This is a genomic window from Streptomyces himastatinicus ATCC 53653, assembly GCF_000158915.1.
In the GTDB taxonomy this organism is placed as follows: Bacteria; Actinomycetota; Actinomycetes; order Streptomycetales; family Streptomycetaceae; genus Streptomyces; species Streptomyces himastatinicus.
Window position 1 is genome coordinate 7549000 of sequence record NZ_GG657754.1, and the last position, 56475, is coordinate 7605474.

General features: G+C 71.8%; 50 protein-coding genes and 3 pseudogenes (1 of these 53 only partly in view). 29 read left to right on the forward strand and 24 right to left on the reverse strand.

Annotated features, from left to right (window positions below):
• Positions 1-650: hypothetical protein (locus SSOG_RS54135; protein ID WP_039939181.1), on the reverse strand; the 650-nt coding region annotated here is incomplete at its 3' end.
• A 129-nt stretch (positions 651-779) separates the two neighbouring features.
• On the opposite strand from SSOG_RS54135, the gene SSOG_RS32010 reads away from it, so the two are divergent.
• The 4 genes from SSOG_RS32010 (at position 780) to SSOG_RS32025 (ending at position 6546) form a co-directional block, all read left to right on the forward strand.
• Complete coding sequence (locus SSOG_RS32010) at positions 780-2024, forward strand: MFS transporter (protein WP_039939183.1); 1245 nt, start codon at positions 780-782, stop codon at positions 2022-2024.
• A gap of 166 nt (positions 2025-2190) precedes the next feature.
• Positions 2191-4236, forward strand: coding sequence for an NADH:flavin oxidoreductase (locus SSOG_RS32015; RefSeq protein ID WP_009718413.1), 2046 nt, complete (start codon positions 2191-2193; stop codon positions 4234-4236).
• 37 nt (positions 4237-4273) lie between these two features.
• Positions 4274-5545: an aromatic ring-hydroxylating oxygenase subunit alpha gene (locus tag SSOG_RS32020; protein WP_009718414.1), complete on the forward strand. Its 1272-nt coding sequence runs from the start codon at positions 4274-4276 to the stop codon at positions 5543-5545.
• Positions 5542-6546 carry an FAD-binding oxidoreductase gene (locus SSOG_RS32025; RefSeq protein WP_009718415.1) on the forward strand — a complete coding sequence of 335 codons (1005 nt, stop codon included), beginning with the start codon at positions 5542-5544 and terminating at the stop codon, positions 6544-6546. The genes SSOG_RS32020 and SSOG_RS32025 overlap by 4 nt, the downstream gene beginning before the upstream one ends.
• On the opposite strand, the gene SSOG_RS32030 is transcribed toward SSOG_RS32025, so the two are convergent.
• The gene (locus tag SSOG_RS32030; RefSeq protein WP_009718416.1) at positions 6511-7776 is read right to left on the reverse strand and encodes an MFS transporter; all 1266 of its coding nucleotides are present in this window, start codon (positions 7774-7776) and stop codon (positions 6511-6513) included. The two genes, SSOG_RS32025 and SSOG_RS32030, sit on opposite strands and share 36 nt — an antisense overlap.
• A 73-nt stretch (positions 7777-7849) precedes the next feature.
• Between SSOG_RS32030 and SSOG_RS32035 the strand changes: the two genes are divergently transcribed.
• The 7 genes from SSOG_RS32035 (at position 7850) to SSOG_RS32065 (ending at position 16017) form a co-directional block, all read left to right on the forward strand.
• Positions 7850-8755 (forward strand): LysR family transcriptional regulator, encoded by a 906-nt coding sequence (locus SSOG_RS32035; protein ID WP_039939184.1) that lies wholly within the window; start codon positions 7850-7852, stop codon positions 8753-8755.
• Positions 8756-8888: 133 nt separating this feature from the next.
• Entirely contained in the window at positions 8889-10181 is a 1293-nt protein-coding gene (locus SSOG_RS32040; RefSeq protein ID WP_009718418.1) for an ABC transporter substrate-binding protein, read from the forward strand.
• A 45-nt stretch (positions 10182-10226) separates the two neighbouring features.
• The gene (locus SSOG_RS32045; RefSeq protein ID WP_009718419.1) at positions 10227-11159 is read left to right on the forward strand and encodes a carbohydrate ABC transporter permease; all 933 of its coding nucleotides are present in this window, start codon (positions 10227-10229) and stop codon (positions 11157-11159) included.
• Positions 11160-11174: 15 nt separating this feature from the next.
• Positions 11175-12002 (forward strand): carbohydrate ABC transporter permease, encoded by an 828-nt coding sequence (locus SSOG_RS32050; RefSeq protein WP_009718420.1) that lies wholly within the window; start codon positions 11175-11177, stop codon positions 12000-12002.
• Between the two features lie 20 nt (positions 12003-12022).
• Entirely contained in the window at positions 12023-13054 is a 1032-nt protein-coding gene (locus SSOG_RS32055; protein WP_039939187.1) for a LacI family DNA-binding transcriptional regulator, read from the forward strand.
• A 71-nt stretch (positions 13055-13125) separates the two neighbouring features.
• A complete protein-coding gene (locus SSOG_RS32060) occupies positions 13126-15084 on the forward strand; it encodes a cellulase family glycosylhydrolase (RefSeq protein ID WP_009718422.1) in 1959 nt (652 codons plus the stop codon).
• A 60-nt stretch (positions 15085-15144) separates the two neighbouring features.
• Positions 15145-16017 (forward strand): peptidoglycan-binding protein, encoded by an 873-nt coding sequence (locus SSOG_RS32065; RefSeq protein ID WP_039939189.1) that lies wholly within the window; start codon positions 15145-15147, stop codon positions 16015-16017.
• 57 nt (positions 16018-16074) lie between these two features.
• Here SSOG_RS32065 and SSOG_RS32070 read toward each other — a convergent pair whose 3' ends face one another.
• Positions 16075-16512 (reverse strand): VOC family protein, encoded by a 438-nt coding sequence (locus SSOG_RS32070; protein ID WP_009718424.1) that lies wholly within the window; start codon positions 16510-16512, stop codon positions 16075-16077.
• A gap of 2 nt (positions 16513-16514) precedes the next feature.
• Positions 16515-17096 carry a DinB family protein gene (locus SSOG_RS32075; RefSeq protein ID WP_039939190.1) on the reverse strand — a complete coding sequence of 194 codons (582 nt, stop codon included), beginning with the start codon at positions 17094-17096 and terminating at the stop codon, positions 16515-16517.
• 61 nt (positions 17097-17157) lie between these two features.
• Between SSOG_RS32075 and SSOG_RS32080 the strand changes: the two genes are divergently transcribed.
• Entirely contained in the window at positions 17158-18117 is a 960-nt protein-coding gene (locus SSOG_RS32080; RefSeq protein ID WP_039939192.1) for a helix-turn-helix transcriptional regulator, read from the forward strand.
• A 611-nt stretch (positions 18118-18728) separates the two neighbouring features.
• Complete coding sequence (locus SSOG_RS32085; protein WP_009718427.1) at positions 18729-20396, forward strand: ATP-binding cassette domain-containing protein; 1668 nt, start codon at positions 18729-18731, stop codon at positions 20394-20396.
• A gap of 3 nt (positions 20397-20399) precedes the next feature.
• On the opposite strand, the gene SSOG_RS32090 is transcribed toward SSOG_RS32085, so the two are convergent.
• Both SSOG_RS32090 and SSOG_RS49230 read right to left on the reverse strand, forming a co-directional pair.
• Complete coding sequence (locus SSOG_RS32090; RefSeq protein WP_050800036.1) at positions 20400-21317, reverse strand: serine hydrolase; 918 nt, start codon at positions 21315-21317, stop codon at positions 20400-20402.
• The gene (locus tag SSOG_RS49230) at positions 21314-22240 is read right to left on the reverse strand and encodes a LysR family transcriptional regulator (protein ID WP_245606423.1); all 927 of its coding nucleotides are present in this window, start codon (positions 22238-22240) and stop codon (positions 21314-21316) included. The genes SSOG_RS32090 and SSOG_RS49230 overlap by 4 nt, the downstream gene beginning before the upstream one ends.
• 178 nt (positions 22241-22418) lie before the next feature.
• Here SSOG_RS49230 and bla point away from each other — a divergent pair, with 178 nt between their 5' ends.
• The gene (bla, locus tag SSOG_RS32100; RefSeq protein ID WP_009718429.1) at positions 22419-23360 is read left to right on the forward strand and encodes a class A beta-lactamase; all 942 of its coding nucleotides are present in this window, start codon (positions 22419-22421) and stop codon (positions 23358-23360) included.
• Between the two features lie 9 nt (positions 23361-23369).
• On the opposite strand, the gene SSOG_RS32105 is transcribed toward bla, so the two are convergent.
• From SSOG_RS32105 to SSOG_RS32115, 3 genes are all read right to left on the reverse strand, one after another.
• Positions 23370-24245 (reverse strand): glycosyltransferase family 2 protein, encoded by an 876-nt coding sequence (locus SSOG_RS32105; protein ID WP_009718430.1) that lies wholly within the window; start codon positions 24243-24245, stop codon positions 23370-23372.
• Between the two features lie 101 nt (positions 24246-24346).
• Entirely contained in the window at positions 24347-25003 is a 657-nt protein-coding gene (locus tag SSOG_RS32110) for a hypothetical protein (RefSeq protein ID WP_009718431.1), read from the reverse strand.
• A 162-nt stretch (positions 25004-25165) separates the two neighbouring features.
• Positions 25166-25942 (reverse strand): SDR family oxidoreductase, encoded by a 777-nt coding sequence (locus SSOG_RS32115; RefSeq protein ID WP_009718432.1) that lies wholly within the window; start codon positions 25940-25942, stop codon positions 25166-25168.
• A gap of 173 nt (positions 25943-26115) precedes the next feature.
• On the opposite strand from SSOG_RS32115, the pseudogene SSOG_RS32120 reads away from it, so the two are divergent.
• Positions 26116-27739 (forward strand): annotated as a pseudogene (locus SSOG_RS32120) (alkaline phosphatase D family protein).
• A 59-nt stretch (positions 27740-27798) separates the two neighbouring features.
• Here SSOG_RS32120 and SSOG_RS32125 read toward each other — a convergent pair.
• Positions 27799-28797 (reverse strand): Gfo/Idh/MocA family protein, encoded by a 999-nt coding sequence (locus SSOG_RS32125; RefSeq protein ID WP_039939194.1) that lies wholly within the window; start codon positions 28795-28797, stop codon positions 27799-27801.
• 84 nt (positions 28798-28881) lie between these two features.
• Here SSOG_RS32125 and SSOG_RS32130 point away from each other — a divergent pair, with 84 nt between their 5' ends.
• Together SSOG_RS32130 and SSOG_RS32135 are read left to right on the forward strand one after the other, a co-directional pair.
• Positions 28882-30213: a multidrug effflux MFS transporter gene (locus tag SSOG_RS32130; protein WP_009718435.1), complete on the forward strand. Its 1332-nt coding sequence runs from the start codon at positions 28882-28884 to the stop codon at positions 30211-30213.
• 17 nt (positions 30214-30230) lie between these two features.
• A pseudogene (locus SSOG_RS32135) lies at positions 30231-31237 on the forward strand (serine hydrolase domain-containing protein); the annotation flags it as partial.
• 26 nt (positions 31238-31263) lie between these two features.
• On the opposite strand, the gene SSOG_RS32140 reads toward SSOG_RS32135, so the two are convergent.
• Positions 31264-32280 carry a small ribosomal subunit Rsm22 family protein gene (locus SSOG_RS32140; RefSeq protein ID WP_009718437.1) on the reverse strand — a complete coding sequence of 339 codons (1017 nt, stop codon included), beginning with the start codon at positions 32278-32280 and terminating at the stop codon, positions 31264-31266.
• An 86-nt stretch (positions 32281-32366) separates the two neighbouring features.
• Here SSOG_RS32140 and SSOG_RS32145 point away from each other — a divergent pair, with 86 nt between their 5' ends.
• A complete protein-coding gene (locus SSOG_RS32145) occupies positions 32367-32993 on the forward strand; it encodes a TetR/AcrR family transcriptional regulator (RefSeq protein WP_039939196.1) in 627 nt (208 codons plus the stop codon).
• Here SSOG_RS32145 and SSOG_RS32150 read toward each other — a convergent pair.
• Positions 32980-33873: a glycerophosphodiester phosphodiesterase gene (locus SSOG_RS32150; RefSeq protein WP_009718439.1), complete on the reverse strand. Its 894-nt coding sequence runs from the start codon at positions 33871-33873 to the stop codon at positions 32980-32982. The two genes, SSOG_RS32145 and SSOG_RS32150, sit on opposite strands and share 14 nt — an antisense overlap.
• A 169-nt stretch (positions 33874-34042) precedes the next feature.
• Here SSOG_RS32150 and SSOG_RS32155 point away from each other — a divergent pair, with 169 nt between their 5' ends.
• Entirely contained in the window at positions 34043-34783 is a 741-nt protein-coding gene (locus SSOG_RS32155; RefSeq protein WP_009718440.1) for a bifunctional DNA primase/polymerase, read from the forward strand.
• Between the two features lie 115 nt (positions 34784-34898).
• Here SSOG_RS32155 and SSOG_RS32160 read toward each other — a convergent pair whose 3' ends face one another.
• Genes SSOG_RS32160 through efeO form a run of 4 tightly spaced genes read right to left on the reverse strand, consistent with a single transcriptional unit; the run spans position 34899 to position 39164 of the window.
• On the reverse strand, positions 34899-35825 hold the full coding sequence (locus SSOG_RS32160) for an SCO2278 family lipoprotein (RefSeq protein WP_039942074.1): 927 nt from the start codon (positions 35823-35825) through the stop codon (positions 34899-34901).
• Positions 35758-36729 (reverse strand): iron uptake transporter permease EfeU, encoded by a 972-nt coding sequence (gene efeU, locus SSOG_RS32165; RefSeq protein ID WP_009718442.1) that lies wholly within the window; start codon positions 36727-36729, stop codon positions 35758-35760. Before efeU ends, SSOG_RS32160 begins: the two co-directional genes overlap by 68 nt.
• Positions 36730-36760: 31 nt before the next feature.
• Positions 36761-38020: an iron uptake transporter deferrochelatase/peroxidase subunit gene (gene efeB / locus SSOG_RS32170; RefSeq protein ID WP_009718443.1), complete on the reverse strand. Its 1260-nt coding sequence runs from the start codon at positions 38018-38020 to the stop codon at positions 36761-36763.
• Between the two features lie 10 nt (positions 38021-38030).
• On the reverse strand, positions 38031-39164 hold the full coding sequence (gene efeO, locus SSOG_RS32175; RefSeq protein WP_009718444.1) for an iron uptake system protein EfeO: 1134 nt from the start codon (positions 39162-39164) through the stop codon (positions 38031-38033).
• Between the two features lie 134 nt (positions 39165-39298).
• On the opposite strand from efeO, the gene SSOG_RS32180 reads away from it, so the two are divergent.
• Entirely contained in the window at positions 39299-39538 is a 240-nt protein-coding gene (locus tag SSOG_RS32180) for an HtaA domain-containing protein (protein WP_110092156.1), read from the forward strand.
• Positions 39539-39568: 30 nt separating this feature from the next.
• Here SSOG_RS32180 and SSOG_RS32185 read toward each other — a convergent pair whose 3' ends face one another.
• The gene (locus tag SSOG_RS32185; RefSeq protein WP_009718446.1) at positions 39569-40228 is read right to left on the reverse strand and encodes a biliverdin-producing heme oxygenase; all 660 of its coding nucleotides are present in this window, start codon (positions 40226-40228) and stop codon (positions 39569-39571) included.
• 84 nt (positions 40229-40312) lie between these two features.
• The gene (gene map / locus SSOG_RS32190; protein ID WP_009718447.1) at positions 40313-41170 is read right to left on the reverse strand and encodes a type I methionyl aminopeptidase; all 858 of its coding nucleotides are present in this window, start codon (positions 41168-41170) and stop codon (positions 40313-40315) included.
• 81 nt (positions 41171-41251) lie between these two features.
• Here map and SSOG_RS32195 point away from each other — a divergent pair, with 81 nt between their 5' ends.
• Both SSOG_RS32195 and SSOG_RS32200 read left to right on the forward strand, forming a co-directional pair.
• Positions 41252-41479 carry a hypothetical protein gene (locus tag SSOG_RS32195; RefSeq protein WP_009718448.1) on the forward strand — a complete coding sequence of 76 codons (228 nt, stop codon included), beginning with the start codon at positions 41252-41254 and terminating at the stop codon, positions 41477-41479.
• A 2-nt stretch (positions 41480-41481) separates the two neighbouring features.
• A complete protein-coding gene (locus tag SSOG_RS32200; protein WP_009718449.1) occupies positions 41482-42150 on the forward strand; it encodes an AAA family ATPase in 669 nt (222 codons plus the stop codon).
• A 37-nt stretch (positions 42151-42187) separates the two neighbouring features.
• Here SSOG_RS32200 and rph read toward each other — a convergent pair whose 3' ends face one another.
• The 4 genes from rph to SSOG_RS32220 all read right to left on the reverse strand — a co-directional run bounded on the left by rph (position 42188) and on the right by SSOG_RS32220 (position 48041).
• Complete coding sequence (gene rph / locus SSOG_RS32205; RefSeq protein ID WP_009718450.1) at positions 42188-44779, reverse strand: rifamycin-inactivating phosphotransferase; 2592 nt, start codon at positions 44777-44779, stop codon at positions 42188-42190.
• Positions 44780-44914: 135 nt separating this feature from the next.
• On the reverse strand, positions 44915-46003 hold the full coding sequence (locus SSOG_RS32210; protein ID WP_009718451.1) for a DUF4037 domain-containing protein: 1089 nt from the start codon (positions 46001-46003) through the stop codon (positions 44915-44917).
• A gap of 261 nt (positions 46004-46264) precedes the next feature.
• Entirely contained in the window at positions 46265-46723 is a 459-nt protein-coding gene (locus SSOG_RS32215) for a GNAT family N-acetyltransferase (RefSeq protein ID WP_009718452.1), read from the reverse strand.
• A gap of 10 nt (positions 46724-46733) precedes the next feature.
• Positions 46734-48041: an MFS transporter gene (locus SSOG_RS32220; protein WP_009718453.1), complete on the reverse strand. Its 1308-nt coding sequence runs from the start codon at positions 48039-48041 to the stop codon at positions 46734-46736.
• A 139-nt stretch (positions 48042-48180) separates the two neighbouring features.
• On the opposite strand from SSOG_RS32220, the gene SSOG_RS32225 reads away from it, so the two are divergent.
• The gene (locus tag SSOG_RS32225; protein WP_078510455.1) at positions 48181-49185 is read left to right on the forward strand and encodes an aldo/keto reductase; all 1005 of its coding nucleotides are present in this window, start codon (positions 48181-48183) and stop codon (positions 49183-49185) included.
• Between the two features lie 572 nt (positions 49186-49757).
• Here SSOG_RS32225 and SSOG_RS32230 read toward each other — a convergent pair.
• On the reverse strand, positions 49758-50366 hold the full coding sequence (locus SSOG_RS32230) for a hypothetical protein (protein ID WP_009718455.1): 609 nt from the start codon (positions 50364-50366) through the stop codon (positions 49758-49760).
• Between the two features lie 224 nt (positions 50367-50590).
• Here SSOG_RS32230 and SSOG_RS32235 point away from each other — a divergent pair.
• From SSOG_RS32235 to SSOG_RS32260, 6 genes and pseudogenes are all read left to right on the forward strand, one after another.
• Positions 50591-51689 (forward strand): annotated as a pseudogene (locus SSOG_RS32235) (sialidase family protein).
• Positions 51686-53023, forward strand: coding sequence for an ABC transporter substrate-binding protein (locus SSOG_RS32240; RefSeq protein ID WP_009718457.1), 1338 nt, complete (start codon positions 51686-51688; stop codon positions 53021-53023). Before SSOG_RS32235 ends, SSOG_RS32240 begins: the two are co-directional and overlap by 4 nt.
• Positions 53020-53964: a carbohydrate ABC transporter permease gene (locus tag SSOG_RS32245; RefSeq protein ID WP_009718458.1), complete on the forward strand. Its 945-nt coding sequence runs from the start codon at positions 53020-53022 to the stop codon at positions 53962-53964. Before SSOG_RS32240 ends, SSOG_RS32245 begins: the two co-directional genes overlap by 4 nt.
• 434 nt (positions 53965-54398) lie before the next feature.
• Entirely contained in the window at positions 54399-55355 is a 957-nt protein-coding gene (locus SSOG_RS32250; protein WP_245606424.1) for a carbohydrate ABC transporter permease, read from the forward strand.
• Between the two features lie 24 nt (positions 55356-55379).
• Positions 55380-56117 (forward strand): NADPH-dependent F420 reductase, encoded by a 738-nt coding sequence (npdG, locus tag SSOG_RS32255; RefSeq protein WP_009718460.1) that lies wholly within the window; start codon positions 55380-55382, stop codon positions 56115-56117.
• Between the two features lie 95 nt (positions 56118-56212).
• Positions 56213-56413 (forward strand): hypothetical protein, encoded by a 201-nt coding sequence (locus SSOG_RS32260; RefSeq protein ID WP_039939201.1) that lies wholly within the window; start codon positions 56213-56215, stop codon positions 56411-56413.
• A 7-nt stretch (positions 56414-56420) separates the two neighbouring features.
• Here the strand turns inward: SSOG_RS32260 and SSOG_RS32265 are convergent, their stop codons facing one another.
• On the reverse strand, positions 56421-56475 hold the end of the coding sequence (locus SSOG_RS32265; protein WP_009718462.1) for a site-2 protease family protein. The gene runs 752 nt beyond the window's last position; only the last 55 of its 807 coding nucleotides appear in the window; its start codon lies beyond the right edge, outside the window — the gene reads right to left on this strand; it ends in the stop codon at positions 56421-56423.

The following is a 56475-nucleotide window of genomic DNA, read 5'->3' on the forward strand; positions in this document are numbered from 1 at the left end:
TACGCAGCGCGGCCAGATCGCCGGGAGGCGGCGGCCCGCAACAGGGCGCGGGCGGCCGGGTCCGGCGTGCCGCGGGGCGGGAGTTCGAGGATCGCGTACGCCACCTCCTGGTGCGGCGGGGCGGCGCTGGCCAGCATCACGAACCGCGCTCCGGGGAGCCGTGCCGCCACATGGCCCAGGTAGGGGTCCTGCTCGAACTCCTCGGTCAGGAAGTCCATCGGGCCGAGGACACCGCAGAGCAACTGGGCGACGGCGCGACGCCGCGGGTGCCGTATGTCCTGGAGACGATCAGCCCATTCGTCCTTGCCGAACTCGGCCGCCTCCTCCGCCCACTCCTCCTGATCGAGTTCCGTCAGCTCCTCCTCATCGGGGAGTTCTTCGCCGAGGAGGTCGAGCGCCTCGTAGACGGAGGTCGCGACGCCGATGACGGCGAAGGAAGCGCCGTCCTCGTCCTCGTCCCAGTCGTCCTCGTCCGTCTCCTCGGCATCGGCGGGGGCCGGGGCGCCGAAGAGTTCCGCGAGGTCGGCTTCGGTGAAGGTCAGCTCGTCCGGGTCGTACTGCACCACCGCGTAGCGCCCGCCGGTCAGCTCCTCCCGCAGCGCCCCCGACTCGGCCTCCACCAGGCACCGCAACAGCTCATCAACATCCATGGCCGGGATTCTCACAGGTGGGTGTGACACATATTCCGTTGACCGAGGGAGGTTTCGAGGAGGAATGTATCGCCTCGGTCGGGGGGACAACGGCATACGCGGGGGCGGTAAGTGGTGGCTGGTTCGGACATGGCCCGTGACCTGCACGTCAAGGAGACCTCGTCTGATCTGCCGCTGTGGACAGCGGACTTCCGTCTGTTCTTCGCCGCCCGCACCACCTCACTGCTGGGCGACGCGATGCTCCCCGTTGCGATCACGGCCGCCGTGATCCGGGCGGGTTACGGGGCGAGCGGGGTGGGCTACGCGCTCGCCGCGCTCGTAGCCCCGTTCGCAGCGCTGATCATCTTTGGTGGGGTGCTGTCCGACCGCCTCGGCGCCCGGCGACTGATGGTCGTCTCGGACATGGCCCGGCTGTGCTTTCAGGCGGTGCTCGCGCTGTTGTTCCTGCTGGGTACGCCGCAGCTGTGGCAGATCCTGGTGCTGCTGGCCCTGGTCGGGGCAGGTAGCGCGATCTTCCAGCCGGGAGTCGCCAGCATCACCCCGCGTATAGCCCAGGACGTGCAGAAGGCGAACGCCACCCTCCGCATCTCGGAGTCCGTCACCGGCGTGATCGGCCCGTCGCTGGCCGGCCTGCTGCTTGTGGTCTCCTCACCGGCGACGGTGGTCGCCCTCGACGCCTTGACCTATGGGATCAGCGGCGCCTGCCTGTTGCTGCTCCGCTCGGTCCCGATGGGGCCGGACGCACGGGAGGGCGCCTCGTCGTTCCGGTCCGATCTTGTCGAGGGGTGGCGGGAGTTCCGGGCCAGAACCTGGCTGTGGAGTGTCATCGTCGTCTTCATGCTCTGGCAGCTGGCGGGTGCCGGGCCCATCATGACCCTCGGCAACAGCACGCTGGTCACCGACTACGGGGCATCGACGTTCGGCCTGGTCATGTCGTCCCTCGGGGTGGGAAGCGTGGTGGGCGGAATCATCGCGATCAGGCTCCGCCCGCGCTATCCACTCCGGGCCGGCGCCCTCTCCATGACCCTATGGGCGCTCATGCCGTTGGGAGTCGCCCTCGGCCTTCCCGCGCCGCTCGTCGCCGGGTGCTACGCGGTGAGCGGCGTGGGCAGTGCGTTCTGGATCGTCATGTTCCACACGAGCGTGCAGACCCACATCCCGCAGGACGTCCTCGGCAGGGTGCACGCGTACGACGCGGCCGGCTCGCTGGTGATGAAGCCGGTGGGGCAGGCGGTGGCGGGGCCGCTCGCGGTCGTCGCGGGGACGGTGCCGCTGCTGTGGGTGTCCGCGTCCATGGCGCTCGTCGCCTGCGCCCTGCTGCTGATGATCCCGGCCGTGCGCGGCCTGAAGCGCGTGGAGCGCATGGAGCGTTGAGCTGCCCGTGGCAACTGGCCCTAGCAGCTCCCGGGCGCCGCGCCAAGTGGCGCGGCAGCTCTCGATCTTGCAGGCGATTCGCACGGTTTCCTGAGGGATCGCTTGATTGTCCGTGACGGGCGTCACCTCCATGCTGGGCGGTGAATTCCTCAGGGAGGAGCGCCACATGTCCGCGCGAGCGATGGATCCCTTGCTCCAGCCCTTCACGATCAAGAGCCTCACCCTGCGCAACCGGGTGGTCAGCACCTCGCATGAACCGGCCTTCGGGGAAGAGGGGCTGCCCCGGGACCGGTATCGGATGTATCACCTGGAGAAGGCGCGGGGCGGCGTCGGGCTGACGATGATCGGCGGGTCGGCGGTCGTGTCGCCGGACAGCCCGCCGTCGTTCGGCAATCTGCTGCTCTACCGCGACGAGGTGGTGCCGTGGTTCCGCCGGCTGGCCGACGATGTGCACACCGCCGGGGCGGCAGTCATGTGCCAGATCACCCACCTGGGGCGGCGCACCAGCAACTACACCGGCGACTGGCTGCCGGTGCTCTCCGCGTCGCCGCTCAGGGAACCCGCCCACCGCGCGTTTCCCAAGGAGGCCGAGCGATGGGATCTGGACCGCGTCGTACGGGACTACGCGGACGCCGCCGCCCGCTGTGAGGCCGGGGGACTGGACGGGATCGAGATCCAGTCGTACGGACACTTCCTGGACAGTTTCCTGTCCCCGGCGACCAACCACCGGGACGACGAATTCGGCGGCAGCCTCGCGCACCGCATGGCCTTCCCGCGCCGGGTGATCCGCGCGATCCGGTCCGCCGTCGGGCCCGGATTCGTCGTCGGCATCCGCATGATGATGGACGAGGACCGGCCCGGCGGACTGACCCTGGACGACGCGCTGACCGCGCTCCGCGCGTACATCGAGGACGGCATCGACTTCGTCAGCACCATCCGGGGCTCGATCGAGAGCGACGCCTCGCTGGCGAGGGCGATCCCGTCCATGGGCACGCCCTCCGCGCCGTTCCTCGACTTCACCGCCGGGATCAAACGACGGCTCGATGTGCCGGTGATGCACGCGGGCCGCATCGCCGACGTCGCCACCGCGCGGTACGCGGTGCGGGAGGGGCTGCTCGACCTGGTCGGCATGACCCGGGCCCAGATCGCCGATCCCCATCTCGTCGCCAAGGTGGCGGCCGGGGACGAGGACCGCATCCGGCCGTGCGTGGGGGCGAGTTACTGCCTCGACGCGATCTACGACTCCGGGGACACCAAATGCGTCCACAACCCCGCCACGGGGCGGGAGCTGCGGCTGCCGCACACCGTTCCGCCCGCGGCCGAGCGGAAGAAGGCCGTGGTCGTGGGCGCCGGGCCCGCGGGCCTGGAAGCGGCCCGGGTGCTGGGCGAACGCGGCCATGAGGTGGTCGTGTTCGAGGCCGGTGACCGGCCAGGCGGGCAGATACGCATCGCCGCGTCCAACAGCCGCAGGCGGGACCTCCTCGGCATCGTGGACTGGCGCGTCGACGAGTGCAAGGTGCTCGGCGTCGACCTGCGGCTCGGGGCGTTGGCCGAGGCGGCGGACGTCCTCGCGGAACGCCCCGACCTCGTGCTCATCGCCACCGGCGGACTGCCCGACGCCTCCTTCCTCACCGAGGGCGCCGACCTCGTCTCCGACACCTGGGACGTCCTCGGCGGATGCCTGCGCCCCCGCGGACACGTGCTGGTCTACGACGACAACGGCGCCTATCCGGGCCTGGACGCCACCGAGCTGATGGCCCGCAAGGGCCTCGCCATCGAGTACGTGACACCGGAACGCACCCTCGCCCCCGACGTCGGCAGCATGAACTCGCCCGCCTATCTGCGGGCGTTCGCCGAACACGGGGTACGCACCACCCTGGCCCACCGGCTGGTATCCGTACGCCGTACGACGGACGGGCGACTCACGGCGACGCTGCGCAGCGACTACGCGGACACGCAGTCGGAGCGGACCGTGGACCACGTGGTGGTCGAGCACGGGACGCTGCCGCTCGCGGACCTCTACTGGGACCTGCTCCCCGCATCGAGCAACCACGGCCGCGTGGACCACCCCGCCCTGCTGGCCGGAGAGCCGCAGCGGGAGACCGCCAACCCCGAGGGCCGCTACCAGCTGTTCCGCATCGGGGACGCCGTCACCAGCCGCAACATCCACGCCGCGGTGCTCGACGCGCTGCGCCTGTGCCTGCCGATGTGAACCGGCCACCGCACCACCCTATGGAGAGGAGAGCAGCGTGAGCATCGTGACGACTTCGGACAGCACCCAGGACGCGGTGGCGCGACGGGCCGTCGGCCACAGCCTGGAGGGACCCTTCTACACCGACCGGGAGTTCTACGCCCTCGACCTCGCGGCGATCTTCACCCGCCAGTGGCTGTTCGTGGCCGTGGACGCCGAGATCCCCTGGCCGGGCGACTACACCACCGTGGACATCGGGCCGTACCCGGTCATCGTCCTGCGCGACGACGAGGGCAATCCGCGCGCGTTCCACAACGTCTGCCGCCACCGCGGCGCCCGCCTCCTGGAGGATCGGTCCGGGTCGGTCGGCAACCTGGTCTGCGGCTACCACAAATGGACGTACGGAACGGACGGCGCACTCCGGTACGCCCCCTCCCAGCCGGGGGACTTCGACCGCGGGTGCTTCGGCCTCAAGGCGGTGCACGTGCGCAGCGTCGGCGGGCTCCTCTTCGTCTGCCTCGCCGACGACCCCCCGGCCGACTTCGGCGAGGTCGCCGCCCGCATCGAGCCGTATCTCCTGCCGCACCGCCTGCGCGGGGCCAAGGTCGCGGCCCGGACCGACCTCGTCGAGGACGGCAACTGGAAGCTCGTGATGGAGAACAACCGGGAGTGCTACCACTGCGACGGCCACCCCGAGCTGCTGCGCACGTTCTTCCCCACCTACGGCTACGCCGAGGAGGACATCCCCGCCCCGCTGCGCCCGGCGCACGAACGCTATCTGCGGACCGACGCCGAGCTGCGCGCGACGTACGAGAGGCTCGGCCTGCCGTACGCGCTCATCGAGGAACTCGACGGCCGCACCACCGGTTTCCGCATCCAGCGCGACGCGCTCGACCTGGCCGGTGAATCCTTCACCCCGGACGGCACCGCCGCCTGCCGCCGTCTGCTGGGCGATCTGCCCACGCCACGCCTCGGCCACCTCGCCCTGCACCTGCACCCCAACTCCTGGTTCCATGTGCTCGGCGACCACGCGATCACCTTCAGCGCCCTGCCGCTCGCCCCGGACAGGACACTGCTGCGCACCACCTGGCTCGTCCACCCGGACGCCGAGGAGGGCGTCGACTACGACCGGGACACCCTCCTCAAGGTGTGGACGGCGACGAACGAGCAGGACGCGCGCCTCGTCGCCCGCGCCCAGCGGGGCGTCTCCAGCCCGGCCTATGTGCCCGGCCCGTACGCCCCGACGGAGTACCAGGTCGAGGCGTTCTGTAGCTGGTACATCGCCCGGCTGCGCGAGGAGCTGCGGCTGCGCGAGGGGCTGCGGCCATGACAGGCGTGCTGGTGTGCAAGCAGGTCCGCGACGTCACCCGCGACACCAAGACCTTCGCCTTCGAACCGGCCGAGCCCACCCTCTTCCGGCACGACCCGGGCCAGTACCTCACGTTCACCTTCGAGATCGACGGCCAGGAGCTGCACCGCTGCTACACGCTCTCCTCCCCGCCGTCGCGTCCGCACCTCGCCGCGATCACCGTCAAACGCGTGCCCGGCGGCCGGGTGTCGAACTGGCTGCACGACCACCTGACCCCGGGCGACGCGGTGCGCGCCCGGGGCCCGCTCGGCGGGTTCTCGATGGTGCGGCACCCGGCGCCCGCGTACCTCTTCCTGTCCGGCGGCAGCGGGATCACACCGCTGATGTCCATGACCAGGACCCTGTACGACCTGGCGTCCCCGGCGGACGTGGTGTTCGTGCACAGCGCCCGCACCCCCGACGACATCCCCTTCCGGCAGGAACTGGAGCTGATGGCGGCGACCGCGCCACACCTCCGGGTCAGCCATGTCTGCGAGGACGACGGCGAAACGGAACGGTGGGAGGGCCACCGGGGCCGTCTCACCCTCGCCATGCTGCGGCAGACCGTCCCCGACCTCCTCCGCCGCGAGGTGTTCACCTGCGGCCCGCCGGGGTACATGCGGGCGGTCCGCCGGATGCTGGCCGCGGCGGGGCTCCCGGCGGACCGCTGCCACGAGGAGAGCTTCGAGGCACCGGCCCCCACGACAGCCGATGTGGCCACGACCTTCGCGGTCGAACTCGCCCGCAGCGGGCGGACCATCGCGTGCGACGCCGGTACCTCCGTCCTGGAGGCCGCGGCCCGAGCGGGGATCACCCTCCCCTCCTCCTGCGGACAGGGCCTGTGCGGTACGTGTGCGACGACCCTGGAGAAGGGCTCCGTCGACATGCGGCAGAACGGCGGCCTCCGCCCCGGGGACGTGGCACGGAACCAGATCCTCCTGTGCTGCTCAACGCCGTTGGAGGATCTGGTGATCGATGTCTGAGGCGGCCGTGGGATGCGCCGCCGCGTGAGGCAGCGCGCCGACCAGGAAAGTGGCCGTCAGGGCGAGCGCGGTCAGGGCCACTCCGGCCCAGCTGAGCCAGGTCACCGCCGCGGTGAGCGGCATCCAGGCGGTCGCCAGCCCGACGGCGACCGCGGGCGCCCCGGAGCCCCAGTAGAACAGCAGATACAGGGCGGCCCCGATCCCCGCGCGCTGCCCGGGCGGGGTCCGCGCGTCGACCGCTCGCGCGGCGCCGCTGTAGGCGAGCCCGTGCCCGAGACCGGCGAGGACCGTGGAGCCGAGCGTGGCGGGCAGCGAGGCGGCCCCGGTGGACGCGAGCAGCACCAGGCTCCCGGCGAGCGCGGCGAGTCCGTACCGCTGGGCGGCGTACGCGGTGCGGCGCGCACCCGCGAGCTGCGCCAGCAGCGACCACACCAGGACGCTTCCCAGCACCCCGCCGGTCAGGGCCGGATGGTCGCCGTGCGGGGTCTGTTCGAGCAGCGCGGGCAGGAGGGCGAGATAGATGCCGACGACGGCCCAGGCGAGGAACCCGGTCAGCCCGGCGACGAGGAAGAGCGCCCGGAGGGCCGGTGGGATGTGCGGCCGGGTGGGGCGCCACCGCTGCCGTACCCGTTCCGCACCGGTGGTCGCGGGCACGGTCCGGCGCAGCCGGTGCCACACCCAGCCCAGCAGGGCCAGATGCAGTACGTACGGAGTGGTCAGCATGCCGGGGACGTACTCGGCGAGCACGCCCGAGGCCACCGGCCCCAGGGCGGTGCCCGCCGCGAAGGCGAGGCCCGCGAGCAGTGGTCCGGCGACGCGGGCCGTGGGGCCGCGGTGCCGGGCGATGAGCGCTTGGGCCGCTCCGGTCGCCGCGCCCAGGGCCAGCGCGTGGCCGACCCGGCCGGTGAAGAGCCAGAAGGGGCTGTCGGCGAACAGGAAGCAGCACGAGCCCGCGGCGGCGAGCAGCACGCTCAACCGCAGCACCGGCCGGTCGCCGACGAGGTCCGCCGCGGGGCCGCACAGCAGCAGCGCCGGTCCGCTGACCAGCGCGAACGTCGCGAAGAGCAGGGTCATCACCAGGTCGTCGTAGCCGAAGAGACGCTGGTAGTCGGGATAGAGCGGGCTGGGGAGATAGGCGCCCGCCGTCAGCACCACCACCAGCAGTACGGTGGTCCGTACCGCCCGTTCGGCCCGTACCGCCCGTTCAGAAACAACCTGTTGATCAGCCACGTCCGCCAGTGTGGGACCGAGCGGGCGCGAAGAAAATCAAACGGTTCTGGTCCTCACCGTGCAAACTATTTGCATGATTGACTCTCGGCTCCGGATCCTCCAGATGGTCGCCGAGCACGGCACGGTGACCGCCGCGGCGCAGGCGCTGCACTACACGCCGTCCGCCGTCTCCTACCAACTGCGCCAGCTCGCCGCCGAGGTCGGAACGGACCTGGTGGTGCAGCAAGGCCGCGGCATCCGTCTGACGAACGCGGCGCGCATCCTGCTGCGCCACGCGGAGCGCCTCCAGGAACAGTGGGAACGCGCCCGTGCCGAGCTGGCCGCCGCCGGGACCGAGCCCACCGGGCAGGTCACGCTGTGCGGGTTCTCCACCGCGGCCAGCCGTCTGCTGCCGCCCGCCGCGGCCGAGCTGCGCGACGCCCACCCCCACCTCACGGTGCGGATCATCGAGGCCGAACCCGACCGCTGCTACGACCTGTTGCTGTCGGAAGCGGCCGACCTCGCGCTGCTCGTCGTCACCGCCGACTCCCCGCCCATGACCGACCAGCGCTTCGACCAGCGGCCGCTGCTGGACGACCCGCTGGACCTGGTCGTCCCCCGGGACCACCCGCTGACCCGGCGGCAGCGGGTCACGCTGGCCGACGCCGCGCGCGAACCGTGGATCGTGGGCAACCCGGGCACGACGTACCACCAGTTGGTGCTCGCCGCCTGCATGAGCGCGGGCTTCACGCCCCATATCGCCCACCACGCGGACGAGTGGGGCACCGGAACCGCCCTGGTCGCCCATGGCTTCGGCGTCATCCTCGTACCGCGCCTGGCGCAGCTGAGCGAGGAGTCGCTGGTGGCGCGCATCCCGCTGCACGGTGAACCGGCCCCGGCCCGCCGCATCATGGCCGTCACCCGCCTCGGGGCCAGGGAGATACCCGTCCTCACCCGCGCCGTCGAGACGATCACCGACGCCGCCACGCGAGCCCTGTAAGCCGCCACGAAGAGCCCCGTAAAAGCGGCGCACGAAGGGTTGACCGGTGCCAGACCGCCCCTTACTGTCCTCCCACCCTCCTCGGTATATCGATTAACCAATCCGTTAACCGTCCTGGTTGGAGACATCCGTTGTGCGCCCACCCTTGAGTCGGCGCGGCCTTCTCGCCGCCGGGTCCGGACTTGCCGCCGCGACCGCCCTGCCCGCCCTGTCCGGCTGCTCCGCGCTGGCCGCCGAGGATTCCGATCCCCATACGCTCGTGATCCACAGCCAGCTGGGCACCACCGCGCCCGGCTCCCCGACCTATCTCGCCGCCCTGCGGCGCTTCCGGGCGGAGAACCCCGGCCTGAAGGTCAAGAACCTCATCAACGGCGACGATCTCGCCCAGGTCTACGAGACCTCCCGGCTGGCCCGTAAAGAGCCGGACGTCGTCATGGTCAACCTGTACGACAAGACCCTGGCCTGGACGGATGTGGGTGCCACGGTCGACGTCAAGGGCTATCTGGACGACTGGGGGCTGCGGGAGCGCGTCCTGCCGGTGGCGCTGAAGTCCTGGACCGATGGGAAGGGGCGGCTGCGGGCCTTCCCGTACTTCGCCACCAACTGGCCGATCGCCTACAACACGGCGCTCCTGGAGCGGGCCGGTGTCGACGGGATACCCCGCACCGGCGACGCGCTCATCGGCGCCGCGCGGAAGCTGCGCGCCAAGGGCATCGGCCCGGTGACCACGGGCGGCAACGACTGGACCGGGCAGAAGCTGCTGGCGCAGATCATCCAGACCTTCCTCACCGAGGACGAGGCCGAGCACGTCTTCGCCACCGGGGACTTCAGCGGGAGCCGTGGCGCGCGGCAGGGGATCGACTACTTCGTGGAGCTGCGGGACGCCGGTGTCTTCGTCGACAAGGCACAGGGCCTCACCTCGGACTCCATGACCACCCAGTTCAACACCGGGTCCGCGGCCATCGAGTCCGCGATGTCCTCGGCGCTGGCCGAGGTGCCGGAGAAGGTGGCGCGCCGCACCGAGGTGGGCGGCTGGCCGCTCGCGCCCGGAGCGGTCCACGACAAGCCCACGATCCTGCGCACGTACACCCTGATCGGCCTCTGGATCAGCCCGAACGGCGCCAAGAAGATCGAGGCCGTCGAGAAGTTCGTGCGCTTCATGTACCGGCCCGACACCGTGTCGCGGTTCATCAAGGAGAGCGGCCGGGACATGGCCCTGCGGACCGACACCGTCAGCACCGGCTTCCCGCTGGTGGCCGCGGCGCAGCGGCTCGGCGGCCGGGTGAGCCAGGCGCTGCTGCCGGACGTGTACGTCCCGCCCGCCGCGACCCAGCCGCTCATCACCGCGACGAGCACGTCCTTCACCCGCGGGACCGGTGCAGCGAAGGTGCGCGCAGCCCTCGAAGCCGCGTACCGCGGTGCGTGAGGTGCCCCGTATGAGAACTTCATCCGAACCCCCGGGAGTCACCCCATGACGACGCTGACGCCCACCCGGGGCGGGACCGCCCTCCCGCCCCCGGTCCCGTCCCCGTCCGCGGCGCGCCGCAGGCGCGAAGGCGGCACGATCCTCGCCGTACCGGCCCTGGTCTGGTACCTGGTCTTCATGGTCGGCCCGATGGCCGCCATCTTCGTCGTGGCCGCCCTGCACTGGCCGGGGATGCTCCAGCCGGTCACGTTCGCCGGGCTCGGCAACGTCCGTACCGTCCTGGACGATCCGGTGTTCTGGGAGGCGGTGCGCAACACCGCCGTGCAGCTGGCCGTGGCGCTGCCGGTGATGATCACCTGCGCGTACATGCTGGGCTACTACGTGGCGCAGCGGCCACCGGGGCACCGGGTCGTGCGGTATCTGCTGTTCGTTCCGGGGCTGATCTCCACCCCCGCCAAGGCGATGGTGTTCTACGCCGCCCTCTCCCCGGACGGCCTGGCCAACGGGGCGCTCAAGGCGGTGGGCCTGGGGTCGCTGACCGATGCGTGGCTGGCCTCGCCGTCGACGGCGCTGGGCTGTCTGATCGCCCTCGACCTGTGGAGCGGCATCGGGTTCACCGCCGTCCTGTTCGCCGCCCGGCTCTCCAGTGTGCCGGACGAGGTCGGCGAGGCCGCGCAGCTGGACGGTGCCGGGCACTGGCGGACCATGTGGCGCATCCACTTCCCGGTGATCCGCGACTACGTGGGCGTGGTGACCATGCTCCAGTTCCTGTGGACCCTCTTCGGCTCCGCCCAGCACGTCCTGCTGCTCACCCAGGGCGGGCCCGGCGCCTCGTCCACGACGCTCTCCTTCCTCGTCTACCAGAAGGCGTTCATCGCGGCCGACCTCGGCTACAGCCAGACCGTGGGGGTGTTCCTCTTCCTGATCGGGCTCGTGGGGCTCCTGCTCATCCGCCGTTCGTTCCGCCAGACCCACTGATCGGAGCCGCTCACCATGAAGCTCGGCAAGTCCTGGCTGCCCGCTCATGTCCTGGTGTGGACCTATGTCGTGCTGCTGGTCGTCCCGCTGTACTACTTCCTCGCCTCCGCCTTCAAGACCAACGAAGAGATCTTCGGCAGCCCCTTCGCGCCGCCGTCGTCCCTGGACCCGGGCAACTTCTCCACCGCGTTCCAGCGCGCCGACCTGGGGCTCGCGGTCGTCAACTCGGGCCTGGTGACGGCGTGTTCGCTGATCCTCACCCTCGCGCTGGCCATCCCCGCGGCGTTCGCGCTGGCCCGGTCCACCGGGCGGGCGGCCGCGGCGCTGGAGAAGGTGTTCTCGCTCGGTTTCCTCATCCCCACCTTCGCCGCGCTCTTCCCGACCTTCCTGCTGGCCGCGGCGACCGGCCTGTTCCACACGCGCACCTTCATGGTGCTGTTCCTCCCGGCCACCGCGATGCCCCTGTCGGTGGTGATCCTGGTGCAGTTCATGCGGACCGTGCCCGCCGAGATGGAGGAGGCCGCCCGCATCGACGGCGCCTCCACCTTCGCCGTGCTGCGCCACATCTACACGCCGATGTGCCTGCCGGGGATCGCGACCGTACTGCTGCTGAACTTCCTGACCTTCTGGAACGAGTACCTGTACTCGCTCGTCATCATCGGCCCGGACCCCGCACAGCGCACGGTCCAGGTGGCGCTGCCCACCCTCAAGGCGATCACGGGAACCGATTACGGTGTGCTGACCGCGGGGACGATCCTCACCCTCGTACCGGTGTGGATCGTCTACACGGTGCTTCAGAAGCGCATGCAACGGGCGCTCATCAGCGGGGCGGTGAAGATGTGAGCACGGTGCCGACGCAACCCATGGAGAGCGGGCGTGCCCGGCCGACGATCAAGGCCGTCGCCGCCGTCGCGGGCGTGTCGACGGCCGCGGTGTCCCAGGCGTTCAACAACAAGGGGCGGCTCTCCGAAGCCACCCGGCGCCGCATCCTCGACGCCGCCATGGACCTCGGCTGGTCGCCGAGCGCCCCGGCCGCCGCGCTGCGCAGCGCCCGCACCCGTACGCTCGCCCTCGTCGTACGCCGCCCCACCGACGTCCTGGGCGCCGACCCGCACTTCAGCGAGCTGATCACCGGCATCGAGGGCGAGCTGGCGCCGCGCGGATACGGGCTGCTCCTCCACCTCGTCACCGATGTCGACGAGGAGAGCACGCTGTACGAACGCCTCGCCGCGGAGGGCCGCGTCGACGGCGCCGTCCTCACCGACGCGCGCACCGACGACCCCCGCCCCGCGCTGCTGACCCGGCTCGGCCTGCCCGCCGTCATGCTCGGCGCGCCCGACCCCGACGCGGCCGTGCCGGGCGTCGGCCTGGGACACCAGGGCGCGGGCGTGGGGGAGGTGGTCGACCATCTGCTGGGTCTCGGCCACCGGCGCATCGCCTATGTGGCGGGCCCGGCCGAACTCCAGCACACCCGGCTGCGCCGCCGCCGCTTCGAGGACGGCCTGCGCGCCGCGGGCCACCGGCCCTTCGCCGTGCTGCACACGGACTTCTCCGAAGGGGCGGCCATCGCCGCCACCGAGGCCCTGCTGGCCGCCGCGGACCCGCCCACGGCCATCGTGTACGCCAACGACTCCATGGCGGTGTGCGGCATCGGCACCGCCCAGCGCTCCGGGCTGCGGGTCCCGGCCGACGTGTCCGTCGTCGGCTACGACAACCTGCCGATCGGCCGCTGGCTGCATCCGCGCCTGACCACCGTCGACCAGCAGGTGCAGCAGGTCGGCGCGGCCGCCGCGCGGCTGCTCCTGGCCCGCTGCGGCGAGGACGCGGGGGACGCCCGGCTCGACGGGCGGCCCCGTCTCGTAGCCCGCGACTCCACGGGCCCCGCACCCCACTGATCCGCCATGTCCACGCGCGCACTTGCGCCCGTACTCGCGCCCGTACAGCCACACGCGACAGAAGAGAGCCCATGCGACGCCACAGCGCCCAGCTCACCCACCACCCCGCCGTCCTGCCCTGGCTCGGCGCCAACTTCTGGTCCCGCACCGGCGGGCCCCTGATGTGGCGGGACTACGACCCCAAGACGGTCCGCGAGGAACTGGGGGTCCTGCGCGAGCACGGTCTGACCATGACCCGCTCCTTCTTCTACTGGCCCGACTTCCACCCCGCACCCCACCGGGTCGACGAGGAGCTGTGCGTGCGCTTCCGCGACTTCCTGGACGCGCACACCGAGGCGGGGATGGGGACCATCCCGACCTTCATCGTGGGCCATATGTCCGGTGAGAACTGGGATCCGGCCTGGCGCGGCGGCCGCGATCTGTACGAGGACGTGTGGCTGGTCGGCCGCCAGGCGTGGTTCGTGTCGCAGATGACCCGCCGCTTCAAGGACCACCCGGCGGTCACGGGCTGGCTGATCACCAACGAGATGCCCGGCTACGGCCGTGTCTACCAGGTGGACCCGCCCTCCAGCGATGTCGTGACCGCCTGGGCCCAGGCCATGTGCAACGCGGTGCGGGCGGCCGGCGGCACCCAGCCGGTCTCGCTCGGGGACGGCGCGTGGGGCATCGAGGTGACCGGCCGGGACAACGGCTTCTCGCTGCGCGAGACCGCCGAGTACGTCGACTTCGTCGGCCCCCACATCTATCGCTCCGACACCGACCGGGTGCGGCAGCACCACCGCGCCGCCTTCGAATGCGAGCTGGCGGCGGTGACCGGCGCGCCCGTCGTGCTGGAGGAGTTCGGGGTGTCGACCGACACGGTCTCCGCCGAGAACGCCGCCGTGTACTACCGCCAGACGCTGCACAACTCCCTCCTCGGCGGCGCCACCGGCTGGATCGCCTGGAACAACACCGACTACGACGACCTGTGGGACCAGTCCCCGTACGATCACCACCCCTTCGAGATGCACTTCGGCATCACCGACTCCACCGGCGCCCCCAAGACCCCGCTGCTCGAACTCGACTCCTTCGCCGATGTGCTGCGGCGGGTCGACTTCCCGCGGTGCCGCCGCGCGGACACCGGCGCGGCGCTGGTGGTGCCCGCGTTCCTTGAACGCGACTACCCCTACAGCCGCCCCGCCGACCGGCCGCTCATCTTCACCTCGCTCCACCAGGCGTACGCCGCCGCGCGCGCCGCCGACCTGCCGGTGGGCTTCCTCCGCGAGGCGGACGGCCTCGACGGTGACGTCTCGCTCTACCTGCTGCCCTCGACGCGCCAGCTGACCACCCGCACCCGGCGCGCCCTGGAGCGGCGGGCCCGCGACGGCGCCACCGTGTACCTCTCCTTCTGCTCCGGGGAGCACCCGGGCACCCGCGGCCCGTGGTTCGACGGGCTGGACGCGCTGTTCGGGGTGGAACTCCAGCTCTCGTACGGGGTGGCGGAGCCCATTGAGGACGACACCCTGGTCATGACCTTCACCGAGGACATCGGCCCGCTGACCGCCGGGGACACGCTGCGGTTCCCCGTCGCGGGCAACGAGGACTCCCGCGCCTACCTCCCCGTCGTCCCCCGGGGGGCCAGGGTGGTCGCCACCGACGCCCACGGCCGTCCCGCGCTCCTGGTCCACGAGACCGGCCGCGGCCGCACCGTGCTGGCCACGTACCCGCTGGAGCACATGGCGGCGCGCACCGCCCGCGTCAACCCTGAGCAGACCCACCGGCTGTACGCGGCGCTCGCCGAACTCGCCGGTGCGGACCGCGCGGTGACGGTCGACACCCCGTACGTCGGCGCCGATGTGCTGGTGCACGAGGACGGGCGGCGGTTCGTGTGGCTGATCAGCCAGTCGGCGGAGCCGCTGACGGTGCGCCCGGCGGCGGACGGGGAGCTGCGCGACCTCATGACGGGCGAACCGGTCACGGACGTCGGACTGGACGCGTACGGCGTACGGATCCTGGAGCTCGGGGAGGCGGAAGCCGGGGACCGCAACTGACGGACACCCTCACGGCGTCTGTAGAGGACGAGGACCAGAGGCACCGAAGGAGCACACCCCATGGCAACACCCCTGAGCGCCGACAGGCTTCTGAAGGCCCTCCGTGACGAGGGGCTGACCGTCCACGAAGTGCGCGACTGGCGCTCGCACAACCGCAACTCCCAGGGCCCGTGGGGCCCGGTGAACGGCGTCATGATCCACCACACCGCCAGCTCGGGCACCGACAGTTCCGTCGCGCTCTGCTACGACGGCCGCGCGGACCTCCCCGGGCCGCTGTGTCACGGCGTCATCGACAAGAAGGGCGAGATCCACCTCGTCGGCAACGGCCGCGCCAACCACGCGGGGATGGGCGACAACGACGTCCTGAACGCGGTGATCAACGAGACCGAGCTGCCGTCCGACAACGAGGCCGACACGGACGGCAACGCCCGCTTCTACGGCTTCGAATGCGTCAACCTCGGCGACGGCGACGACCCGTGGCCGGAGGAGCAGAAGCTCGCCATCGAGAAGGTGTCCGCCGCCCTCTGCCGCGCCCACGACTGGAGCGAGAAGTCCGTGATCGGCCACCTGGAGTGGCAGCCGGGGAAGAGCGATCCCCGCGGCTTCACGATGGACGGCATGCGCACGCGCATCGGCGAGCGGCTCGGCGCCAAGCCGGAGGGCACCGACGAGACGAAATTGGCGGAGTACGTGCCCTTCCCGGGCGCCGACTTCTTCCGCGACGGCCGGGACAGCGAGATCGTCACGGCCATGGGGAAGCGTCTCGTCGCCGAGGACTGCGACCACTATCAGGAGGGTCCGGGCCCGGAGTGGACGGACGCCGACCAGGAGTCGTACGCGGCGTGGCAGCGGAAGCTGGGCTTCTCCGGTGATGACGCCGACGGCATCCCGGGCGAGGTGAGCTGGGACAAGCTGCGCGTACCGCAGGACTAGCCATCCGGTGATCCGGACCCAAGGGCCTCGCGTTCACGGCGCGAGGCCCTTTCCGGGCTAGTCGAGGCAGAACTCGTTGCCCTCGGGGTCGGCCATCACCAGATGCCCGGTGCCGAGCGGGGGAGCGGGCTCATGGCGCTCCAGCCGGGTGGCGCCGAGGGAGACCAGCCGTTCGGCCTCCGCCTCCAGGGCCGCCATCCGCGCGTCCCCTTCGAGGCCGGGGGCGGCCCGTACGTCGAGGTGCACGCGGTTCTTGGCCCGCTTGCCCTCCGGTACCCGCTGGAAGAACAGCCGCGGCCCGGAACCGTTGGGGCCGAGCAGCGCCGAGGCGTCATTGCGTCTCTCGGGCGGCACGCCCATCGCCTCCAGGGCCTGGTCCCATGAGTCGAAGCCCGCGGGCGGATCCTGCAACCGGTAGCCCATGACCTCGGCCCAGAACGCGGACAGCGCGGCCGGGTCGGCACAGTCGAAGGTGATCTGAACGTCGCGGGCCATGGTCAGCTCGCCTCCTGTCGGGTCCGGTGGGTGTGCAGATACAGATCGCGCAGCAGACATACCTCGGACAGATGGTGGATCATCTCGCGGTTGATGTGCAGCACGAGCGCCGCCATCGGATGGTCGGCGTACGGCCCCTCCGCCGTCCCGCAGGGGCGGGCGAGGCCGGATTCGCCGAGCGACTCCACCCCCTGCTGCCAGGTCGCGTACTCCGCGTCGAGCTGGGCCAGCGCCTCGGCCGCGGTCGCGGCGTACGGATACGACGCGTAGTCGGTGGGCGTACGGCCGAAGTGCGAGGCGTTACGCATCGCCAGCACGCCGACGATCACGTGCCCGAGCCGCCAGGCGATCGTCGGGAACGGCGGCGGGTCGGGCTCCGGCATCGCGAAGTCGATGGTCATCGCGCCGGACCCGGCCTGCACCGGGGCGCTGCCGGTGCCGCGCGGGCGCACGTTCCAGCAGCCGGGCACCGGCTCCCAGAAGTACTCGTCGTCGGTGAGTCCGTCGAGACGGTCGCGCAGCTGGTACGTCCAGTGCCAGCCGATCTGGTCGCGCAGCAGGGGGTTCCACGTCTGGTCGCTCATGAGTGCAGCCTTGCGCAGATAGCGGACAGCTTCCTTCCGTGATTGCTGGAACGATGAGCACATGACCGTAGAGGGGACGACCGAACGGGTGCTGCGGCTGCTGGCGCTGCTCCAGCGCCGGGCGTCGTGGACCGCCGCCGAACTCTCCGCCGAGCTGGGTGTCACCGACCGCTCGGTGCGCCGCGACGTGGAGCGGCTGCGTGCGCTCGGCTACCCCGTCCACGCGGCGCCGGGCGTCGGCGGCGGCTACCAGCTCGGCGCGGGCACCCGGCTGCCGCCGCTGCTCCTCGACGACGAGGAGGCGATCGCGACCGCGGTGTCCCTGCGGCTGGCGTCCGGCGGCACGGTCGCCGGGGCGGGCGAGGCCGCGCTGCGGGCGCTCGCCAAGCTCGACCAGGTGATGCCGCCCCGGCTGCGCGCCGAGGTACGCGCGGTGCACGGCGCCACGGAGACCCTGGTCGGCCCCGGTGTCGAGATCGACGCGGAACTGCTGGTGACCCTCGCCCGGGCCTGCCGCGACGCGGTGCGGGTGCGCTTCCGCTACGCCGCCCGCGGCGGCGACGAGCGTGAGCGCACGGTGGAGCCGGTCCGCATGGTCACCACCGGCCGCCGCTGGTACCTGATGGCCTGGGACACCGACCGCGACGACTGGCGCACCTTCCGCCTGGACCGGATGCGCGAGGCGACGGCCACGACCTGGCGCTTCCGCCCGAGGGAGCACCCCGACCCGGTGGCCTACGTCCAGCAGTCGGTGACCGGGGCGCCGTATCGCTACGTCGCCCGCGTCCGCCTCCACGCCCCGCCCGCCCGCGTACGCGAGCTGGTGCCACCCCAGGTGGGCCGCGTCGAGGACGACGGCGACGGCTGGTGCGTCCTCGTAGCGGGCGGCGACGACCTGGACTGGCTCGCCGTCCACGTGGCCCGCCTGGGCTTCGAGGCGCAGATCCTGGACCCCCCGGAACTACGCGAGGCCGCCACCCGCCTGGCCCACCGCATAGCGGCCATGGCCACCCCCGACTGACGACCCCACCCCGCGGGTTCGCCCCACGCCCGCGTTGCCCCCGTGCCGGGTGCGTCCGGGCCGACCCCTGCCGGGACGCGGCCGCGCCGCTGCCTGCCGGGGCGTGTCCGGGTCGCCCCACCAGGTGCGGCTGGGCTGCGTTCTTGGCGGGATATGGCCGTCCCGCCCGCGTCGGCCGGGCGTGGCTGAGCCGACCCGCGCGGGGGTCTGCTGGCGGCCCCCTGCCAGGGTGCGGCCGGGCAGCCTGCCCGTACCCCGCCATCGGGTGGCGTGACCACGGAGGGCCGCCGGATTCTCGTGGTGCGGCTCCCCGGCCCCAGCCCCCGGTCCCGGGAGTCGCGGACCGGGGGCCGAAAAATGCGGTGCCGGCGCGAGGTGGCTGCGTTATCGTGATCGGGTCCTGTTGTCTCCGATAGAGGTGGACGTTGCGCATCTGAGGTTCGCGATCATCGCGCGGTACGGCGTTGCCGTACGCGTGGATGCGACCTCGGTGCATGAGCCGTCCCTCGCTCCGACAGGCCCCGCACCCCATCCGCCCCTCCCGGCCCGGCCGCCGCGTGGTGCTCGCATACGACGCCCTTGTCCCAGCGCTGACGACTGCGAGAATCACCATGACCGATACCACCACGCCCGGCGCCGCCGTGACCTGCTCCAACCTCTCCTTCCAGTGGCCCGACGGCACCACGCTCTTCGACGGACTCTCCCTCACCGTCGGCCGGGGCCGCACCGGGCTCGTCGGCACCAACGGCACCGGAAAATCCACCCTGTTGCGGCTGCTGGCCGGTCAACTGCGCCCCGCCCGTGGGTCGGTGACCATCGGCGGGAGCCTCGCCTATCTGCCACAGAACATCACCCTCGACACCGCCCTCCGCGTCGACCGGGCACTGGGCATCGCCGAGCGGCGCGCCGCGCTGCGGGCCATCGAGGCCGGGGACGTGAGCACGGAACACTTCGAGACGGTCGGCGACGACTGGGACGTCGAGGAACGGGCGCTGGCCACACTCGGCTCGCTCGGCCTCGGCGGTCTCGAACTCGACCGCACCGTGGGCGAGATGTCCGGCGGGGAGACCGTACTGCTGCGGCTGGCCGCGCTGCTGCTGGAACGCCCCGATGTGCTGCTGCTCGACGAGCCGACCAACAACCTCGACCTGTTCGCGCGGCGCAGGCTGTACGAGGCCGTCGACTCCTGGCGCTCCGGAGTGCTGATCGTCGTCAGCCACGACCGCGACCTGCTGGAGCGGGTCGACCGCATCGCCGAGCTGCGGTCCGGGGAGGTGAACTGGTACGGGGGCGGCTGGTCCGCGTACCAGGAGGCCCTGGCCGTCCAGCAGGAGGCGGCCGGGAGGGCGCTGCGGGTCGCCGAGGCGGACGTCCGCAAACAGCGGCGCGAGATGGAGGAGAACCAGATCAAACTGGCCCGCCGGGAGCGGCGCGGCAAGAAGATGGAGGCCGAGCGGCGGGTCCCGCGCATCGTCGCGGGCAACCGCAAACGCGCCGCCCAGGAGTCGGCGGCCGGGCTCCGCGGGGTGCACGAGGACCGGCTGCGGGAGGCGCGCGAGCGGCGCGAGGAGGCCGCGGAGGCGGTCCGCGAGGACGCCGAGATCCGGGTGGACCTGCCCCACACCGCCGTCCCCACGGGCCGTACCGTGCTGAGCCTGAGCGCACTGCGACCCCGCCACGGGCGGCTGCGCGGCGGTGACCTCCAGGTGCACGGCCCCGAACGCATCGCGCTGGTCGGCCGTAACGGGGCAGGAAAGACGACCCTCCTGCGCACCCTCGCCGGGGAACTGGCCCCGCTGTCGGGGGAGGCCAGGGCGTTCGTACCGCTGCGGTTCCTGCCACAGCGCCTGGACGTACTGGACGACGAGCTGAGCGTCGCGGCGAACGTGTCCCGCCGGGCACCCGGCGTCAGCGACAACCACATCCGCTCCCAGCTCGCCCGGTTCCTGTTCAAGGGGGCGCGCGCCGAACAGCCCGCGGGCACCCTCTCCGGCGGTGAGCGCTTCCGGGCCGCCCTCGCGGCCACCATGCTCGCCGCCCCGGCCCCGCAGCTGCTGATGCTGGACGAGCCCACCAACAACCTCGACCTGGCCAGCGTGCGCCAGCTGACCGGCGCGCTCGCCTCGTACCGGGGCGCGCTGCTGATCGCCGGTCACGACCTGCCGTTCCTCGAATCGGTCGGCATCACGCGCTGGCTGTTCGTCGGCGAGGAGCTGCGGGAGACGTCCGCCGAGGAGGTGATCGCGCTGCTGGAAGCAGGGGAGACAGGGGAAGCCTGACGCTTACGTGCCCTCGTTGCCGCGCAGCTCCTCCACCGCGGTACGGGCAGCGGCGCCGATGACCGCGTCCGCGCGCGGCAACCGGTTGTCGGCGCGCGCCGCCTGGGTGAACACCACGGCGGTGTACGCGCTGCCGTCGGCGAGTTCGACCACCCCGGCCTCGTGGCGCATCGACCCGAACGTCCCGGTCTTCCCCGACACCGTCACATCGTCGTACGGAAACCCGGAGGCGAGCCGGTGCGTCCACGGCTGCCTGCCCATGGCCTCGCGCATGAACGCGCAGGCCTCGGCGGAGGCCGCCCGGCCGGTCCAGATGGCCCGCAGCAGCCGGGCCATGTCCGCGGGCGTGGCGGAGGACTTGAGGACGGGGCCGTAGACGGCGAGGGGAACGGTCGAGTCGTTGTCCGAAAGGCGCCGCATCGCCGCGCCCAGCGACTCGGCCCCGGTCTCCGCCATCAGCTGCGCGAACGTCGTGGCCACACCGCCGTGGATGCGGGTGTCCGGCATGCCGAGGTCCCGGCACACCTCGTCGACCGCCGGGGTGCCGACCCGGCGCAGCAGCACGTCGGCGGCGGTGTTGTCGGACACGCTCATCATGAGGGCGACCAGGTCGCGCAGGGAGACGGTGATGTCGTCGCGCAGGATGGAGATGCCGGTGGGGCCGGGTATCCGGTCCGACGGGCCGAGCGTCATCCGCTCGCACGGATCGAGCGTCCCGGCGTCCACGAGGCGCCAGAACGCGACCATCAGCGGCACCTTGTAGACGGAGCCCACCGGGACCGGTTCGTCGGGATCGATCGCCACGCACGCCTCGGGGCGGCGCAGATCGGCCACATGCAGCCAGCCGCGGACCCCGGCGTCGGCGAACAGGCCGCGGATCGTGCGCCGCGCCCGGGCCTCCCACCCCTGGGCCCCGCTCATCGCGCCGCCCGTGCCGCTGCCACGTCGAGGGACGATGCCACGTCGAGGGACGCCGCCTGCAACGACAGGGCCTCCACCAGCAACCGCGCCGTCCGCTCGGTCTCCTCGCCGTCCGGATGGCGGGAGTCCCACACCACCCGCAGTCGCAGGGGCAGCGGCGGGTCGACGGTCCGGGTGCGCTCGATGCCGTCGGCGGTCAGCGTGTGGTCGGCCGTGACCAGCACCGCCTGACCCGCCGCCACCAGGGCGAGTCCGGCGCGTTCGTCGGAGACCGTGACGGTCTCCACGCGCCGCCCGCGGCTGGCCAGGGTGTCGACGAACAGGTCGTACGCCGCCGGAGCCTCCTCCCGCGGGCGTACGGCGACGGGCAGCCCGCGTGTTCCCGCGGGTGCGTCGCGGCCATCGGGGCCATCGGGGTCGTCGGGGTCGTCGGCGGGTGAGAGCAGCCAGGTGGGGAAGAGCACCACCCGCCCGGCCGCCAGCCCGTGCAGCACCGCCGGATGCTGCACCACCGCGATGTCGAGCCGCCCCGCCGCCGTCTCGGACAGCAGCGTGGCGGTCGGCGCCGTCACCACCGCGAGCCGGCCGCGCTCCCCGGCCCGGACCGGCGCGGAGGCCACCGCCGCCGCGACCCGCGGCGGCACCTCGGGGGCCAGCCCGAGCCGCAGCCGCCGCCCGTCGGCCCGTTCGCGGGCCCCGGCCTCCCGCAGCTCGGCCAGCGCGGCGAGCGCGCGCCGGGCGTGCGGCAGCAGCAGGGCGCCCTCGTCGGTGAGGGCTACGCCCCGGGTGCGGTCGAAGAGGCGTACGCCCAGCAGCGCTTCCAGACGGCGAAGCCCCTGCGACAGCGGTGGCTGGGTGATGCCCACGCGCTGCGCGGCGGCGCCGAAGTGCTGCTCCTCCGCCAGCGCGACAAAGATTTCCACGTGCCGTTCGGTCAGCAACGAGCCCCCCCTGACATGCCCGGATATCCAAATGGAATCACGCGGAAGTCGAGAGTGTATTCGACATGGCGAACGGCCGCGGTCTTCACTGACGGCGTGCGACTCCGGCACGACTCCGGTCACACCACGACCGTCACATCACGAGAAAAGAGGACCGCCCGTGCAGCACATCACCACACGTCACCCCGCCCCGTCCCGCCGCCGTGTGCTGGCCCTGGGCGCCGGTACGGCCCTGGCCACCCTGGTGGCCGTACCGGGCACCGCGTCAGCCGCGTCCGGAGCGTCCGGAGCGTCCGGGGCGGACGTCACCCGGCAACTGCGGGCCCTGGAGGAGGAGTACGCGGCCCGGCTGGGCGTGTTCGCGTTCGACCCGGCGACCGGGGCGACGGTGGCGTATCGCGCCGAGGAGCGCTTCCCGATGTGCTCCGTGTTCAAGGCGCTCGCCGCCGCGGCGGTCCTGCGCGACCTCGACCGTGACGGCGAATTCCTCGCCAAGCGCGTCCACTACACCGAGGAGTTCGTCCGGAAGGCGGGCTACGCCCCCGTCACGGGCAAGCCGGAGAACATCGCGGGCGGGCTGACCGTCGAGCAGCTGTGCGCCGCCGCCGTCAGCGAGAGCGACAACGCCGCCGGGAACCTGCTGCTCCACGACCTGGGCGGGCCGACCGCGATCACCCGCTTCTGCCGTTCCCTCGGCGACGGGACGACCCGGCTCGACCGCTGGGAGCCGGAGCTGAACACGGCCGAGCCCTGGCGGGACACGGACACCACCAGCCCCGGCGCCATCGGGAAGACGTTCGCCCGCCTCGTCCTCGGCCGCGCCCTCACCCCCGAGGACCGCAAGCGGCTGACCGGGTGGCTGGTGGCGAACACCACCAACATCGAACGGTTCCGCAAGGGCCTGCCCGCCGACTGGATCCTGGCGGACAAGACGGGCGGCGGCACCCAGTACGGGGTGGCCAACGACGTGGGCGTCGTCTGGCCGCCGGAGCGCACCCCGCTGGTGCTGTCGGTGCTCTCCACCAAGTACGACCCCCAGGGCCCGACGGACAACCCCCTGGTGGCCCGGGCCGCCGCCCTGGTGGCGGACGCGCTGGTCTGAGTCCGCGCGTCAGATCACCGGCGGACGGCCCAGCCTCGTCATCCGCCACACCGTGCGCCACCGCATCGGCCGCCGGGTGCCGCACGGGGTGCGGACGCCCTCCAGGAAGCCGCCGCCCCAGGCCCGCAGCCCGTCGAGGGCGCGGGTGCGGGCGAGGGTGAGGAGGGTCCACGTACCGAGGTAGACGGGGACCAGGGGCAGCGGAAGGTGGCGGCGGGCGAGCCAGACGCGGTTGCGCGCGGTCATCCGGTAGTAGACGGCGTGCCGGGCGGGGGAGGTGCGGGGGTGCTGGAGGAGCAGTTCGGGGGAGTACAGCACCTTCCATCCCGCGTCGAGCGCCCGCCAGGCGAGGTCGGTCTCCTCATGGGTGAAGAAGAACTCGTCCGGCCAGCCGCCGATCCGCTCCAGCATCGGTACGGACAGGGCGTGTCCGCCGCCGAGGAAGGTGGTCACCTCGCCGCCGCGCATCGGGTCGCTCGTCCAAAGCCGGGGGACGTGGCGCCGCTGGGTCTCGCCGGTCTCGTCGGCGATGCGGAAGCTGACGATGCCCAGCCGCGGATCGTCCGCGTACAGGTCGCGCACGGTACGGAACACATCGGCGTCCACGAGCAGCCCGTCGTCGTCGAGGTCGATCACGACGTCGACGTCACCGAAGTCGCGCAGCCGCTGCCAGGCGACGTTGCGGCCGCCGGACACGCCGAGGTTCTCGTCCAGCTCGACCGCGGTCACCCCGTCCGGCATCTCGGGGAGCGGGGAGCCGTTGCCGACGACGACGATGCGGGCGGGCGGTACGTCCTGTTTCGCGACCGACTCCAGCAGGGCGGCCACCTCTCTGGGCCGATTGCCCATGGTCAGGATGGCGACGCCCAGACGTGGTTCGGACACGGCGGAACTCCAGGGGGTTGGTTACGGTGAGGTGATCGTAACCAGACGCCCAGGCGGCCTGTCGAAACGCAGCGCATGTTCATCGACATACGCAAAAGCGGTCATTCGTCGAGCGCGGAGAGAGCATTCTTCGCAGCGCTGATCGCTCCGTCGCGGACCACCTTGGACGAGGGGGCCTTGTGGCTCTCGAAATCCCCGCCGTTGTAGGTGGCCACGATGGTCGCGTTGTCCTTGCGGACGGTCACCACCGCCTCGCGCACCTGCTGGTCGTCGTCGCTGGTGAGCTTGTCGCTGACGGTCGCCTTGTCGCCGAGCCCCGACACCGGGTCGCCGGAGCCCGCGGGCGCCCGGCCGGTGACGTCGAAGCTTATGTCCAACCAGCGGTAGTCGAAGCCGTCCAGGGCGTGCCAGGAGCAGCCGGAACGGCGGTTGAGGTCGCTGGACTTCAGCTCGTTTCCGCTGGTCTTCGCGCCCGGCACCAGCTTCTTGACCTGGGCGGCCGGGAGCGCGTTGCAGGCCTGGGCCGGCGGCTTGGAGAAGCGCCCCGCCGTGCTCGCGCCGCCTCCGCCCCCGTCCGGTGCGATCCCGGACCCGTCCTCCGTCGGATCGGCGGCGGACGGGGTCGAGGAGGCGTCGGCCGCCTGGGGGCGCGTGTCGTCCGAGTCGCCGGAGCCGGGGGTGGTCATGGCCACGCCTGCCACGGCGAGGACGGCGACGGGCAGGATGCGGGCGACCAGGGTGAGCGGGAGAGAACGCAATGCGGTCTTCTTCGATCGTGGGCGGTCGGATCTGCGGGCGATTCTTGGTCGGATCTTGGTCGTATCTTGGGGCGGGGCTGATCTCTTGGGGTGAATTTCCGCTCGGTCACATTATTCGATCAGGCCGGGGGTTATCTACGATCGGTGACGACCCACCGCCCGTCAGCCGCGACCGATGTACGGCATCGCCGTCGCCAGTACCGTTGCGAACTGCACATTCGCCTCCAGGGGCAGCGAGGCCATATGCCGCACGGTACGTGCCACATCCGCCACGTCCATCACCGGCTCGGCCACCACGTCCCCGTTCGCCTGGAGTACACCGGCCCGCATCTGCCCGGTCATCTCCGTCTCCGCGTTGCCGATGTCGATCTGTCCGCAGGCGATGGAGTACGCCCGCCCGTCCAGCGACAGCGACTTGGTCAGCCCGGTCAGCGCATGCTTGGTCGCCGTGTACGCGATGCTGTGCGGGCGCGGGGCATGGGCGGAAATCGAGCCATTATTGATGATCCGTCCGCCCTGCGGATCCTGATCACGCATCAGCCGGTAGGCGCCCTGTGCGCACAGGAAGGCCCCCGTCAGATTGACGTCCACGACCGCCTGCCAGTCCTCGGCGCTGAGGTCCTCCACCGGCACCCCGCGCGGGCCGAAGCTGCCCGCGTTGTTGAACAGCAGATCGAGCCGTCCGAAGCGGTCCCGTACGGTCGCGAAGAGCGCGTCCACCTGCTCGGGCCTGCTCACATCCGTCGGCACGGCGAGGACCGAGGGGCCGTCGCCCGCCCGGCGCGCCGTCTCCGCGAGGGTCTCCTCGCGGCGCCCCGCGAGCACCACCGACCAGCCCGACTCGTAGAGTTCGAGTGCCACCGCCCGGCCGATCCCGGAGCCCGCGCCCGTCACCACGGCGACCTTGGACACCACCGGCACACCATCGCTTCCGTTCATGGGGCGGCAGCGTACGCCACGTCACATCCCTGCTCGCGCAGGGTGTATGGCGGCAAACGTCCTATCCGGAAACGGACCTCACCCAGCCGACATGTGTGCGTCGTGTATAGGCAAGCGTGCGGCCTCCCCCTGACACTCCAATTCCTCTGACGCCACGAGCCAGGGGAGAGCACATGGCACACGCCGCACATCAGCAGGCGATACGAGCCGCGGCAGCACATCTGGGCCGCCGCCGCTTCCTCACCGTCACCGGAGCAGCCGCCGCACTGGCCTTCTCCACCAACCTGCCCAGCGCCCAGGCCGCGCAGGTACGTACGGACGCGCTCAAGGAAAACCCCTTCACGCTCGGCGTGGCATCCGGCGATCCACTGCCCGATGCCGTCGTGCTGTGGACCAGACTCGCGCCCCGCGCCTACGAGCCGGGCAACGGCCTGCCCGAGGAGGGCGCCGTCAGGGTCGAGTGGCAGGTCGCCCGCGACGAGCACTTCCGCCGGGTGGTCGGGCGCGGAACCGCCACCGCACACGCCGAGTTCAACTACACCGTGCACGTCGACGCCAAGGGCCTCGAACCCGACCGCGTCTACTGGTACCGCTTCCGGGCCGGCAAGTGGACCAGCCCCGTCGGCCGCACCCGCACCACCCCGTCGCCCGGCGCCCGGGTCAGTGACATGCGCTTCGGCCTGGTCTCCTGCCAGGCGTACCACGACGGCTACTACACGGCCCTGAAGCACCTCGCCGCCGAGGACCTGGACGCCGTCTTCCACGTCGGCGACTACCAGTACGAGTACGCCGTCAGCGCGGTCGGCGGCGCCCGCAACTACACCGACCGCACCCTCCCCGCGCACTTCAACACCGAGACCATGACGCTCGGGGACTACCGGGCTGCGCTACGCCCTCTACAAGACCGACCCGGACCTCCAGGCCGCCCACGCCGCCTTCCCCTGGTTCGTCACCTGGGACGACCACGAGACCGAGAACAACTACGCGGGCGACGTCGACGACAACAACGATCCGCCCGAGGAGTTCCTCATCCGGCGGGCCGCCGCGTACCGCGCGTACTGGGAGAACATGCCGCTGCGCATGCCGCAGCGGCCCGACGGCCCCGACATGCGGCTCTACCGGCGCTTCCACTACGGCCGGCTCGCCCAGTTCGACATCCTCGACACCCGCCAGTACCGCTCCGACCAGGCGTACGGCGACGGCTGGCAGTACCCAGGACCCGAATCCGAGGACCCCTCCCGCACCCTCACCGGCGCCACCCAGGAACGCTGGCTCCTGGACGGCTTCCGCCGCTCCACCGCCACCTGGAACGTCCTCCCGCAGCAGGTCACCTTCTCGCAGCGGAAGAACACCACCGCCGATCGCTCCAAGCTCTCCATGGACGCCTGGGACGGCTACCCCGCCTCCCGCTCCCGCGTCCTGGCCGGCGTCGAGCAGGCGGGCATCGAGAACTTCGTCGTCCTGACCGGCGACGTCCACGTCCACTACGCCCTCGACATCAAGAAGGACTTCAACAACCCGTCGTCCCAGACCCTGGGCGTCGAGTTCGTCGGCACGTCGATCACCAGCGGCAAGGACGGTGCCGACAAACCGGCCAACTGGTCCACGATGACCACCGCCAACCCGCACATGAAGTTCTACAACGGCCGCCGCGGCTATGTGACGGTCACGCTGGACGGCGATCAGGCGCGGGCCGACTACAAGACGGTCTCCGCGGTCACGACCCCGAACGCACCGCTCACCACGGCGGCGTCGTTCGTCAGCGAAGCCGGAAACCCTGGGCTTCAGCAGGTCTGACCGATAAGAGCCCGCGGCGCCCCAACCGGCGCCGCGGGCTCAACCTCGCCGCGGTGACTTCAGCCCTCGCCCGGGTAGCGGACGCCGGTCTTCGATCGGGCCGTGTCCAGGGTGCGCATCACCGCCAGGGTGCCTGCCAGGGGGACGAGGGGGGATTCGCGTTCGTTCGCGCGCAGGCAGCGCATCACCTCTGCGGCCTCGCGCTGGTAGGCGCGCAGGCCGTCCGGGGCCGTGAACTCCTCCGGGTCGTGGCCCGGGCGGTGGAGGACGAAGTGGTCGGGGTGGAAGAAGCCGCGCGGGAACTCGATGCGGCCCGCGGTGCCCGTCACCGCTGCCGACCTGGGCGTATCGGCGGTGAGGGAACAGCTCAGGAGGGCCACCGCGCCGGTGTCCCAGCCCAGCAGCAGGCCCGTGTTCACGTCGACGCCCTCCGGGGACAGCTCGGCGCGGGCCTGGACGTCCGACGGCTCGCCCAGCAGGAGCTGGGCGAAGGACACCGGGTAGACGCCGAGGTCGAGCAGGGCGCCGCCGCCCTGGGCCGGGTCGCGCAGACGGTGGGCGGGGTCGATGGGACCGGGGAGGCCGAAGTCGGCGTGCACCGCGCGGACCTCGCCGATCGCGCCGTCCCGGACGAGGGCGGTCATGCGCCGGACGACCGGATCGCAGTACGTCCACATCGCCTCCATCAGGAAGCGGTCGTGGGTGCGGGCGAGGGCGACCAGCTCCTCGGCCTCGCGCGCGTTCAGGGTGAACGCCTTCTCGCACAGCACCGCGCGGCCCGCCTCCAGGCAGAGGCCGGCCGCGGCGCGGTGGGCCGCGTGCGGGGTAGCGACGTATATCACGTCAAGTTCGTCGTCGGCGGCCAGCTCGGCCCAGCTGCCGTAGGAGCGGGGTATCCCGAACCGTTCCGCGAACCGCTTCGCGCCCTCCGGACTGCGCGAGCCCACGGCCGTGACCTGCGCGTCTTCCAGTTCGAGCAGATCTTTCGTGAACGACGCGGCGATCCCGCCGGTCGCCAGGATCCCCCACCGCACGGGCTCGCTCTTCGGTCCGGGCATCCTCACCCCTGGCTTATTCGGTCGTGAGCACTCCAATTCTGCTGAGAGCATAGACAACGATTCAACGACTCATGGAAGGCAAGCATGCAGCAGCCCGGCCTCACGGCCGCCGCTCCCGACCGGGCCCACAGACCCGACCCCTCTTCTTCTCCCTCCTCCGCAGCCGCGCCCCAGGTCACCGCTCCGTCGACCGCGCAGCGCCGCGCGAGCCTCCTCGTCACCTTCGTCCTCGGCGGGCTCACCGCTCTCCCCGCCCTCTCGATGGACATGTACCTCCCGGCCCTGCCGGAGGTCACCGACGCGCTCCACAGCTCCGCCGCCACCGCTCAGCTCACCCTGACCGCCTGTCTGATGGGCATGGCGCTCGGCCAGCTCGTCGTCGGCCCGATGAGCGACAAGTGGGGCCGCCGCCGTCCCCTCCTCATCGGCATGGTGATCTACGTGATCGCCACCGCCATCTGCGCCTTCGCGCCCACCGCCGGGACGCTCATCGGCTTCCGGCTGCTCCAGGGCCTCGCCGGGTCGGCCGGGATCGTGATCGCCCGTGCCGTCGTCCGCGACCTGTACGACGGCATCGCGATGGCCCGCTTCTTCTCCACCCTGATGCTGATCTCCGGGGTCGCGCCCATCGCCGCGCCCGTGATCGGCGGCCAGATCCTGCGCTTCACCGACTGGCGCGGCGTCTTCGTCGTGCTGACGGTGATCGGCGCCCTGCTCACCCTCGTCGTCTGGCGCTTCCTGCGCGAGACCCTGCCCCCGGAGCGCCGCCACGACGGCGGGCTCGGTGAGACGCTGCGGACGGTGCGCGGGCTGCTCGCCGACCGCGTCTTCACCGGCTACATGCTCGCGGGCAGCTTCGCCTTCGCGGCCCTCTTCGCCTATGTCTCCGGTTCGTCCTTCGTCGTCCAGGAGATCTACGGCGCCTCGCCGCAGACCTTCAGCCTGCTCTTCGGTATCAACTCGATCGGCCTCATCGGCATGGGCCAGGTCAACGGCCGCATCCTGGTCGGCCGCGTCAGCATGGACAAGGTGCTGGGCGTGGGGCTCACGATGATCGCCCTCGCGGCGACCGCGCTGCTGGCCCTGTCCGCCGGGCTCTTCGGCGACGTCGGTCTCGTACCGATCGCGGCCTGCCTGTTCGTGCTGATGTCCTCGATGGGCCTGGCCATGCCGAACACCAACGCCCAGGCGCTGATGCGCACCCCGCACGCCGCCGGTTCCGCGTCCGCGCTGCTCGGCACCTCCACCTTCCTGCTCGGCGCCGTCGCCTCGCCGCTGGTGGGGATCGCGGGCGAGACCACGGCCGTGCCGATGGCCGTCGTCCAGCTGGTGTGCGCGCTGGCCGCCATGGGCTGCTTCATGGGACTCTGCCGCCCGTGGCAGCGACGCACCAAGCAGAGCGTGACGGTGGCCTGACCCACCTTCTGCGCACCGTGGAGGCGCTCCCCGAGGGGGAGCGCCCCTGGTGCGCGGGCGCGGTGGTGACCGCTGGGACGAGCACCGGGCCCCTGACCGAGGGCGCCTTCGGCTGGGCGGTGCGGTACGCCGCGTACGACCGCGAACTGCCGCGCGCGCAATGGGTCCCGGCGCGCGCCGATACGGTCTTCGACCTCGCCTCGCTGACCAAGCTGTTCACCGCGATCGTGGCGGTGGGCGCGCTGGAGCGCGGGGAGATCGAGCTGGACGCCCAGGTCGCCTCGTACGCCCCCGAGTGCACGGCCGCCGCCGACCACGGCATCACGGTGCGGCAGCTGCTCACCCACCGGTCCGGCCTGATCCCGGAGCTGCCGCTTTACGAGTACGACGGGGACGAGGCGCGCTGGGCGCGGCTGTACGCCGAACCGCCCGTCACCCCACCCGGCACCGCCCGTCGCTACTCCGACCTCAACCTGCTGCTGATGCAGCGGGTGCTGGAGCGGGCGACCGGCGCCCCGCTGGACGGTCTCGTCCACGACCGGATCACCGGCCCGCTGGCCATGGCGTCCACCCGCTTCCGCCCGCCCGGGTCCTGGCTGCCGCGCATCGCCGCGACCGAGGACCAGCGGCGCCCCTGGGGCAAGCTCGACCGGGGCATGCTGCGGGGCGTGGTGCACGACGAGAACGCGTACGCGCTCGGCGGTGTCGCGGGCCACGCCGGGCTCTTCTCGACCGCGGCCGACCTGGCGGCGCTGTGCCGCGCGCTGCTGGCGGGCGGCGGTCCCGGTGCTCTCGCCCGCCTTCCGTGGACCTGATGCTGACCGCGCCCGGGCTGGGCTTCGAGGTCGACCAGCCGTGGTTCATGGGCGAGTTGGCCGGCCGCGGCGCGGCCGGGCACACCGGGTTTTTGGGCACCTGCGTGGTGCTGGACCGCGCAAGGGACTGCTATCTGATCCTGCTGGCCACCACGGTCCACCCCCGCCGCCGCCCCGGCGACAGCGCGCCGCGCGCGGCGGCGGCCACCGTTTTTTTTTCGCGCCCTGGGCTGAATCACTCGTCCTCGGGCGGCGGCCAGGTGTCGCCCCAGGCGGTGTCGCGGTTGGCGCGGAATATGGGGCCGTGTTTCTTGGTGAGGTTGCGGCGGGTGAGGCCCTCGTCGGGGGTGCACAGGTCCAGGAGGACCTGGCCCTTGCGGGTCTGGGGGTGGCGGGTGACACGGGACGCGGGCCCGGGGTCCGGGGCGGGGAAGCGGGTCGCCGCGACGTACGCGAACTTCTCGTCCTCGTGCCCCAGCGAGCCCCCCTTCACCTGGCGGTGCAGCGACGAACGGCTCACCCGGGCCGCGAAGTGGCACCAGTCGGCGCCCGGTTCGATGGGGCAGGCGTCACTGTGCGGGCAGGGGGCCAGGACGTGGAGGCCCGCCGCCACGAGCTGGTCACGGGCCTCGCGGACGCGCAGATAGCCGTCGGGGGTGCCGGGTTCGACGAGGACCACCGCCTGGGCCGTACGGGCCGCCTCGCCGACGACCGCGCGGCGGTCGGACGGGGTGAGTTCGCCCAGGACGTAGGAGACGGTGACGAGGTCCGTCGCGTCGGGGAGGGCGAGGTCCGCGGTGAGGGCGCGACGCTGCCAGCGGGCGTCGCGCAGCGGGGCGGCGGGGGACTGCCGGGTCAGCTCGCGGCCGAGGGCGAGGGCGGGTTCGGCCCAGTCCAGGACGGTGGTGCTGTGCGCCCCGTCCGGCCACGCGGCGGCCACGGCCCAGCTCGCCGCGCCCGTACCGCCGCCGATGTCGAGGTGGGTGGCGGGCACCCACTCGGGGGCGCGCTCGCGGAGGGCGTCGAGGGCGGCGCGTACGGCCTCGAACGTCGCGGGCATCCGGTACGCGGCGTACGCGGCGACATCGGAGCGGTCGCGCAGCACGGGCGCGTCGGTCGGGGTGCGGCCCCGGTAGTTGGCGATCAGCCGGTCGACCGCCTGGGCCGCCTGGCGGGGCGGCAGTCCGTCGAGGAGCCCGGCGAGCGCGGTGCGCAGCGTCTCGGCGGTGGGGGCGGCGTGCGGGGCGTGCATTCCGTGAATTCTACGGGGTGGGCGGCGGGGAAACGGCAGGAGACGATGCGTATCGTCTAGCGGACGCCTTCGCTACATTGACCGGCATGGCCGGAAAAGCAGTTCCCAACGCGACCCGCCGCAGTGAGCGTTCGCACCGCGCGATCCTCGACGCCGCACTCGAACTCGTCGCCGAAGTGGGCTATCCCAAACTCACCATCGAGGCCATCGCCGCCCGTGCCGGGGTCGGCAAGCAGACGATCTACCGATGGTGGCCCTCCAAGGCGGCCGTCCTGCTGGACGCGTTCGTCGCCCTCGGCGAGCGGGCCGCGCAGGAGGCGGAGGGGCCGGAGAGCGGGGCGCCGTACGCGTTCCCCGACACCGGCGACCTGGAGGCCGACCTCAAGTTCGTACTGCGCGCGACGGTGGACGAGCTGCTGTCGCCCACGTACGACCTGCCCTACCGGGCGCTGGCAGCCGAGGGCATCGTGAACTCGGAGATCGCCGCGGAGTTCGTGAGCCGGGTCATGGAGCCGTCGGTCCAGCTCTACGTCGAGCGGCTGCGCGCCGCCCAGCAGGCCGGACAGGTCGCGGCGGACCTCGATCCGCGGATCGCCGTGGAATTGGTGACCGGCCCGGTCACGGCCCGCTGGCTGCTGCGGACGCTGCCGCTCACGCATGCGTACGCGGACGCCGTGGTCGAGATGGCACTGCGCGGCCTCAGCCCCCGCTGACCCGGCCGAGGGCCCGTACGGGGGTGGTGATCATCAGGCTCGGTGCGTCGGTGATGATCCCGTCGCACCCCAGCCGCACCATCCGGTCGCGCTGCCCGGGGGTGTTGACGGTGTGCGCCCACACATGGGGCACGCCGGAGGCCACGGCCCGCCGTATGTCCGCGTCCCGGGCCCGGTAGTCGACGTCCAGCAGGTCCACGTCCCCGCGCCACTCGCCCGGGCGGTCGTGGCGCATCTGCCGGGCGGACCGCCACAGCTGGGCCAGCAGCCCCATCCGGTGGGCCTCGCGGGCGACGTCCGGGTGGTTGGAGTTCACGTAGACGGAGCGGGTCAGGCCGCGGTCGCGGATCATGCGGGCCAGCTCGGGCAGCCCGGCCGGGTCCTTCGTCTCGACCATGAGCGTGGTGCGGCCGCCGAGCCGGTCAAGCGCCTCGGCCACCGTCGGCGGCCGCTCGGGCTTCCAGGCGCCGCGCAGGGCGGCGGCGGGGCGAAGGCGTACGGTGCGCCACTGGGTGGCGGTCAGGGCGTTCACGGGCCCGGCCTGGGACGTCGTACGGTCCAGCGTCGCGTCGTGCATGACGACGAGCGTGCCGTCGCGCAGGGAGCGGATGTCGAAGTCGAGGACCTGGGCGTCCTTGCGGGCCAGGGCGGTGGTCAGCCCGGTCATGCTGTTCTCGGGCACTTCGAGGGCGCCGCCGCGGTGGGCTGTGTAGATGATCCGCGGGGGTGCGGGGACGGCGGCGGGCTGATCGCCGAGGCGCCGTTCCGGCGGGCGCGGGGTCGGGTGAGCCGCCGGGTGGGCGGTGGGGTGTGCCAGGACGGCCGCCGGTATGGAAAGGGTGAGGACCGCCACACCGGTCAGAAAATACCTGGTGATCATAAAGCGAACGCTAGGGGTGCTCGTTCGGTTATGTCCTGATATCGGCACCCGGACGTGGGTCCCGGCATCACCCCGGATGCGGACACCGGTCACCTCGGGAGCAGGATGGTGGCAGCATTGATCGGGTACCGGCGGTACCGCCGGTCGCGGCGGTGAAGCGAGGCGATAGATGGAACGCAAGAGCAGGTTCACCCAGTGGCTGCGCCGGTCGAGAAGCGCGACGGGCGGCGATAGCGGCTCGGGAGCGGTCGCCGCGAGCGCCCGCGAGGACCTGCTCATGGCCGCGGCCGCCGCCGGATTCCCGCTCGCGCCCGCCGCGTACCCCTCCGGCTACGGCTGTTCCTGCGACCGCATCGGCTGTCCGACCCCCGCCCGGCACCCCGTCTCCTTCGCCTGGGCGACCCAGGCGTCGGCCGACCCGGAGAAGGTGCGTCACTGGCTTCGCGCCGACCCGCAGGCCAACTTCATCACCGCCACCGGCCTCGTCCACGATGTGCTCGACGTCCCCGTCGAGGTGGGGCGGCAGGCCCTGGAGCGACTGGGGGCCGCGGAGGTCGAGGTCGGGCCGGTCGCGACGAGCGGTGCGGATCTCCGGCAGGGGCGGATGCTGTTCTTCACGACGACGCGCGGTACGCCGGATGACGAGGACGAGTGGTGGCCGTGCGAGCTGGACTGCCACCCCGAGACGATGGACGAGCATCCGGGGCTGCGGTGGCATTGCCGGGGCAGCTATGTGCTCGTACCGCCTGCCCGGCTTCCGGGGGATGGGCGGGTGGCATGGCTCCTCGGTCCGGAGCGGCCGTTGCCGGATCCGTTGACGCTGTTGGAGGCGTTGACCGATGCGGGCCGCTTGGCCGCGGAGGAGGAGCAGGACGACCATGCCTCGGCTGCCTGGCCTATAGGGCGGTAGCCGGGGGCTGGGGTTTCGGGCCCGGTGCGGGGCGGTGGGTGGGTTGTGCCCACCCGTTCCTCCCCCAGCTACCGCTGGGAGGTGCCCCCCGGCGGAACCGCTGCCCACAACGGGGTTACTCGCCCTTCGCGCCCGTTACGCCTTCCAGGCGGTTCAGGAAGGTCACCTTCGGGTCGGCCGCGTCCTTCGCCGGGACGCGGACGGCCGACTCGGCGACCCGGGTCAGGGTCACCGCCCGCTTCGCCTCGCCCGTCATCAGCGCCTTGACCTGCGGGTCCGGGTTGGGCCTGAAGCCCTTCGCCATGGTCTGCTTCTGGCGGTGGTGCGAGGTGAAGAAGACCACCGCGCCGCCGTCCTCCGTCCGCAGGCCCACCGGGGCCTCGGCGCTGCCCGCGGCCGCCGCGGTGTCGATGTACTGCGTCCAGAACTTCGGCGTCTTCTTGAACTTGTCCCGCGAGTCCCGGATCCCCGTCGTCGCCGAACCGTCCGCGAAGGTGTCGCCCTTGCCCGTCATCAGGTAGTCGGCGTAGTCGCGGCTCAGCTTGTCCGGCCGGACGGCGAGCCGGGGCGCCGGGCCCGCGGCCTTGACCGGCTTGGCCCAGCCGTCCTTGTCGGCCGCGAAGGCCGGTACCTCGTCCTGGCTGAGGATCGACAGGTACGCGGCCTTCCACGGGTCGTCGGCGCCCTGGCGGGTGAAGACCACCAGCCACCGGTTGGAGTCCCGGTTGCTGTCGGTGTCCGCCACGAAGAACTTCGGCCACCCGATCTGCCGGGGGATGTGGAAGGTCGCGTCGGACAGCTTCAGCGGCGGGTAGTTCGGGTTGCCCTGCGGGGAGTTGGCGTGCTGGGCCTTGAGGTCGGCCCTGCTGATGGCCTCCAGCGGGCCGGTCTCCACCTCGCTCGCCACGGACGGATCCAGCTCGCGGTACGCCTTGTTGTACGTGGCGGTGAAGTCCTTGAGCGTCTCGGCGGCCTCAGCCTTGTCCACCGACGGAATGTTCTCCCGCTCGCCGTGCACCGTCATGCACCCCGTCAGCGTCATCCCCAGCGCCAGCACCGCCGCTGCGCTCGGAAGGACGGACGGCCGACGGGGTGACCTGCGTGTCATGGGGCTGCGGCTCCTTCGGGGCTGCGTTGGACGGCGCCACCCTACCCGGGGCGAAGAAGAAGGTCAGCGTGGGGACCAGATACAGCAGCCACACTGTGACCTGGAGCCACGTGGGATCGGGCTGGAAGTTGAAGACGCCCTTGAGCAGGGTGCCGTACCAGGTGTCCGGCGCGATCGTGGCGCTGATGTCGAACGCCTGGGAGTGCAGCCCCGGAAGCCAGTTCGCCTCCTGGAGGTCGTGGAAGCCGTACGCGAGGACGCCCGCCGCCACCACGACCAGCATGCCGCCCGTCCAGGTGAAGAACTTCGCCAGGTTGATCCGTAGCGCGCCGCGGTAGAACAGCCAGCCCAGCATCACCGCGGTGACCAGGCCCAGGGCCACCCCGATCAGCGGGTCCGCCGAGCCGCCGTTGCTCGCCCGCACCGCGGCCCAGACGAACAGCGCGGTCTCCAGGCCCTCCCGGCCCACCGCCAGGAACGCCGTGGCCACCAGCGCGCCGGTGCCCATGGCGAGCGCCGCGTCCAGCCGCCCGTGCAGCTCGTGCTTGAGGTGGCGGGCGGTGCGCCGCATCCAGAACACCATCCAGGTCACCAGGCCGACCGCGATGATGGACAGCGAGCCGCCCAGCGCCTCCTGCGCCTCGAACGTCAGCTCCTGCGAGCCGAACTCCAGCGCCGCGCCGAAGGACAGCGCCAGCGCGATCGCCGCGCCGATGCCCAGCCACACCGGGCGCAGCGCGTCCCGGCGGCCGGTCTTGACCAGGTAGGCGACCAGAATGCACACGATCAGGCTGGCTTCGAGCCCTTCGCGCAGACCGATCAGGTAGTTGCCGAACACGGGGTTCGCCTTCCTCTCGTTCTCTGTCCGGTCAGGTGAACAGCGCCCGGCCCCACCAGTCGTCCGCGTCCCGGACGCCCGGCGGGATGGCGAACAGCGCCGAACCCACGTGCTGGATGTACTCGTTGAGCGCGTCGGTGCGCGCCAGACGCCGCTGGAGCGGTACGAAGCCCTCGCGCACGTCGTGCTGGTACGCCAGGAAGAACAGCCCCGCGTCCAGCCGCCCCAGACCGTCCGTACCGTCGGTGAAGGAGTAACCGCGGCGCAGGATGCGGATGCCGCCGTTGGAGTCCGGGTGGGCGAGGCGGACGTGGGCGTCGGGCAGCATCGCCTTGAGGTTGGGCGTATCGCGCTCGTGCTGCTTGCCGTACGGCGCGCCCTCGCCCTTGTCCCGCCCGAACACGTCCTCCTGCTCCTTGAGCGAGGTGCGGTCCCAGGTCTCGATGTGCATGCGGATGCGGCGTGCCACCAGGTACGAGCCGCCCGCCAGCCAGGCCGGGCCCGCCTTCTCGCCCACCCACACGTGCTTGGCGAGGGCGGCGGCGTCGGTGCCGGAGATGTTCCGGGTGCCGTCCTTGAAGCCCATCATGTTGCGCGGCGTCTGCGCGTCCGGGGTGGTCGAGGACGTCTTGCCGAAGCCCAGCTGCGACCAGCGGACGGCGACCTTGCCCATGCCGATGCGGGCCAGGTTGCGGATCGCGTGCACGGCCACCTGCGGGTCGTCGGCGCACGCCTGTACGCACAGATCGCCGTCGCTGCGGGCAGCGTCGAGGTCGTCGCCGGGGAAGACGGGCAGATCGATCAGCGCCTCGGGGCGGCGCTCCGCGATGCCGAACCGGTCCTTGCCCTTCTTGTTCTTGAAGAGGGTGGGCCCGACCCCGAAGGTGAGGGTGAGCCGGGACGGCTTGAGGCCCAGCGCCTCCCCGGTGTCGTCCGGCGGTGCCTCGACGAGGTCGCTGACCGCGCCGTCGCCGACCGCGTGCCCCTGCGTCATCCGGGCCGCCGCCTTCGTCCACTCCTTGAGCAGATCGATCAGCTCGGCGCGGTCGTCGGTGGTGACGTCGAAGGCCGCGAAGTGCAGCCGGTCCTGGACGGCGGTGGCGATGCCCGCCTGGTGCGCCCCGTGGAAGGGGACGGCGCCGCCGCCGTCGCCCGCCGGCCGGGCGTCGTCGCCGGTGCCGGTGAGCGCGGCGGCCGTGCCCCCGGCGGCCGCGGCGCCGAGCGCGAGCCCGGCACCGCCCCAGCCGATCAGGGCGCGGCGCGAGTGGGACGCGGAGGAAGCGTCGGTCATGACCCGCCCCTCACTTCGAGACGACGGCGGCGGCGAGCTTGGACAGCGGCTCGGCCAGCGCGTTGACCGCGTCCGACAGCTCCTTGCGCTTGCCCTCCGAGACGGTGTCGTACGAGACGAAACCGTCGCCCTCGCGGTACTGGTCCAACTGCTTCTCCACCGCGGCGAACTGCTTGTCCAGGTCCTTGGCGAGCGCCGGGTCGTTCTTCCCGGCCACGGGCTTGAGCAGCTGGTACGAGGTCCGGGCGCCCTCGACGTTGCCCTCGAAGTCCACCAGGTCGGTGTGGCTGTAGCGCTCCTCCTCGCCGGTGACCTTGCCGGTCTGCACCTCGTCCAGCAGCTCCTTGGCGCCGTTCGCCATGCTGGTGGGGGTGATCTCGGCCGTGCCGACCCGCTTCTGCCAGTCCTTGAGGTCCTTGATCAGCTGGTCGGCGAGGTCATGGTCGGCCTTGGTGATCTTCTTCGTCTGCCACAGCGACTTCTCCAGCCGGTGCCAGCCGGTCCACTTCTGGCCCTTCTCCAGCCCGTCCTCGCGCACATCGACCTTCGGGTCGATGTCGCCGAAGGACTCGGCGACCGGCTCGGTGCGCTCCCAGCCGACGCGGGAGGGCGCGTACGCCTTCTTGGCGGCCGCCAGATCGTCCTTCTTGACCGCGTCGGCGAACGCCTGGGCCTTCGGCAGCGTCTCGTCGGCCTGCTTCTGCGCGTACGCGCGGTACGCGGCCACCGCCTTGTCCAGCCGCGGATCCCGCTCGGCCGCCGCGCCCTTCCCGGTCGCGGACACCTTCTGGCGGATGCCGTGGCCCTTCATCCCGGGCTTGCAGGCGATCTCGTACGAACCGGACTTCACCTCGGCGTTGATCACGGCCTTGGTGCCGGGCCCGATGTTCTCCCGCTCGGTGACGATCCGGTCGCCGGGGGCGTAGACGTAGACCTCGGTGACCTTGGCGCCCTTGTTCTCCACCGCCAGCTTCACGTGCCCGGCGGGGAACGAGGTCTTGGAGACCTTGCACGCACTGTCCGACGCCGTGACCTGCACGGCGTCGGAGTCCTTGGCGTCGGACTTCTCGGCGCATCCGGCGACGGCGGTGACCGTCGTCAGCGCCGATATCGCGGCGACGAGGGAGGTGCGGGCGGCTCTCATACGGGCTCCAGACGGGGCTCGGGGGCATAGCGGGCCCATCGGGGCAGGGTGCGTCATTGCCCCGATAAGGCGGACCTAACTTAACTGAGCCTTGCCTGCGTGGCGGCCGGGTAATTCCAAGGGACTCTTTGCATATGGCAAAGATTCAGCCAACTGGCCGGTTCGCGTTATGGGGGCGTTATAGGGACGTGACGTCCCGGCGCGGCAGCACGATCCGCTCCCCGGGCCAGCAAGGCGGCTCCCTCGACGCGTCGTTCGGCGGTGCGATCCGCTTCACCGGCCACGAGGGTTCCCTGGACCTGAAGTTCAGCGACCTGGGCGCCGCGGGCGCGGCCACAGTCCTGGCCGCCACCCGCCGCCGCGGCGAGAACTGAGCCACCCGCCTCGGCCCCGCGCGGCACCGCTCAGGCGCTGAGCGGGAAGCGGCGGCTCAGGTTGCCGAGGATCGCGGTGTTGAGGGCGTACGCGTGCTTGCACTCGTCGACCATGCGCTGCTTCTCCAGGTCGTCCACCGGCAGGGCGTCCAGGAGGGCGCGGTAGTCGCGCTTGAAGGAGGCGGGGTTGGGGATCGACTCGAAGACGTAGAACCGCACCCCGTCGCCCTTGCGGTCGAAGCCCCACGTCTTCTCGGCCATCCCGCGGACGATCTGGCCGCCGGAGAGGTCGCCCATGTAGCGGGTGTAGTGGTGGGCGACCAGCCCGGCGGGCCAGTCCCGCACGCACTCCGCTACGCGGTCCGCGTACTCCGCCGTGGCGGGCAGCGGCTCCAGGCCGGAGCGCCAGTGGGGGCCGCCGAGGTGGGTGAGGTCGCGCTCCAGTTCCTCCGTACGGGCCAGGTCGAGCCGTATGAACGGGCCCGCGACCGGGTCCTCGGCGAGGTGGCCGGGGGTCGTCTCCAGGGCCCGGTACACGAACCAGAGCTGCTCCGTGTACTGCCGGTACGCGTCCACGCCCAGCCGCCCGCCGAGCAGGTCCCCCATGAAGGCCGACCCGGCGACCTGGGTGTGCTGCTCGTGCGAGGCGGCGCGGAGGAGCGCGGAGAAGGGCGTGGGCGTGGCGTCCAAGACGGCCTCCGGGGTAGGTTAGGGCGACCTAACTTACCCTTTCCCGACGCCCTGTCGGCAAAACCTCCGGTTCAGGGATCCGGTTCAGGGAAGCGTCAGGATCTCCGCCCCGGTGTCCGTCACCACCAGGGTGTGCTCGAACTGAGCCGTCCGCTTGCGGTCCTTGGTGACGACCGTCCAGCCGTCCTCCCACATGTCGTACTCGTACGTGCCGAGCGTCAGCATCGGCTCGATCGTGAACGTCATGCCGGGCTTGATCTCGGTCGTGTGGTGCGGGCTGTCGTAGTGCGGCACGATCAGGCCGGAGTGGAACGACGTATTGACGCCGTGGCCGGTGAAGTCGCGGACCACGCCGTAGCCGAAGCGCTTGGCGTACGACTCGATGACCCGGCCGATGATGTTGATCTTCCGGCCCGGCTTGACGGCCTTGATCGCGCGGGTGAGCGACTCCCGGGTCCGCTCCACCAGCAGCCGCGACTCCTCGTCCACGTCGCCGCACAGGTAGGTGGCGTTGTTGTCGCCGTGCACGCCGTGGATGAAGGCCGTGACGTCGAGGTTCACGATGTCGCCGTCGCGCAGGACGGTGGTGTCCGGGATGCCGTGGCAGATGACCTCGTTGACCGAGGAGCACAGCGACTTCGGGAAGCCGCGGTAGCCGAGGGTCGACGGATACGCGCCGTGGTCGCACATGTACTCGTGCGCGACCCGGTCCAGCTCGTCCGTCGTCACCCCCGGCGCGATCAGCTTCGCGGCCTCCTCCATCGCCCGCGCGGCGATCCGCCCCGCGATCCGCATCCGCTCGATCGTTTCGGCGTCCTGCACCTCGGGCCCCTCGTACGGCGCGGGACCCTCCTTCCCGACGTACTCGGGCCGCGGGATCGAGGTGGGGACGGGGCGGGTGGGGGAGATGTTCCCCGGAACAAGGAGTGACTGGCCAGACATATCAGCGAGTGTATCGGCGCCGGATCGGGCACCATGGCCGCGAGGAAGACCGCGGCGTGAGCTATCGAGACGGAGGCCGGGATGGCGCTGTTCAGGAAGGGTCCCGTCGGAAAGCCGGGCGAGTGGTACTACTGCGTCAAGCACCACAAGGTCGAGGAGGGCCCGGAATGCCGGGCGGCCGACCGCCTGGGCCCGTACGGCACCCCGGAGGAGGCCGCACGCGCCCTCGAAACGGCGCAGGAGCGGAACGCCCAGTGGCAGAACGACCCCCGCTGGCAGGACGACGCCCCGGGCGACGGCACCCCTTGAGGATGCAGCCCGGACAATCCGAAGAGGCGGCCGACGCCGCGGAGCTTCCGGCGCGGCTGCGGAACGTCTTCTGGCTCGGTGGCGGCAGTGGCGCGGGCAAGTCGACCATCGCCCGCCGACTCGCCGATCGCCACGGGTGGCATCTCTACGCGACCGACGACGTGATGCGGGATCACGCGGGGCGCACCACCGCCGAAGAGGCCCCCTATCTGCATGAGTTCATCGCCATGGACATGGACGAGCGATGGGTGGACCGGACGCCGGAAGTCATGCTCGAGACGTTCCACTGGTTTCGGGGTGAGGGCTTCGGCCTGATCGTCGAAGACCTCCTCCGCCTGCCACGGGAGCAGTGCGTCATCGTCGAGGGCTTCCGGCTGCTGCCGCACCTCGTGAAGCCTCTCCTCGCCGCTCCCGAGCACGCTGTCTGGCTCCTTCCCACCCCCGATTTCCGCCAGGCCGCCTTCCGGAGCCGGTCGCTACCGGGGGACGGGTTCGTAGCGAAGACCAGCGATCCGGCGAAGGCCGACCGCAATCTTGCCGAACGTGACCGGATGTTCACGAGACATCTCAAGGAGGAAGCCGAGCGTCTCCGACTGCACACCGTCGACGTCGATACGACGATGACGGAAGACGCTCTCGCCGAGCAGGTGTCCACGACGTTCCGGCTGTGACCGGACACGATTCCGAGCGTGGCCGGTCAGCCCGTGGTCACGGCAGGATTTCGACGTACCCGTCGGTTCCGTGCACGCGGATCCGCTGGCCGTCCCGGATGCGCCGGGTGGCCTGTTCCACGCCCACGACGGCCGGCAGGCCGTACTCCCGGGCGATCACCGCGCCATGGGTCATCAGGCCGCCCACCTCCGTCACCAGGCCCGTGATGCCGACGAACAGGGGCGACCAGCTGGGGTCCGTGTAGGTCGTGACCAGGATGTCGCCCGCCTCGAGATCGGCGTCCGCCATGTCGAGGATGACGTGGGCCCTCCCCTCGATGGTCCCGGCGGACACCGGGAGGCCGATCAGGGCGCCGGCCGGTACGTCGTCGCGCCGGTACGCCCCGGTGAGGGCCTCGCCGTCCGAGGTGAGGACCCGGGGCGGGGTGAGCGCCTCGTACGACCGGAACGCGTCCTTGCGCTGCTGGATGAGCCGGACGTCCACCTGCTTCGAGCGCACGGCGTCGCGGAACTCCTGGAAGGTGAGGTAGAAGACGTCCTCCCTCTCAGGAAGCACGTCGGCCCGCACGAGGCACTCGGCCTCCGCCAGCAGGGCCTGCTTGTAGACGAAGTAGCGGCTGACGATGCCGTACTTCGGGTACTCCCGGTACCCGATGAACGTCCGGACCCGGTCGATCATCCGCTTGGCCTCGTCGGCCTTCCGGTCCCCGTCCGGCAGGGCCCGCAAGCGTGACAGCACGTCCTGTTCCTTCTTCTGCGCCTTCAGGCGGCCTTCCTCGAAGCGCCGCTCGGCGGCGCCCGGCTCGAAGTTCCGGACGTTGTCGAGGATCACGGGCACGAGCGTGGTGGGGCGTTCGCGCCAACGCGGCCTGGTGATGTCGATCTCGCCGACGCAGCGCATGCCGTACCGGTCGAGGTAGGTCTCGATGGCGTCGCGCGCTTCGGTCCCGCCCGCGAGCTTCGCCAGCTCGTCCAGGAAGCCCTCGTCCTCGACGCCCTGGAGGAACGCCACCACCTCCGGATGCGGGCGGATCACGTCCGCGACGTCGAGCAGCGCCAGTCCCATCTCCGACGTGACGTTGTCGGGGGCGGACAGCGTGAGCGTGTCAGCCGCGTTCTTCTCGCCCAGCCACTCCTGGAGCTGGTCGTTGAGCCACCATGTGGCCTCCATCCCCGCCATGATCGCCTGGAAGTTCAGCGGATCGCTGAGGACGCGCTTGTGCTCCTCGAAGGCCTCCAGCAGGAAGTCGAACAGCTCCGGTCCGGACTTCGTCCGGATGTCGCGCTCCAGGGCGGCGATGGACGCCTCGCTGCGCTCGATCAGCTCGGTGACGACGGCCGGATCGGTCTCGATCGGGGCGGCAGCGGGGCGGGGCGGTGGCCCGCCGGGACCCGTGTCCGGGAGCGACGGGACGAAACCGTCGCGGTCGAGGACGGTCTCCAGCGCGTCCCTGACCAGCGGATCACCCCTCCCCATGAGGTCCAGGAGGGCGGCGCGGCTCGCGGGCGAGGCCAGGCGCCGGGTGACGTCGACGAACAGCCTCCCGGCGGCCTCGTGCATCGGCATCATGGCCGTCAGCTGCCACATGGAGAGCCCCAGGGGCTTCATGGCGTCGGTCATCATCTGCTGATGACCGACGGAGACGTAGACGTGATTCTCCTGGTCGCCGGTCTCGGGGATGGGGAACAGCGTCGTGATCGGCCGGCTCTGGACGATCTGGAAGCCGTCATCGGCCAGGCACCATTCGATGTCCTGCGGGCGGCCGAAGTGCGCTTCGATCCGCCGCCCGAGCTGTACGAGCCGCACGACCTGCGCATCCGTCAGCGACGGCTGCTCCTGCCGCTGCGCCTCGATCGCCACTTCCCGCGTGCCGCCGGTCGGCAGGGCGTGAACGGCACGCTCTTTGGCGGCGATCGCCTTGGCGACGACTTCGCCGTCCCGCACGGTGAAGACGTCCGGGTTCACCAGGCCGGAGACCAGGGCCTCGCCGAGGCCGAAACCGGCGTCCACGGTGGCGACCTTCCGGTTGCCCGTGACGGGGTCGGCCGTGAACAGGATGCCGGCCGCATGCGGGAAGACCATCCGCTGCACGACCACGGCCATGTGGACCGTACGGTGATCGATGCCGTTCCGCCGGCGGTAGGTCACGGCCCGCTCGGTGAACAGCGAGGCCCAGCACCGGCTGATGTGCTGGAGGACCGCCGTCGGCCCCACGACGTTCAGGTACGTGTCCTGCTGACCGGCGAAGGAGGCCGTCGGCAGGTCCTCTGCCGTCGCGCTGGACCGGACGGCGCAGGCGGTCTCCTCGCCGAGCCGGGCGAGCGCGCGGGTGATCGCCGCCGCGAGATCGCCCGGGACGGCGATCCCTTCGACGGTCCGGCGGATCCGCGCGCTGAGCGCCCGGATCGCCTCCCGGTCGTCCGGGTCCAGACGCGTCAGCTGATCGAGCAGATCGTCGATCGACGGCGCTTCCGCCATGATCCGCCGGAAGGCGTCCGTCGTCACGCAGAAGCCGGCCGGCACGTGGATGCCGTCGATCCGCGACAGCCCGCCCAGGTGCGCGCCCTTGCCGCCGACGACGGCGACCCGCGTCTCGTCGACCTCGTGAAGATCCCACACGTACGGCACGTAGTGCCCCCCAATTTCCGCAGGTTGTGGCGTCGGCCGATGATTCTGCGCCGTGACCGGGGCCTTGCCGCAAGCCCCCCAGTGCGCTATATCTTGATAGTGGCGAGGAGAGTTCTCCTCGCCTTTTCTTTTGCCTCAGACCGTCGCGCGGGTGGCGGCGCGGGTCAGTTTCGGATCGCTGAGGACATCGGTGCTGTCGACGAATTGGTCGACGGTGCCGATCGTCGGCAGGGAGCTGATGGCCGGGTCGGTGATGCGGGTGGTCAGCGCCGTGGTGAAGCGTTCGGCGTGGAGGACCTGGAAGGGCCTGGAGTGGTAGGGCCGCGTGGCGGGGTCGACGGGGTCGGTGAGTCCGAGCTGGTTGTGCGCGGCCGCGACGGACTCGTAGGCGCGGGCCAAATGGTGTTCGCGGGTGCGCCAGTCGGGGGCGGTCAGGGCCGCGGTGAGGACCGGGGCGAGCGCGGGCGCCCGGGTGGTGCGGGCGAAGGCGCTGCCGAGCCATTTGCTGTACGGCGGATAGCGGCGCTCCATCAGCAGGCACAGCCGCATCAGGTCGCGCACCAGGCGGGAGGCGACGACGGCGGAGCCGAGTTCGTCGCCCACTTCGCCGCAGCGGCCGACGAAGGCTTCCTCCTGGGAGATGCGCTGCCACTGGCAGGCGAGCAGGTAGAGCCAGAGGTCGTGGGGGTACCAGGCGAGGTCGGCGCGGGCCGGTGCGAGGTGGCCGAGTCCGTCGTGGAAGACGGCACCGGCGGTGACCTCGGCGAGGCGCTGGGTGGGGGTGGCGAGCCAGTCCGCCAGGGTGATGTCCTCGCGCGGGTCGAAGCCCAGGTGGGCGGTGAACCAGGCGCCGGGGTCCGCGATGTCGACCCGGTGGTGGACTGCTCCGTCGGTTGTCCGCATGACCCCGATGCCCGCGTCATCGGTGGGGGCGAAGTGGGTGGGGTAGCCGAGGAAGGTCTTCGGCAGGCGTGCGGAGAGCAGTGCCGTGATCCTCGCGCCGTGGCACGCGACGTCCCGGGCGTGCAGGAAGAGCTGGAGGCGGGGTCCCCACTCGTGGTCGGCGGAACGGGCGGTGTCGAATCCGAGGACTTCCGAGCCGCTGCCGAGGCGGGCGGCGGAGTGCGTGATCCCGGGGGCGGCCTCGTCCAGCAAAGGCCGCACGGCTTCGAGGTAGAAGCGGCGGGAGAGCTCCAGCCCGGGGATGAAGGACGGCGTGGTCATGGTGGGGAGGCTGCCGTATGGGTGTCTGGCCGGTCGAAGGCTTTTACGCGTCCGGCAGGTCGGTCGATCCGCCACGGGCAGCCGGACGGGGACGAACGCGAGGGTCCGGAACGCCCGGCGGCGCGGCAGGCGCTCGGCCGGGCCCGGGGCGGGCCGGCCACCAAGGTCCACTTGGCGGTCCATGGCCGGGATCTGCCGCTGTCGCTGCTGGCGGGCCGACCACGTCGCCAACCGGCTCCGCCGCGGCTCGTGCAGCGGTGCTCATGCGTCAGCCACGGCCACGACCGGCTCGCGCACCATGAACACGTCCACCGGATCCTCGGTCTCCAGGACGAATCCGTGCCGTTCGTACAGTCGCCGGGCCGGACTGCCCTGGAGTACGTCCAGCCGGACCAGGGTGCCCTCGCGGTCGCACCGCTCCAGGAGCCCGCGCAGCACGGCCGTACCGATGCCACTGCCCTGGAGGTGCGGGGCCAGGTAGAAGTGTTCCAGCCAGTGGGCGTCCTCGGCCGGGCGCAGCGCCACGCAGCCCGCGAACGCGCCGCCCACCTCGATCACCCAGGTGTGCGCGGGAGCGAACCCGTTCCGCAGCCGCTGCCGTACGCGCTGCTCGTCATAGCGCCCGAGCCGCTCCAGATCGGCCCGCATCACCACGGCCCGCAGCTCGGCCACCGCCTCAACGTCCGCGACCGAAGCCGGTCGCATCCCCCAGTCCGCCATGATCGTCAGACTACTGGTGGGGCGCGGCCGTACGGACGGCCCTCGCGTGCTCGTCCGTACGCGCGTCGTACGCCATCAGGCGGGGGAGCGCCACGGCCAGGAGGGCGACCGACGCCACGCAGGCCAGCCCGCCCGACCAGACCGCGACCCGCGCGCCCGTGAGACCGGCCGTGGTGCCCGCGCGGACCTGGCCCAGTTGGGGGCCGGTGGCGTACGAGAGCAGTTCGATGCCCGCCAGGCGGCCCCTGAGCTTGTCGGGGATGGTCTGGTTCCAGATCGTGGCGCGGAACAGTCCGCTCACCATGTCGCCGCCGCCCGCCACCGCCAGGCACAGCAGCACCAGCCAGACGTTCGACGTCCACCCGGCGGCGGCCATCGCCAGCCCCCAGACCGCCGCGCCCAGTACCACCATCCGGCCGTGGCGGTGGATACGGGACGTCCAGCCGCTGGTGACGCTGACCGCCACCGAACCGACCGAGCCCGCCGCGTACATCAGGCCGAGCGCCCAGGGGGCGTCCAGATCGTCGGCGAGGAAGGGGAAGATCGCGTTCGGGAAGGCGAAGAACATCGCGGCCATGTCCACCGCGTACGTCCCCAGCAGCTCCTTGCGCCGCCAGGCGTACCGCGCGCCCTCGCCGATCGCCCGCAGCGACGGCGGATCGGCGTCATGGGCGGGCGGGGCCGGGGTGAGGCGGAGCGCGAGGAGGAGGGAGGCGACGAAGGTCAGCAGGTCGAGGCCGTAGGCGAACGGCAGACCCGCGTACGCGACGACCACACCGGCGAGCGAGGGGCCCGCGATGGCCGACAGCTGCCAGCGCATCGAGTTCAGCGCGGCCGCGGCGGTGAGCTGGTCGTGCGGGACGATACGGGCCACGACCGCGTCGATGGCCGGGCGCTGGAGCCCCATCAGCGCGCTGGTCAGCGCGGCGACGACGTACAGCGGCCACAGCATGGGGTCCGGCAGCAGGCTGTTGACCAGCAGCAGTACGGAGAGCAGCCCGAGCCCGGCCTCCGTGGCGAGGATCAGCTTCCGGCGGTCGACGGCGTCGGCGAGCGCCCCGCCGTACAGGCCGAAGACGATCAGCGGAACCAGCTCCACCGCCCCGATCGCCCCCACCGCCACCGCGGAGCCGGTCAGCTCCTTGATCTGGAGCGGCAGCGCCACCATCGTCAGGAAGCTGCCGAAGGCGGTCACCAGGCCCGCCGTCCACATGAGGCGGAAGTCGCGGGAGGAGCGCCACGGCGCGAGGTCCGGCAGCAGCGCGCGGGTACGCCTCCGCGGGGGTTCTGGCGGGGTGTGGTCGTCTTCGGCGGTCACGGTCACGAGTGCCCATGTTCCGGCCGCGCCGACGCGCACGGCAACCGAATTACGCCCGCCTGACGGGGGCTTGCCCATGCCCTTGCCCTTGAGCGCACTCCAATTGCCAGGGTCGGGCGATACGACGGAAGGAGCGCGGATGGAAACGCGTCAGCTGGGGCGTTCGGGGCCCGCCGTGTCCCGATTCGCTTTCGGGACGATGACGTTCGGCGGGGACACGGACGAGGCGGCGGCCCACGAGATGCTCGATGCGTACGTCGAGGCGGGCGGCACGCTGATCGATACGGCCGACATCTACGGGAGCGGCGCGTCGGAGCGCATCGTCGGCCGGTGGCTGAGCGCCCGGCCGGGCGTGCGCGAGCGCGTCCTGATCGCGACCAAGGGCCGCTTCGGGTTTCCCGGCGCGAGCCTGACCCCGGCGTACCTGCGCACCGCGCTCGACGCCGGCCTTGCCCGGCTCGGCGTCGATCAGGTCGATCTCTACCAGGTGCACGGCCCGGACGACGAGCACCGGGTCGACGAGATCGTCGAGTTCCTCGCGGAGATCGTCGCCGCGGGCAAGGCCCGCCACGTCGGCGTCAGCAACTTCGCCGGGTGGCAGGTCGCCAAGCTCGCACGGCTGCTGGCGGAGCGGGGCGGCCCGCCGCTGGTCTCCCAGCAGATCCAGTACAGCCTGCTGGCCCGTGCGGTGGAGTGGGAGGTCGTTCCGGCCGGTGTCGACGCGGGCGTGGGCACGTTGCTGTACGGCCCGCTGGGGCAGGGGTGGCTCACCGGGAAGTACCGGCGCGACCAGCGGCCACCGGTCGGTACGCGGGTCGCCCGGGCCGAGGACATGACGAGCGAGGCGTGGCACCGGCGGAACACCGAGGAGGTGTGGTCGGTCATCGAGGTGCTCCGCGACGTCGCGCACGCACACGGCGTGACGCCTGGTCAGGCGGCCCTGGCCTGGGCCGCCGACCGCCCGGGCGTCACCGCCCCGATCGTCGGCGCCCGTACCGTAGCGCAGCTGCGCGAGTCACTCGCCGCGGCCGCGCTGCACCTCGGCGAGGAGGCGAACACCCGGCTGACCGAGGCCAGCACGCCGCTGACGCCGAACTACCCGTACGGGATGCTCGAACGCATCGCGGGCTGGCACGGCGAATAGCGACAGCCGGAGGAGCCCGCCGATGGCCTACGCGGTCGCCTCGACGGGGGAGGGGCATGGCGCCGGGCCGTTTCGGCGGCCCGCCGCGGGGTCGGTGCGACTGCCGTCCGGGCTTGCGGCGGGGGCGTCGGGGCCGTGCGGTGGCCGCCGCGGCCTGCCGCGGGGCGGCGGGGCAGTGCGGCTGTCGTCTGGGCTCGCTGTGGGGGCGTCGGGGCGTGGTCATGGTTCGGGGCCTGCCGCAGGGGTGTTCGGGGTGGTGCGGTGGCCACCCCGGGTCTGTTGTGGGGGCGTCAGGTCGTGGCTGTCGTCCGGGTCTGTCGCAGGGGTGTTCGGGGCGGGGCGGTCGTCGCGCGGGTCTGTCGCTGGGGCAGCGGTGCGGTGCGGTTTGTCGTCCGGGCCTGCCGCGGGGGTGCCGGGGCACCGCGGTCGTCGGTCCGGCCTGCCCCGGGGCGGCGGGGCAGCGTGGGCATCGCCCCGGTCTGCCGCAGGGGGCAGCGTCGAGGGCCAGGGGCGGAGCCCCGCCACGCGGCGGAGCCGCATAGGGAAGGGGCGGGGTGGGGAAAGAACCGCGCTCACCAACCCGGTGGGGGTGGGGACGTCAGTTGGTCGGCCAGGCGGGCCAGGCGGTCGCGGATACGGCGGCGGCCGGGGCGTGGGGGGAGGGTGTTCTCCCCGGCGGCCGCGCTGACCAGGTGCTGGACCGTGTCGAGGTCGAGGTCGGCGCCCTCGGGGGCGGACAGCGCGTCGTGGGCCAGGGCGTGGAGTTCGGGGTCGCCGCCGTCGAGGGCGAGGACGGTGGCGCCGCCGCGGCGGGCGTCGTTGACGCGCTCCAGCAGCCCGGCGCCCGGGTCGCCGGGGGTGACGACGAGGAGGGTCTCGCCGCGTCCCGCCGCCTCCAGGCGGCCCAGGCCGACCGACAGATGGGCCGGGACCGCGCGGCCCGACGGGACGCGGTGGCGGACCAGGGTGGGGGACAGCTCGGGCAGGCCGGACCAGGCGGCCTCGTCGTCGAGGTGGGCGGCCAGGTGCCAGGGTTCGTACTCGGCGCTGCCCACGAGCAGCAGCCCGCCCTCGCGTGAGCCGACCGAGGCCCGCAGGGAGCCCGCGAAGCGGCGGGTGGACTGCAACCACTCGGTTCCGGCGAGTACTTCACGCAGCAGCGCGACCCGTACGGCGTCCATGCTCGCGGATCCTGCCGTGCGCGAGGGGCGGTTGCCGGGGGAATGCGGGACGCTCACCCCTTTGGGCGCATTTACGGTGCGCCTCCGCGACAACTGTTCATTGCGCCGTCTCTTGACGCTCTGTGAGGCAAACCCTATGGTCGCCGGACACAAGGGACGTCCTACGTCCCATTTGGTCCGGCTGAGCACTCGATCGATTGCAACGGCGCATCGGGAGGGTCTGCATGGCACGCCCGTACGAGGTTTCGGTCCCGTTCCGGGCCGGGACCGGGGGATACGCGAGCTACCGGATTCCGGCGGTGGTGGTGACGCGCGCCGGGACGCTGCTGGCCTTCGCCGAGGGGCGGGTGGGGTCGTCCGCCGATCACGGGGACATCGACCTGGTGCTGAAGCGGTCCGCCGACGGGGGCCGGACCTGGGGCGCGCCCCAGGTCGTCGCCCGGAACGGCGACGGAACGGCCGGGAATCCCGCGCCCGTTGTGCTGGAGGACGGGCCGCACGCGGGCCGGGTCGTCCTGGTGCACGTCCGCAGCGCCGCCGCCGCGACCGAGGACCGGATCCGCCGCGGCGAGGTGTCCGCGGCGGACGGGCGGCGGGTGTGGCTGACGTACAGCGACGACGACGGCGTGAGCTGGAGCGCGGCCCGCGAGATCACCGAGTGGACGAAGCGCCCCGAGTGGCGCTGTACGCACCACTCCGGGGCATGCGCTGCGTTACGCACGCGACCACGCGGGCCGGATCGTCGTACGCACTCGCACTGTGGTGGATTCCCCCGGCGACGTCGGCACCGAGGGCCGGTACAACGGCGGGCACGACCTGCTGAGCGACGACGACGGCGAGACCTGGCGGATCGGGTACGTGGACGACGACCCGGACGGCTACATCAACGTCAACGAGACGACCGCCGCCGAACTCCCCGACGGCCGGGTCTACTTCAACACCCGTAACGACGCGACCGCGCCCGGCACCCGCGCCGACGCGTACTCGTACGACGGCGGCACGACCCTGGCCACCCCCTTCCGGCCGCAGGCCGGGCTGGTGACGCCCGTGGTCGAGGGGAGCCTGCTGCACCTCTGCGAGCCGGACGTCCTGCTGTACTCCGGGCCCGCCGCACCCGGCTTCCGGGCCCTGATGACGGTGCGGGCGAGCCGCGACGGCGGGGTCACCTGGCAGCCGGTGCACACCGTGGACGGGCTGCCCGCGGCCTACTCCGACCTGGTCAGGATCGATCAGGACACGGTCGGACTGCTCTACGAGACCGGCGACTTCAGCGCCTACTCGACCATCACATTCCGGCGCGTTCCGGTGGAGGAGCTGGTATGAGCATGTCAGATATCACGGGACCTCGGCGGCGTGCCGTCCTCGGCGGTGCGGCCGCCGCGGCGGCCGGGTTCGCCCTCGCCGGCTGCGGCGGGGACGACGACGGGGGCGACGAGCCCAAGGGCCGTAAGAAGGGCGAGAAGATCACCCTGACCTTCTGGTCCTGGGTGCCGGGCATCGACAAGCCCGTGAACCTGTGGAACAGCAAGAACCCCGAGGTCCGGGTCAAGGTCGAGAAGGTGTCGGCGGTCGAGGGCGCCCAGTACGCGAAGATGCACGCCGCGATCAAGGCGGGCAACCCGCCGGACCTCGGCCAGATCGAGTACCCGGTGGTGCCCAGCTTCCTGATCGACAACGGGCTGCTCGACCTCACCAAGTACGGGATCGACCAGCACAAGGACATGTTCGTCGGCTGGCAGTGGCAGCAGTCGGTGTTCGGCAAGGGTGTGTACGCCGTACCGCAGGCGTCCGGGCCGATGGGGCTGTTCCTCCGTCAGGACCTCTTCGAGAAGTGGGGCGTCGAGCCGCCCGCCACCTGGGACGAGTACGAGGCGGCGGCCAAGGCGATCCGTAAGAAGGGCGCCTGGATCGAGACGTTCTCGGCGACCAACGGCAACCGCTTCGCGGGCCTCGCCTGGCAGGCCGGGGCGCGCTGGTTCGGCGCCGAGGGCGACACCTGGACCGTCTCGATCGACGACGAGCCGACCCGTAAGGTCGCCGACTACTGGGACGCGCTGGTCAAGCAGAAGCTGATCAAGACCATCCCGGACCGGCAGAACGCCTGGTACAAGGACGTCCAGACCGGCGCCATGGCCTCCTGGCTCGGCGCCAGCTGGGGCGACGCGCTGCTCGTCGGCAACGCCCCCAAGACCGCCGGGAAGTGGCGGGTCGTCCCCATGCCGCAGTGGAAGCGGGGCGAGGGGGCGTACGCCAACTGGGGCGGCTCCACGACCGCCGTCTTCGCCAAGACCAAGTACCCCAAGGACGCGCTGGACTTCGCGATCTGGCTCAACACCGACCCCGAGTCGATCAAGCTGCTGATCGAGAACGGCTACGGCACCCCCGGCGCCAAGCGGGGCTACGCCACCTCCGACCTCGACGTCCACAAGGACTTCTTCGGCGGGCAGGCGTACAGCAAGGTGTTCGACGACGCGAGCAAGGGCGTGGACACCAGCTGGAAGTGGGGCCCGGCCACCGACACCCTCTACCAGCGGCTCGGCGACGCCTTCACGGCGGCCATCGGGGACGGGTCCTCGTTCCGGTCCGTGCTGAAGAAGGTGCAGCGGGACACGATCAGCGACCTCAAGGAAAAGGGCCTGAAGGCGGAGGCCGGATGACGGGCCGGGCGCCGGGCCGGATGCGGCGCATGACGCGGGCCGAGGCGCGCGGCGCGCGGGCGGCGGCCGGTTTCCTGCTGCCGTTCCTCGGGCTGTTCCTGCTCTGCTTCATCGCCCCCATCGGCTTCGCCCTCTACGAGAGCCTGCTGAAGGTCGAGCGCACCGGGCCGCTCGGCCTCGGCGGGGAGACGAAGGACGTCTGGGCCGGCCTGTCCAACTACGCCCACGCCCTCCAGGACGAGCACTTCACCGCCGGATTCGGGCGGGTGCTGCTCTTCGGCGCGGTCCAGATCCCGGTGATGATCGCCTTCGCGACCGCGCTCGCGCTGCTGCTGGAGGCGGCGTCCGCGCGCTGGGTCGGGTTCTTCCGCACCGCGTTCTTCCTGCCGTATGGGGTGCCCGGGGTGATCGCCTCGATCCTGTGGGGCTTCCTCTACGTACCGGGGATCAGCCCGCTGGTGGAGATGGCGCATTCGGCGGGCTGGGACGTCGACTTCCTGGGCCGCTCCACCGTGCTGTGGTCCATCGCCAACATCGTCACCTGGCAGTTCACCGGCTACAACATGCTGGTGCTGATCGCCCAGCTCAAGGCCGTACCGGGGGAGCTGTACGAGGCGGCGAAGATCGACGGCGCGAGCGTCTGGCAGATCGCCGTGCACATCAAGCTCCCGCTGATCCGGCCCGCGCTCGTCCTCACCACGGTCTTCAGCCTCATCGGCACCCTCCAGCTGTTCGCCGAGCCCAAGGTGCTCAAACCGCTCACCAACTCGATCGACTCCGGCTACACCCCCAACCTGGCCGCCTACAACGAGGCGTTCACCAGCAACAACCAGCACATCGCCGCGGCCGAGGCGGTGCTGCTCGCGCTCGTCGCGTGCGTGCTGTCCTTCGGCTTCCTGCGGCTGGTGGGCCAGCGCGGCAAGGGCGGGGAGGACCGGTGAGCGGGGTGAGTGAGCCGGGCGGGCCAGCCGGACCAGGCGACCCGCCCGCGCCCGGGCCCGACGGGCGGGGTACACCGGGGCCCGGCGGCCCCGAGCATGCCGACCGCCGGGAACCTCCGGCCGCGGAAGGGTCCCCGCCGACCCACGCCCGAGACGTGCCCGCACCACGGTCCCGTCCCGGGGCGGGCGCGGACGACGGACCCCAGGGGCCCGCGCCCGACGAGGGCCCCGACGAGGGCGTGGGCAAGGCTGATGGCGTGGGCGCCGCCGGGCCCGCCCGTGTGGGCACGGCGAGTGCGGGCGATGGGCCCCCGGGGTCCGCGGCCGCCGGGCGGGCGGCCGGTGCGGGCGAAGGCGCGCAGCGCGGCGGCCCTTCGGGGACCGGGTCCGGGCGTCCCGCGGCTCGGGAGGGCCGGGCGACGGATCTGGCCGCGATGGCCAGTACGGACCCGGCCGCTGCCGGGACCGCCGCCGTGGGCGGGACGGGCCCCGGCGAGGGCCCCGCACCGGGCGCGGGAGGCCCGGACCGCCGACGCGCGGAGCGCGAGCGGCGGCCCCCGCTGCGGTACCGCATCATCACCGTCTCGCTGCTCACCGTCGCCGCCGTCTACTTCCTCACCCCCGTCTACTGGCTCGTCGTCTCCTCGACCAAGTCCAGCAGTGACCTCTTCGGCACCTTCGGCTTCTGGTTCCACGACCCGGATCCGCTCGGCCGTCTGCACCAGGTGCTGACATACGACGACGGCATCTACGCACGGTGGTTCGCCAACAGCCTGATGTACGCGGGTGTCGGCGCCCTCGCCGCCACGCTGCTGTCGGCCGCCGCCGGGTACGCCCTCGCCAAGTTCCGCTTCCCCGGGCGGGAGGGGATCTTCAACGTCATCCTGGCCGGGGTCCTCATCCCCGGCACTGCGCTCGCCCTGCCCCTCTACCTCCTCTTCAGCCGCATCGGCCTGGCCAACACCTATTGGGCCGTCCTCATCCCCAGCGTCGTCAGCCCCTTCGGCGTCTACCTCTGCCGGATCTACGCGGCCGCCGCCGTCCCCGACTCGCTGATGGAGGCGGCGCGGATCGACGGGGCGGGCGAGGCGCGGATCTTCTCCACGGTGGGGCTGCGGCTGATGACTCCGGCCCTGGTCACCGTCTTCCTGTTCCAGTTCGTGCACATCTGGAACAACTTCTTTCTGCCGCTGGTCATGCTCTCCGACTCCGACCTCTATCCGATCCAGCTCGGCCTGACCTCCTGGACGGGGTACGCGGACCGGCAGCCGGAGCTGTACCAGTACACGGTCGGCGGCGCCTTCCTGTCCGTACTGCCGCTGATGGTGCTGATGGGCGTCCTCCAGCGGTATTGGCGCACGGGGCTGACGGAGGGGAGCGTGAAGGCATGACGTGGGCGTGACAGTATCGCTGTCATGACTACTCCTGACGGTACGCCCGCCACGAACGAAGCCCCCGCCAAGAAGGCCCCCGCCAAGGACCCGTGGGACCTCCCGGACGTCTCCGGCCTGGTCGTCGGCGTGCTCGGCGGCACCGGCGACCAGGGCCGCGGCCTCGCCTACCGGCTGGCCCGGGCCGGGCAGAAGGTGATCATCGGCTCGCGCGCCGCCGAGCGCGCACAGACCGCGGCCGAGGAACTGGGCGGCGCGGACCTGGGCATCGAGGGCGCGGACAACGCCGAGTGCTCGCGGCGCAGCGACATCGTGATCGTCGCGGTCCCGTGGGAGGGCCACGGCAAGACGCTGGAGTCGCTGCGGGAGGAGCTGAGCGGCAAGCTCGTCATCGACTGCGTCAACCCGCTGGGCTTCGACAAGAAGGGCGCGTACGCGCTGAAGCCGGAGGAGGGCAGCGCCGCCGAACAGGCCGCGGCCCTGCTCCCGGACTCCCGGGTCACCGCCGCCTTCCACCATCTGTCGGCCGTGCTGCTCCAGGACCCGGAGATCGCGGAGATCGACACGGATGTGATGGTGCTGGGCGAGTCCCGCGCGGACACCGATCTGGTGCAGGCCCTGGCCGCCCGCATCCCCGGCATGCGGGGCGTCTTCGCGGGCCGTCTGCGCAACGCCCACCAGGTCGAGTCCCTGGTGGCCAACCTGATCTCGGTCAACCGCCGCTACAAGGCCCACGCGGGCCTGCGCATCACGGACGTCTGAGAACACCGCTAGGGCGACCCGTACGCCCCCGCGGGGCATGGGCGACAATGTCGAGAGCGCCACCCCCGACAGGACCCCCACCAGGAGCCACCCCCATGCCCCGCCTCGCCGTCTACGCCCTCCTCGTCTGCGCCCTCACCGTCGCCGCGGCCGTCGTCTCCTTCTCGCGGGGCAGCTGGCTCGGCGTGGTCTGGGTCCTGCTCGCCGGGGTCTCGTCCAACATGGCCTGGTTCTACGTACGCCGGGCCAAGGCCGAGCGGGACGCCGAGCGCGAGGCGACGGGCGCCACGGGCTGAGCGCGCGCTACGAGCTGAGCCCGCCGATCCCGGGGAACTGCGGCTCGCCCTGCCAGAAGCGG

Excerpts from the sequence above, each read along its gene's own strand:
- SSOG_RS32010 (WP_039939183.1), top strand. The coding sequence starts at position 780 with ATGGCCCGTGACCTGCACGTCAAGGAGACCTCGTCTGATCTGCCGCTG.
- SSOG_RS32015 (WP_009718413.1), top strand. The coding sequence starts at position 2,191 with ATGTCCGCGCGAGCGATGGATCCCTTGCTCCAGCCCTTCACGATCAAG.
- SSOG_RS32025 (WP_009718415.1), top strand. The coding sequence starts at position 5,542 with ATGACAGGCGTGCTGGTGTGCAAGCAGGTCCGCGACGTCACCCGCGAC.
- SSOG_RS32035 (WP_039939184.1), top strand. The coding sequence starts at position 7,850 with ATGATTGACTCTCGGCTCCGGATCCTCCAGATGGTCGCCGAGCACGGC.
- SSOG_RS32045 (WP_009718419.1), top strand. The coding sequence starts at position 10,227 with ATGACGACGCTGACGCCCACCCGGGGCGGGACCGCCCTCCCGCCCCCG.
- SSOG_RS32050 (WP_009718420.1), top strand. The coding sequence starts at position 11,175 with ATGAAGCTCGGCAAGTCCTGGCTGCCCGCTCATGTCCTGGTGTGGACC.
- SSOG_RS32055 (WP_039939187.1), top strand. The coding sequence starts at position 12,023 with ATGGAGAGCGGGCGTGCCCGGCCGACGATCAAGGCCGTCGCCGCCGTC.
- SSOG_RS32060 (WP_009718422.1), top strand. The coding sequence starts at position 13,126 with ATGCGACGCCACAGCGCCCAGCTCACCCACCACCCCGCCGTCCTGCCC.
- SSOG_RS32065 (WP_039939189.1), top strand. The coding sequence starts at position 15,145 with ATGGCAACACCCCTGAGCGCCGACAGGCTTCTGAAGGCCCTCCGTGAC.
- SSOG_RS32070 (WP_009718424.1), bottom strand. The coding sequence starts at position 16,512 with ATGGCCCGCGACGTTCAGATCACCTTCGACTGTGCCGACCCGGCCGCG.
- SSOG_RS32075 (WP_039939190.1), bottom strand. The coding sequence starts at position 17,096 with ATGAGCGACCAGACGTGGAACCCCCTGCTGCGCGACCAGATCGGCTGG.
- SSOG_RS32080 (WP_039939192.1), top strand. The coding sequence starts at position 17,158 with ATGACCGTAGAGGGGACGACCGAACGGGTGCTGCGGCTGCTGGCGCTG.
- SSOG_RS32085 (WP_009718427.1), top strand. The coding sequence starts at position 18,729 with ATGACCGATACCACCACGCCCGGCGCCGCCGTGACCTGCTCCAACCTC.
- SSOG_RS32090 (WP_050800036.1), bottom strand. The coding sequence starts at position 21,317 with ATGAGCGGGGCCCAGGGGTGGGAGGCCCGGGCGCGGCGCACGATCCGC.
- SSOG_RS32115 (WP_009718432.1), bottom strand. The coding sequence starts at position 25,942 with ATGAACGGAAGCGATGGTGTGCCGGTGGTGTCCAAGGTCGCCGTGGTG.
- SSOG_RS32125 (WP_039939194.1), bottom strand. The coding sequence starts at position 28,797 with ATGCCCGGACCGAAGAGCGAGCCCGTGCGGTGGGGGATCCTGGCGACC.
- SSOG_RS32130 (WP_009718435.1), top strand. The coding sequence starts at position 28,882 with ATGCAGCAGCCCGGCCTCACGGCCGCCGCTCCCGACCGGGCCCACAGA.
- SSOG_RS32140 (WP_009718437.1), bottom strand. The coding sequence starts at position 32,280 with ATGCACGCCCCGCACGCCGCCCCCACCGCCGAGACGCTGCGCACCGCG.
- SSOG_RS32145 (WP_039939196.1), top strand. The coding sequence starts at position 32,367 with ATGGCCGGAAAAGCAGTTCCCAACGCGACCCGCCGCAGTGAGCGTTCG.
- SSOG_RS32150 (WP_009718439.1), bottom strand. The coding sequence starts at position 33,873 with ATGATCACCAGGTATTTTCTGACCGGTGTGGCGGTCCTCACCCTTTCC.
- SSOG_RS32155 (WP_009718440.1), top strand. The coding sequence starts at position 34,043 with ATGGAACGCAAGAGCAGGTTCACCCAGTGGCTGCGCCGGTCGAGAAGC.
- SSOG_RS32160 (WP_039942074.1), bottom strand. The coding sequence starts at position 35,825 with ATGACGCTGACGGGGTGCATGACGGTGCACGGCGAGCGGGAGAACATT.
- efeB (WP_009718443.1), bottom strand. The coding sequence starts at position 38,020 with ATGACCGACGCTTCCTCCGCGTCCCACTCGCGCCGCGCCCTGATCGGC.
- efeO (WP_009718444.1), bottom strand. The coding sequence starts at position 39,164 with ATGAGAGCCGCCCGCACCTCCCTCGTCGCCGCGATATCGGCGCTGACG.
- SSOG_RS32180 (WP_110092156.1), top strand. The coding sequence starts at position 39,299 with ATGGCAAAGATTCAGCCAACTGGCCGGTTCGCGTTATGGGGGCGTTAT.
- map (WP_009718447.1), bottom strand. The coding sequence starts at position 41,170 with ATGTCTGGCCAGTCACTCCTTGTTCCGGGGAACATCTCCCCCACCCGC.
- SSOG_RS32195 (WP_009718448.1), top strand. The coding sequence starts at position 41,252 with ATGGCGCTGTTCAGGAAGGGTCCCGTCGGAAAGCCGGGCGAGTGGTAC.
- SSOG_RS32200 (WP_009718449.1), top strand. The coding sequence starts at position 41,482 with ATGCAGCCCGGACAATCCGAAGAGGCGGCCGACGCCGCGGAGCTTCCG.
- SSOG_RS32210 (WP_009718451.1), bottom strand. The coding sequence starts at position 46,003 with ATGACCACGCCGTCCTTCATCCCCGGGCTGGAGCTCTCCCGCCGCTTC.
- SSOG_RS32215 (WP_009718452.1), bottom strand. The coding sequence starts at position 46,723 with ATGGCGGACTGGGGGATGCGACCGGCTTCGGTCGCGGACGTTGAGGCG.
- SSOG_RS32225 (WP_078510455.1), top strand. The coding sequence starts at position 48,181 with ATGGAAACGCGTCAGCTGGGGCGTTCGGGGCCCGCCGTGTCCCGATTC.
- SSOG_RS32230 (WP_009718455.1), bottom strand. The coding sequence starts at position 50,366 with ATGGACGCCGTACGGGTCGCGCTGCTGCGTGAAGTACTCGCCGGAACC.
- SSOG_RS32240 (WP_009718457.1), top strand. The coding sequence starts at position 51,686 with ATGAGCATGTCAGATATCACGGGACCTCGGCGGCGTGCCGTCCTCGGC.
- SSOG_RS32245 (WP_009718458.1), top strand. The coding sequence starts at position 53,020 with ATGACGGGCCGGGCGCCGGGCCGGATGCGGCGCATGACGCGGGCCGAG.
- SSOG_RS32250 (WP_245606424.1), top strand. The coding sequence starts at position 54,399 with ATGGCCAGTACGGACCCGGCCGCTGCCGGGACCGCCGCCGTGGGCGGG.
- npdG (WP_009718460.1), top strand. The coding sequence starts at position 55,380 with ATGACTACTCCTGACGGTACGCCCGCCACGAACGAAGCCCCCGCCAAG.
- SSOG_RS32260 (WP_039939201.1), top strand. The coding sequence starts at position 56,213 with ATGCCCCGCCTCGCCGTCTACGCCCTCCTCGTCTGCGCCCTCACCGTC.